Raw genomic sequence first — 55844 nt, 5'->3', positions numbered from 1 at the left:
CGGACGCGTCAGGACGGGTGATCGAGACCATCTCGACCTTTTCGAACTGGTGCTGGCGCAGCATCCCGCGGGTGTCCTTGCCGGCGCTGCCGGCCTCGGAGCGGAAACACAGGCTGTGCGCGGTCAGCCGGATGGGCAGCGCCGCCTCCTCCAGGATGTCGCCGGCCACGGTATTGGTCAGCGTCACCTCCGAAGTCGGGATCAGCCACCAGTCGTCGGTGGTGCGATAGCTGTCCTCGGTGAATTTCGGCAATTGCCCGGTGCCGCGCATCGCTTCGGGCAGGACCAGCACCGGGCCGTTGACCTCGGTCAGGCCGTTCTCGGTGATGTGGGTGTCCAGCATGAACTGTGACAGCGCCCGGTGAACGCGCGCCACCGCGCCGCGCAGCACCACGAAGCGCGCCCCGGAAAGCTTCGCAGCGGTTTCGAAATCCAGACCCGCCCGGGCGCCGGCGATGTCGAAATGTTCAAGGGGCGCGAAATCGAAGGTGCGCGGCGTGCCCCAGCGGCGGATTTCCACGTTGTCGTCTTCGTCCTTGCCCTCGGGCACGTCCTCGGCCGGGGCGTTGGGGATCCACATCAGCCTTTCCTGCAGCTGCGCGTCCAGATCGCGCGCCTCGGCCTGCATGGCCGCGACCTCGGCCTTTTTCGCGGCCACTTCGTTGCGCAGGCGCTGGAATTCCTCTTCGTCCCCGCGCGCCTTTGCCGCGCCGATCGCCTTTGCAGCGCGGTTCTGTTCGGCCTTTGCTGCCTCGGCCGCCGCGATGCGCGCGCGCCGCGCCTCGTCGAGTGCCAGGATTTCGGCCGCGGCGGGCGCTTCGCCGCGCCGGGCAAGGGCTGCGTCGAAGGCCTGCGGGTTTTCCCGGATGGCGCGAATGTCGTGCATGGGCTCGGATCCTCGGGCAGAATGAATCGTCGGGATGAGTCGTTCCGGCGCCTTATGCCCCAACCCGCCGTCGCATGGTAGACCTGGCATTCACACTGCTCCGGGGACCAACCCGCGATCACCCGCCGAACCCCGGCCCCTTCCTCTTGCCGCAAATACTCCGGGGGTGAGGCCCGCAGGGCCGAGGGGGCAGAGCCCCCTTGCATCCCCCTCCATTCCTCGCGCCCGCCGTCCCCGACAGGCCCATATCGCCCACGTTCCGTCATTCCCCGGCTTGCAAACCCCGCCGCGCGCACATAGGTTCGCGCCAAATTCGCGGGGCCGGTCTTCGGCCTCTCCCGAAAAAGAGGAAAATCCCATGGAAGGTGGCGCCATCGCCCAGTTTCTCCCGCTCATCCTGATCTTCGCAATCATGTATTTCCTGCTGATCCGACCGCAGCAGAAGAAGGCGAAGGAGCACCAGGCCATGGTCGATGCCCTGCGCCGCGGCGACCAGGTGGTGACCCAGGGCGGCATCATCGGCAAGGTGTCGAAGGTCAAGGAAGACGGCGAAATCGAGGTCGAGATCGCCGACGGGGTCAAGGTGCGGGTGGTCAAGGCAACCATCGCGCAGGTGCTGAACAAGACCGAACCGGCCAAGTGATCCGCTCGGTCGCCGCATTCGGAAGGCAGGCCCATGCTGCAAATTGATACCTGGAAGCGGGTGCTGATCTGGCTCGTATGCCTGACGGGCGTGGTCCTTGCCCTGCCCAACGTGTTCTACACCCGGGTCGAGCAGGCCAACGATGCCCGCGCGGCCATCGAAAAGGGCATCGACACCCCCGAGATGCGCCAAAAGGCAGCGCTCTGGCCGGCCTGGCTGCCCTCGGATCTGGTCAATCTCGGGCTGGACCTGCGCGGTGGCGCGCATCTTCTGGCCGAGGTCAAGGTCGAGGACGTGTACAAGGCCCGGCTGGAGGCCATGTGGCCCGAAATCCGCGACGCGCTGCGCCCGGAACGTGCCACCATCGGCACCGTGCGCCTGCTGCCCTCTTCGCCCGAGGAACTGCGCATCCGTATCGGCAAGCCCGAAGGCATGCGCCGGGCGCTTGAGATCGTCCGCGGCCTCGCCCGCCCGGTGCAGGGGCTGACCGGGGTGGGGGCCAAGGACATCGACGTGCGAATCGACGGCGATGCCATCGTCGTCACCCTGTCCGAGGCCGAAAAGCAGGCCACCGACGACCGCACCGTCCGCCAGGCGCTGGAGATCGTCCGCCGGCGTATCGACGAGGTCGGCACCCGCGAACCCACCATCCAGCGCCAGGGGGCGCGGCGCATCCTGATCGAAGTGCCCGGCATCGGAAGCGCGGCCGAGCTCAAGGCGATCATCGGCACCACTGCGCGGCTGACCTTCAACCCGGTGATCACGCGCTCCAATTCGCCGAACGTGCGGGCCGAACCGGGGCAGAAGGTGGTGCCGTCGCTGGACGAGGAGGGCGTCTATTACGTCATCGAGGCCGCCCCCGTGGTGACCGGCGAGGATCTGGTGGATGCCCAGCCCTCCTTCGACCAGAACGGGCGCCCGGCGGTCAGCTTCCGCTTCGACACCACCGGTGCGCGCCGGTTCGGCGACTACACCCGCGACAATATCGGCAGCCCCTTTGCCATCGTCCTCGATGACGAGGTGATCAGCGCGCCGGTGATCCAGTCGCACATCCCCGGGGGGTCGGGGATCATCACCGGCAACTTCACCATCGAAAGCAGCACCAAGCTAGCGGTGCTGCTGCGCGCCGGCGCCCTGCCGGCGGGGCTGGAATTCCTGGAAGAGCGGACGATCGGGCCGGAACTGGGGCAGGACAGCATCGAGGCTGGCAAGATCGCCACGGTGGTCGCCTTCGTCGCGGTGATCGCCTTCATGGTGCTGTCCTACGGCCTGTTCGGCATCTTCGCCAATGTGGCGCTGATCCTCAACGTGGCGCTGGTCTTCGGGATGCTCTCGGTCATCGGTGGCACCCTGACATTGCCCGGCATTGCCGGGATCGTTCTGACGGTGGGCATGGCGGTGGATGCCAACGTGCTGATCTTCGAGCGCATTCGGGAAGAGCTGAAAACCGCCAAGGGGCCGGCCCGCGCCATCGAACTGGGTTTCGAGAAGGCGCTTTCGGCCATTCTGGACGCCAACATCACCACGCTGATCACCGCGGTGATCCTGTTCTCCATGGGCTCGGGCCCGGTGCGCGGGTTCGCCATCACCCTGGGTCTGGGCATCATCACCTCGGTCTTCACCGCGATCTTCGTGACGCGGCTGCTGATCGCGATGTGGTTCGAACGCCGCCGCCCGAAAACGATCGAGGTATGACATGAGACTGCGACTGGTTCCCGACAACACCTCGTTCGATTTCTTCGGCCGGTGGAAGCTGTGGATGGGCATTTCCGGCTTCCTGATCGTGCTGGCGATGGTTTCCTTCGGGGTGCGCGGGCTGAATTTCGGCATCGACTTCCGCGGCGGCACGACGATTCGCACCGAAAGCACCCAGGCGGTGGATGTGGGCGAGTATCGCAAGGCGCTGTCCGGTCTCGGACTTGGCGACGTGGTCATCTCGGAAGTGTTCGATCCCACCTATGGCGAGGATCGCAACGTGACCATGATCCGCATCCAGGCCCAGGAAGGGCAGGAAGCCGCCAGTGCCGAGCTGACCCGGGCGGTGCAGGAGGCGCTGAAGACGGTGGCGCCGGACATCCGCATCGTGTCGGTGGAATCGGTCGGTCCCAAGGTCTCGGGCGAGTTGATCCGCAGCGCGATCATTGCCGTGGTTCTGTCCATCGCCGCGGTGCTTGTCTATATCTGGCTGCGCTTCGAGTGGCAGTTCGCCGTCGGCGCGGTGCTGGCGCTGGTCCATGACGTGACGCTGACCATCGGCATCTTCTCCGAGCTGCAGATCAAGTTCGACCTTGCCATCATCGCGGCGCTGCTGACCATCGTGGGCTATTCGCTCAACGATACCGTGGTGGTGTTCGACCGGGTGCGCGAGAACCTGCGCAAGTACAAGCAGAAGCCGCTGCCCGAGGTGCTCAATCTCTCGATCAACGAGACGCTGTCGCGGACGCTGATGACCTCGCTGACTACGCTTCTGGCGCTGGTGTCGCTGTATTTCCTGGGCGGCGACGTGATCCGCGGCTTCGTCTTCGCGATGATCTGGGGGGTCATCGTGGGCACCTATTCGTCGATCTTCATTGCTTCGGCCATCCTGCTGTGGCTGGGGGTCAAGCGCGACTGGTCCAAGCCCACGGGTACCGCGGGCAACCAGTTCGCCAACGTGGACGCCTGACGCGGGGAGTGCGCGGATGCGCATGAACGAAGTCGTCTATACCGATGCCGAGCCGGTCGACGGCTATGGCGCGGGCTTCTTCCGCATCGGCGGCAAGGTGCATCGCGGCGCGGTGCTGACCGGCCCGCTCGGCACCGGCGGCTGGGCCGGACCCGAACATGGTGGTCCCGGGGGCGAGGCCCTGCTGGCGCTCGCCGGGCATGTGGATGTGCTGTTCGTGGGCACGGGCGCGGAGATGGCGCCGTTCCCGCCGGCCTTGCGCGCGGCGCTGGAAGAGGCCGGCATCGGCGTCGAGGTCACCAACAGCCCTGCCGCCTGCCGCAGCTACAACGTCCTTCTGGCCGAGGGGCGGCGCGTGGCGCTGGCGGTGCTGCCGGTCTGACAGCGGCGCCCTCGGCGTAGGGTTGCGGGTTCGATCCGCCTTTCGTGCCTTTTCCTTGCGGCATTGCCGCGGCCCCGGATCGCCAGGGAGGTGCCGTCCCGCTCAGCGCCCGCGCACCACCATCAGTTCTCCGACGTTTTCGCGGGTGATATATCCCACCATCCGGCCGTAACGGTCGCTGACGGCCACCGCGTCATGGCCGTGGTGGAGGTGGTCGAGCACCTCTTCCAGCCCGGCCCCCAGCGGCAGCACGGGCACGGTGGTATCCATGATCTCGTTGACCGGGCGCGTGCGCGGGGCGTCGCTGGCCAGGGCCGCGAACAGGGCCGAGCGGGTGACGAACCCGGCCAGCGTGCCGTCGGGATTCAGGACCGGGAATTCGTGCTGCGTGGTGCGGACGAGTTCCATCGCCGCCGCCGCGATCGTGTCCTGCGGGGTGAGCGCCTCGAAATGGGTGATCATGGCGTCCCGTGCGACCAGCCGGCGGGCGATCGAGCGCATGGCCACGTCCTGGCTTTCGGCGTTGGCGGCGACGAAGACGAAAAGCGCGATCAGCACCAGCACTGCGTTGCCCGTGCTCAGCCCCCAGAACCCGAACAGGAAGGCCACGATCTGTCCGGCCGTGGCCGCGACGCGGGTGGCGGCCACGCGGTCCATCCACAGGCTGAGAACGGCGCGAAAGACCCGGCCGCCATCCATCGGAAAGGCCGGGATCAGGTTGAAGACGGCGAGAAACAGATTGACCACGGCCAGTTGCGCGAGAAAGCTCATCCCGGCCACGTCGCCATGTTCCAGCTGGGCGGTATCGATGCGCGCGCCGAAGACGAAGGTCAGAACCAGCCAGATCACCACGTTGACCGCCGGCCCGGCCAGCGCCACGAGGATCTCCTGCCGGGGGTTCTCCGGCATTCTTTCCAGCCGCGCGAGGCCGCCGATCGGCAGCAGCGTGATGTCGGGCGTGTGGATGCCGAAGCGCCGCGCGGTCAGGGCGTGGCCGTATTCATGCGCGACCACGCAGGCGAACAGCGCCAGGATGAACAGCACATTCTCGACTGCCGCCGGCCACCCTCCCGAGGAATAGGCGGCAAAGCCGATCCATGCCAGAAGCAGGAAGAAGGTGACGTGAACCCGCAGTTCCGAACCGAACAGCCTTCCGATCGGGAATGACCAGGACATGCGCCCGCCCTCCTTCCGCCGTTGCCTCAGAAGGGAATTTCGTCGTCGTCGATGCCGCCGCCGGCCGCCGGCGCAGGTGCCGGTGCGCTGCCGCCCCAGGGATCGTCCTGCGGCGCGCCGGCCTGACCGCCCCCGCTGCCATATCCGCCGCCGTAACCGCCGGCCGCATCGCCGCGGCTGTCGAGCATCTTCAGCTCGCTCCGGTAGGGGCGCAGCGCGATTTCGGTCGTGTACCTGTCCTGGCCGGACTGGTCCTGCCATTTGCGGGTTTCCAGCTGCCCCTCGATATAGACCTTGGACCCTTTGCGCAGATACTGCTGCGCCACCCGCACCAGGGGTTCGGAATAGATCGCCACCCGGTGCCATTCGGTCCGTTCGCGCCGTTCGCCGGTGTTGCGGTCCTTCCAGGTCTCGGACGTGGCGATGCGCAGATTGCACACCTTGCCCCCGGAGGGGAAGTCGCGCACTTCCGGATCCGCGCCAAGGTTTCCGATGAGAATGACTTTGTTGACTGAACCGGCCATGACGTTCCCCGTCCTTGATTTTCCGCAACCCGCGAATCCCGACGACCCGCGCCGACGACCCTATACGTCCTTTCGCCGGGTTGAAATATGGTTACCGAAACTGCGCCTTTCGAGAGTGCGGGCGCGCTTTGCTTCGGTGGCCGAACCTGTCATAGTGCCCTGCCGTAACGGGTGGGATGTGAACGATGCGCAATCATGCCATGTGGGTGATGCTGGCGGCGTCGGCCATGCTGGTGGCGGGGCCGGTCGCGGCCGACATGATCGCGTCGAGAAACCGCAAGGCGCTGTTGCAATCGCAGTTCAGGGTGCTCGACACCCGCGCGGCGCAGCAATACGCGTATTCCAGCCGGCTCAGGCCGAAACCTTCGGGGCTCAGGCCCTATGGCGGCAAGTATCGCGGCGAATACATGAAAATGGCGCGCGAGGCCGCCCGGAAGAACGGAGTACCGGTCGATCTTTTCCTGCGACTGGTCGAGCGGGAATCGGGCTGGAACCCGAACGCGAAATCCCCAAAGGGCGCACTGGGGCTGGCGCAGCTGATGCCGGAAACCGCCCGGCGGCTCGGGGTCGATCCGCGCGATCCGCGGCAGAACCTCGATGGCGGCGCCCGCTATCTGGCGCAGCAGTACCGCAAGTTCCGGTCATGGCGGCTGGCGCTTGCGGCCTACAATGCCGGACCCGACGCGGTCGAGGCCAATGGCGGCGTGCCGCCTTTCGCGGAAACCCGCGCCTACGTCAGGGCGATCTGGGGCAGTTGACGGCCCGTTTCCGCCGCGCCACCAGGACTTCCGAGGGAACCGTCCACGCGGTGACGACGGAGCGGTATTCGATGGCCCAGTCCGCGCCGAGGCGGGCCGCGACCGAGATCGGCCGGCAGCCTCCGACCAGTTCCGGCCGCAGCCGCGCAAGCATCGACCACAGCCCGCTTGTCAGCCGCGACGGCAGGTCGGTTCCGCCGGTCAGCCCGACCGTGCACAACAGCCCGCCGGGCACCAGCGTCCGGGCGGCCTCGGCCAGAAAGGCGGCGATCTGTGCGTCTGGAAGCAGGTCGAGCACATAGGTCGCAACCACCCGGTCGATTCCCTCTCCAGCGGGGGAGAAATCGGGCGGGCCGTCGTTTTGCCAGAGCGTCACGCGATCTCCGAACCGCTCCAGCCGGCTGCGAGCCAGCCGGATCATCGTCCCCGAGATGTCGCAACCCGAATACCGGGCCCGATCGGGCAGGGCGCGGGTCAGGAGCATTTCCGCAAGGCGCCCCGTTCCGCAACCGAACTCGAACACATGCCGGGCCGACCCGAAGGCGCCATGGGCCAGAAGGCATTCCAGAGGAGGGTCTTCATAGAAGGCCTGGCGATCCTGCCGGGCACCGAACCGGTCATAGAATGCACGTGCCTGCGCCGTCGTGAGAAATCTTCGGCTCATGGCGATACGCCTCCCGCGCCATGCCCCGGGGGAAGGCGGGAGATGGCGCCTTTTCGCGAAACCTTCCCCATCCTGGCGGGGCACGCCACCGCCCGCCTGCGGCACATGGCCGTCACTCGACGGCGATCCTTATGACCGGTTCCATCGCGGACAGGTGTTCGTCGCTCAGGTGGCACTTGATCGAATGGCCCTCGGCCACCTGCCGGATGGCGGGCACTTCGCGTTCGCACAACCCGCCCGGCACCTTTTCCTTCCAGCGGCAGCGCGTCTGGAACGGGCAGCCCGGAGGCGGGTTCATCGCCGACGGGATGTCGCCTTCCAGGACCACATGGGTCTTCTGCACCGAGGTATCGGCGATCGGCACCGCCGACAGCAGCGCCTCGGTATAGGGATGATAGGGCGGGCTGAAAACCTGATCGGTAGAGCCAAGCTCGACCACGTGGCCGAGATACATGACCATCACCCGGTCGCTGAGATAGCGCACGATCGAGAGGTCGTGGCTGATGAACAGAAGCGTGGTGCCGTTCTCGCGCTGGATTTCCATCAGCAGATCGGTCACGGCCGCCTGCACGCTCACATCCAGCGCCGAAACCGGCTCGTCCGCGACCACAATCCGGGCGCCGCCGGCAAAGGCCCGCGCGATGCCCACCCGCTGCTTCTGCCCGCCGGAGAGCTGCCGCGGCATCCGGCCGGCAAAGGCACGCGGCAGCTTCACCAGGTCCAGCAGTTCCAGCATCCGCGCCCGGCGCTCGGCATCATTGCGGCCGACGCCGAAGATCTCCAGCGCCCGTGTGATCTGACGACCGACCGTCATCGACGGGTTCAGCGTGTCGAACGGGTTCTGGAACACCATCTGGATGTCGGCCACGGTTGCCGTGTCACGCTTTTCGATCGGGATGTTCCCGATCTCGCGCCCGTCGAAAACGATCCTGCCATCGGTTGCCGTCTCCAGCCCCATCAGCACCTTGGCGAAGGTGGACTTGCCGCAGCCCGACTCGCCGACGATGGCAAGCGTCTCGGATTCCCGCGCGTCGAAGGTCAGTTCCTCGTTGGCCTTGACCATCCGTTTCTCTCCGCCGCCGAACAGGGCGTTGGCGGCGACCTCGTAATATTTCTTCAGCCGGTCCATGCTCAGGACGACCTTGCCGATCCGGGCCTTCCGGCGGGTTCCCTCGACCTCCACCGGCGCATCCCAGTCGATTTCCCGGAACCGCAGGCAGCGGGTCGCGTGACGTTCGTTGCCGGGCACGTCGAACATCGGGATCTCTCCCGCATCGCACCTGCCGGCCTCGAAATAATCGCAGCGCGGGCCGAAATTACATCCCGGCGGACGTTCGTGCGGCAGCGGGAAATTGCCCGGTATCGCCTTGAGGGGACGTGCGTTCTTGTCCGTGCCCGGCAACGGGATGGAGCGGAACAGCGCCTGCGTGTAGGGATGACGCATCTCGTCGAACACGTCCCGGATCGAGCCGCGCTCGACCGCCTCGCCGGAATACATCACGCAGAGCCGGTCGCAGGTTTCCAGAACCAGCCCCAGATTGTGGCTGATGAACAGCATCGAGGTACCGTATTTCCTGCCCAGATCCCTGACCAGCTCCACCACCGCCGCCTCCACCGTCACGTCCAGAGCAGTGGTCGGTTCGTCAAGGATCAGCAGTGCGGGCTTGCTCATCAGCGCCATGGCGATCACGATCCGCTGCTGCTGGCCGCCCGAAAGCTGGTGCGGATAGGCATTCAGCATCCTTTCCGGATCCGGCAGGCGGACGTCGCGCACCACTTCCAGCGCCCGCGCCCAGGCCTCGTCCCGGCCGATCCGTTCGTGAATCATCGGCACCTCGATCAGTTGCCTGCCGATCTTCATGGCCGGGTTGAGGCTCGCCATCGGTTCCTGATAGATCATGGCGATCTCGTTGCCCCGGATGTCGCGCAGTTCGGCCTTGCTCATGCCGGCCATGTCGCGGCCCTTGAACCGGATGCTGCCGCCGACGATACGCCCGTTCTTTCCCAGGTCGCGCATCACGCCCAGCGCGACGGTGGACTTTCCGCAGCCCGATTCTCCGACCAGCCCCACCGCTTCGCCCGGCATGACCGAAACCGAAAAATCCATCACCGCGGGGATCTCGCGCAGCCGCGTGAAGAAGGAAATCGACAGCCTGTCGATCTCCAGGATCGGTCCATCATGCCCGGCCTGATGGCTCATCTTCCCGTCTCCTTGCCAGATCGCCCTTCGGCGGGCTTTTTCTGGCTCCAAATATCCCGGGGGTCCGGGGGCAGGGCCCCCGGCGCTCCCCTCAGTCCTTCAGCGACTCTTCCCGCAGCCCGTCCGCCAGCAGGTTCAGCCCCAGCACCAGGCTCAGCAGCGCCAGCGCCGGCGGCAGGGCGGGATGCAGGTAGATCGACAACAGCTTGCGCCCCTCGTTGATCGTGGACCCCCAGTCCGGGCTCTCGGGCGGCAGCCCCAGCCCGAAGAAGCCCAGCGTGCCAAGAAGGATCGTCGTGTATCCGATCCGCAGACAGAAATCGACGATCAGAGGCCCGCGCGCATTGGGCAGGATCTCCCACAGCATGATGTACCACGGCCCCTCGCCGCGGGTCTGGGCCGCGGCCACGTAGTCGCGGGTCTTGATGTCCATGGTCAGCCCCCGCACGATCCGGAACACGGTGGGAGAGTTCACGAACACCACCGACACGAACACCACGAGGATGCCGCCGGGCACATCGAACAGATCGACGATCCGGGGCAGCGCCGGGATCGAGATCGACGGCGTATTCACCAGGTAGCCGTTCGTCGAGATCAGCGAGAGGTAAAGCCAGATCATCACCCCCAGCACCCCGGCCAGCAGCGGGTTGCGAAACCGCGGCTTGGTATGAAAGCGCGAATTGAGCAGCACCGCGGCAAACACGATCGGAAACACGAACAGGACCGCGGCCATGTAGTTCGGAACCCCCGTCGCCACGATCTCGGGCGTGACCAGAAGGTAGAACAGAAGGATCACCGGGAAGGCCAGAATCAGGTTGGCGAGGAAGGACAGGACCGTGTCCAGCCGGCCGCCGTAATACCCGGCCGGCAGGCCCAGGGTGATGCCAACCATGAAGGCGAACAGCGTCGCCAGCGGCGCGATCTGCACCACCACCCAGGCGCCCTTGACCATGCGCGAGAACACGTCCCGCGCCAGGTTGTCGCCGCCGAGCAGGTACCATTGATAGGCGCCCTCGGCCGCCCCGCGCAGCGGCGTGCCCGGCACCTTGTTCTTCATCCCCGAAGCCTGCGCCAGCGCGTCATGGGTCACGATCAGGTCCATCGCGCCGAAGATGCCGGTGAAGACCCAGAACATCACGATGGCAAAGCCGATCATGCCGATGGGGCTGTCGAACAGCTTGCCGTAAAGCCCCAGCCGCCGCCTGAAGGCGATCGAGGCCGAATAGAGGATGGCCAGCGCGATCCAGACCGGCGTGAACTGCCACAGGATCCGCCAGATGATTTCGACCGTGCCGAGAGGTTCCATCTTCCCGCCCCTCCGTCACGAAATGCGGATGCGCGGGTTCAGGTAGACATAGCCGATATCCGAAATCAGCTGCGTCACCAGCACCACCACGACCGAGACCACCGACACCGCCAGCAGAAGCTCGATGTCATTGTTGCCCGCGGCCTGCACCAGGAGCCAGCCGAAGCCCTTGTAGTTGAACAGGACCTCGGTGATCACCACGCCGTTGAGCAGCCACGGAAACTGCAGCATGATGACCGTGAAGGGGGCGATCAGCGCATTGCGCAGGGCGTGCCTGAGGACGATACCGGGGAAGGACACGCCCTTGAGCCGCGCCGTGCGGATGTACTGCGCGGTCATCACCTCGGTCATCGAGGCGCGCGTCATCCGCGCGATATAGCCCATGCCGTAAAGGGCGATGGTCAGCACCGGCAGGAAGAAATTGTTGAAATTGGCGTCCTCCATGGCGCTGGTCGCGGTGCCCTTGAACCATTTCAGACCGACGGCCGAGGAAGAGAACACCGCGATGAAGATCACCCCCGACACGTATTCGGGCGTCGCCGTGGTCAGGATCGAGATGGTCGAAAGCGTCCGGTCGGTGCGCGACCCTTCCCGCATTCCGGCCAGAACCCCGATGATCAGCGCCGAAGGCACCATGAGCACCAGAACCCAGAACATCAGCTTCGCGGTCAGTGTCAGGCGGATGGCAACGATCCGCGAGACCTCGTCCTTGAAGACCGTGGAAAAGCCCCAGTCCCCCTGCAGGATACCGCAGAATTTCGGAGCCCGTGCCGCCTCTTCCGCGCTGGCCTTGCCGCGCCAGCAGCGCCCGGTCACGCCTTCTTCGCCCTGCCGCGTCCAGCCCGGCAGCACCCCCAGCCACTGGCCGTATTTCACCAGCATCGGCTGGCCGTAGCCGTTGGCGTCCAGCCAGCTTTGCACCTCCGCGTCGTCCATGCGGAAATTGCCCTGGGTCTTGGCCAGCTTTTCCAGGTTCGGGTAGAGATTGGTCAGGAAGAAGACGATGAGCGTGAGGCAGATCGCCGTCACCAGCATGACGCCGGATCGTCTGAGTATGAAAATTCCCATGTCGGCCCCGTCGGACAGGTCGTTGCGGGCCTGTCGCCACCCGCGCGTCGATTACCGGCACTCCTTGCCGCAGAGGCGGGGCGCGCGCCGCCACGCGCGCGCCCAGGCCGGGGCTCCTAGCCCTTGACGGCCCATTTGTAGATCTGCGGCAGATAGGCGATGTGCATGTCGCCACCGATCACCCGTTCGTTGTGGTGGCGATAGAGCGACCGCCAGTAGGGCTGGATGGTCACGCCATCCTCGACGATCAGGGCCTGGCACTTGCCGGCGACCTTGCGGCGTTCATTGGCATCGGCGATCGCGTTGGCCTGCCTGAGCAGGTCATCGAATTCCGGGTTCGACCAGCCGAATTCGTTCCAGGCCTCGCCCGAGCGATAGGCCAGGCCCCAGACCTGCGTGGCCAGCGGGCGGTGGTTCCAGTTGGTCGAGCTGAACGGATACTTGGCCCAGTCGTTCCAGAAGGTCGAGCCGGGCAGGACCGTGCGCCTGACCTTGAAGCCCGCGTCGCGCAGCTGGGCGGCCACTGCGTCGGTGGTGTTGCGCCGCCAGTCATCGTCGATCGAGATGATCTCGTGTTCGAAATCCATCATCCCGGCCTCTTCCATCAGCGCCTTGGCCCCGGCCGGATCGAAGGGAAGCCGGCCGACGTTCGGGTCGTATTCCGGGTGCACCGGGCCGGCGTGATGGTTCTCGGCCGGCGCGCCGCGGCTGGCATAGCCCAGTTCCAGGCACACGTTGTTATCCACCGCCATGGCCAGCGCCTTGCGCACGCGCTTGTCGGCATAGGGCTTCATGCCGTTCACCTCGGCCAGCTGGTTCGGCCGGATCACGATGGTCGCCCCCGACACGACCTCGGACTTGACCCAGCCGAGGCCGTCGAACACGTCCACGAAATCGCCGACCGTTTCCCAGACCATGTCGATCTCGTCCGCCTCGGCCGCCGCGACGAACGAGGCCGGGTCGGTGCCGTAGTCGATGAACTCGATCCGGTCCAGATAGAACCCGCCCTCGGGGAAGGCGGTGTCGCCCCACCACGGGTGGTCGCCCTTGACCAGAACGCCCTTGACCCCGACCTCCATCATCTCGGGCAGCATCGGCCCGGTGCCGATCGGGTTCTTCAGCATGTTCTCGGGGTCGTGCGACTTGTGCACGATCGCCGCCGGGTAGTCGGCCATGCCGGGAATGATGGTGATATCCGAAGAATTCGTCTTCAGCCTGACGGTATGGCTGTCCACCACGGTGATCGCCCCGTCGGCGGCCTTGCCGGTGGCCGGGTCGATCAGGCTGGCCATGCGGCCGGCCATGGAGTTGCCCTCGACCGACTTGTCGCACCAGCCCTCGATGTTGCGGGCCACGTCCTCGGCGGTGAAGTCGTCGCCGTTGTTCCACTTCACGCCCTTGCGGACGAAAAGCGTGTACTCGGTGGCGTCCTCGTTGGCCTCCCAGCCTTCCAGCAGCATCCCGCGGAAGGTGCCGTCCGAGTTGTACTCGACCAGGTATTCCAGCCACCCGGCGGTGAAGGCGGCGATCTGCGTCCAGTCGTAGGTGCGCGGATCCTTCAGCGCGCGCACCTCCATCTGCATCCGCAGCGTGCCGCCGCGCGGCTTGTCCGAGGCGGCGCGGGCCGGGGCCTGCAGCCCGATCAGGCCGTAGGCAGCCGTGGCGCTCACGCCCAGCGCAGTGGAGCGCACGAGAAACTCGCGCCGGCTCAGTTTGCCCTGCCTGTATTCCCTGGCGTACATTTCGGCCGCCCAATGGATGGGCCTGCCCTTGATGGCGTCGAATTTCATCGCGATTCATCTCCCTGTTTCACGGACATTTCGTGTGCCCGGCGTCGGCTTGCCTGCCGGCGTCTGAGGGCCTTTCGGCGTCTCGATGGGCTTCGGATCCGGGTTGGCGGTACTCCCCATCGTTCTATTCCGCACGAGCCGCACCCACCCGTCAACGTTTGCTTTCGTCATCTCATGGTCGAAAAACGACATGGAACCTGTAAAAAAACGTCATTCCCGGAAAATGTGATCGGGCGTGAGGGGGGCGGGTCGGTCTCTCTCGACAGTTCTGTCAGGTCGCGTGCGAATCGGTTTTGCTGCCGGCCGCAAGGCGGCGCAGGGCGGTGGGCGGGCATCCCGTCTTGCGCCGGACGAAGCGGGAAAAGGCGGCCGGGCTGGCAAAGCCCAGATGCCGCGCGATGTCCTGTACGGGCGCGCGCGTGCGCCCCAGCAACCGATGCGCGGCGTGCAGGATCCGGTCCTCGAGAAGCGCGCCGGCGGTGCGCCCGATCTCGGCCCGGCAGGCCCGGTTCAGGTGGTTGACAGACACCCCCAGCGCCGCCGCCTGGCCGGCGACGCCATTGCCATCGGCGTAAGAGGTGACCAGGCGCCGGCAGTAGGCCCGGCTCAGCCGGCGCGTGGGCGTGGCGGTTTCCGGCGTATCTGCAGGGGTCGGTTCCTGTCGGATCAGCCAGACCGAGATCAGGCGGGCAAGCGCCTCGATGGCTTGCGCGTGGCCCGGACGCACCTGAAGCTGTTCGCGGCCGATGGCGTCGCACAGGGCGGTCAGCTCCGCCTGCTCGCGGCTGTCGCGCACATGCAGAAGACGCGATGCAGCGGGAAGGTTCATGTCGGCCCCTGACGGGAAACTCACCGTCAGCCCCAGCGCCCCGCGTCCCGCTTCGAACGCAAACAGATGCCGGGCGGGGACGAACAGCGCGTTGTGGGGGCCAAGACCGCGCCGGGTGCCGTCGAGCAGCGCGACGCCCTGACCCCGAGTGAGCCAGATCAGCAGGTGCTCGCCCCGGTCATGCGGAAGCGCCAGTTCCCAGCCGTCTGCGCCCGCCAGCCGGGCGAGCGTCTGCAGGTGCGGATGGGGCAGGGGGGCGGGATCGAAAGGCATGGGGGGCGCGCGGGATGGCTCGGACCGGTATGGAGGGTTGGTGCCGATCATGCAGGCACCGGGCCTTCCCCCGCAAGGGCGGGTCATCCGGTCGGCATCCATTCGCCCGGCGGTCGCAGCCCGAGCCAGCCCTTCATGCGGGCGCGGAACCATGTCCGCTGCCGCTTGGCGAATTGCCGGGTGGCGACGGTGGCGCGGGTGCGTGCCTCCTCCAGCGTGATCTCGCCCGACAGATGCGCCATCAACTCGGCCACGCCGATCGCCCGGCAGGAGGGCAGGGCCGGGTCGTAGCGGTCGCGCATCGCCGCCACTTCCTCCAGCGCGCCCTGCGCCAGCATCCGGTCGAACCGCCGCTCGATGCGTGCGTTCAGCCAGTCCCTCGGAGCGTCGAGCAGGATCGGCAGGCAGCGGTCGAGGGGCAGGGCGGGGGGCGGGGTATCGTCCTGCCATGCCGCCAGAGGGCGGCCGGTGGCGGTCTGCACCTCCCAGGCCCGCTGCACCCGGGCGCGGTTCATGGGGTCGATGCGGGCGCGGGTGGCGGGGTCCAGCTGGGCCAGCATGGCCTCGCGCGGCATCGCCTCGGCGCGGGCGCGGATTTCGGCCGGGACGGGGGGGATTTCGGCCAGCCCCTCGGTCAGCGCCGCAAAATAGAGCCCCGTCCCGCCGGTGATGATCGGCCGCTCGGGGCCGCGCAGCAGCGGCCGCACCGCGCGCAGCCAGTGGCCGACCGACCAGGGCGCGTCATGCGCCAGATGGCCGTAAAGGCGGTGGGGGGCTTGGGCCTCTTCCTCGGGCGAGGGGCGCGCGGTGATGATCCGCCAGCAGCCATAGACCTGGGAGGCATCGGCATTGACGATCACCCCACCATGGCGGCGGGCGATCTCCAGCGCCAGAGCGGATTTGCCCGAGGCCGTCGGACCGGCGATCAGCACCGGGATGCCGTCGGGGATCCGGGGGATTTGGGCCAGCGGTTCCATTGCCTTCCCTGCGCGGCCTTGCCGGTCATTCGCGAAAGCCGCCCTTTGCGCATTGAACATGGGGGCGGATTGCTCCATTTTGCGCCGAGCGTAAACCCCTGCCCGATCGGAGCGCAACATGACCTCGACCTCCGCCCCCGAAACAGCGGCTGCGGCCGCGCAAGCCCCCCGATCCGCGGAAAGTGCGGAAACGGCGGCACAATCCCCCGATGCCGAACCCGAAACCCGGCCCGAGACCACCTATGAGCGGGTGATGCTGAAGATCTCGGGCGAGGCGCTGATGGGCGATCAGGGATTCGGGCTGCACCCGCCCACCGTGCAGCGCATCGCCCGCGAGGTGAAGTCGGTGCACGATCTGGGTGTCGAGATCTGCATGGTCATCGGCGGCGGCAACATCTTTCGCGGGCTCCAGGGCTCGGCCCAGGGGATGGAGCGCACCACCGCCGACTACATGGGCATGCTGGCCACGGTGATGAACGCGCTGGCCATGCAGTCGGCGCTGGAGGATATCGGCGTCTTCACCCGCGTCATCAGCGCCATCCGCATGGACGAGGTGTGCGAGCCCTATATCCGCCGCCGGGCGGTGCGGCACCTGGAAAAGAAGCGCGTGTGCATCTTCGCCGCTGGCACCGGCAACCCCTATTTCACCACCGATACCGCCGCCACGCTGCGCGCCAGCGAGATGAAGTGCGAGGCGATCTTCAAGGGCACCAAGGTGGACGGGGTCTATGACAAGGATCCGACGAAATACCCCGACGCCAGGCGCTATGACTCGGTTTCCTATGACGACGTGCTGGCCAAGCGGCTGGGGGTGATGGATGCCTCGGCCATCGCGCTGGCCCGCGACAACAACCTGCCGATCATCGTCTTTTCCCTGGACGAGCCGGGCGGCTTCCGCGGCATCCTCGCCGGGCGGGGCACCTATACAAAGGTGGGTGGCTAGGTCTATAGACCGGGCAGGAACCAAAGCAACCCGACGCGGGGAGAGCGTATCGACATGTCAGAAGAATTCGAACTCGATCTCGACGACCTGCAGCGGCGGATGGAGGGCGCCATGGCAGCGCTCAGGACCGAATTCGCCTCGCTGCGCACGGGCCGGGCCAGCGCCGCCATGCTGGAGCCGGTACAGGTCGAGGCCTATGGCCAGATGACCCCGATCAACCAGGTCGGCACCATCAACGTCCCCGAGCCGCGCATGGTCACCATCAACGTCTGGGACAAGAGCCTTGTGAACAAGGTGGAAAAGGCGATCATGGAAAGCGGTCTGGGTATCAATCCGCAGACCAACGGCACCATCATCATGCTGCCGATCCCCGAGCTGAACGAGGAACGCCGGCGCGAACTGAGCAAGGTCGCCGGCCATTATGCGGAACAGGCGCGGGTGGCGATCCGCAACGTGCGGCGCGACGGCATGGACAAGATCAAGAAGGCCAAGGCCGAAAGCCACCTCTCCGAGGACGATCAGAAGTTCTGGGAATCGGAAGTGCAGGACCTCACCGACAGGATGATCAAGGCGGTGGATGAGGCGCTGGAGCACAAGCAGGCCGAGATCATGCAGGTCTGACCCGGGTTCATGCCACGCGATACCGATAACGGCGAAGGGCCGCAGGGGCCGAAACATGTTGCGATCATCATGGATGGCAACGGCCGCTGGGCGCAGGCCCGCGGCCGGCCGCGCCTGTTCGGTCACCACGCCGGTGCCCGCCGGGTGCGCGAGGTGGTCGAGGCCTGCCCCGATCTGGGCATCAAGTATCTGACGATCTTCGCCTTCTCCACCGAGAACTGGAAGCGGACCCAGGTCGAGGTGGCCGGCCTGATGAGCCTCTTCCGTCGCTACATCACCAAGGAAACGCGGGCGCTGAAGGAGCGCGGCGTGCGGGTGCGTTTCATCGGCGACCGGGTACGGCTGGATCCCAAGCTGATCGACCTGATGGACCGGCTGGAGAAGGAAACCGCGCATAACGACCTGGTGCATCTGACGATTGCGCTCAACTATGGCGGCCGGGACGAGGTGGCGCGCGCCACCCGCCGCCTGGCCGAGGACGTCGCGGCAGGCCGGCTCAAACCCGAGGACGTGGATGAAGAAACGCTGCCAAAATACCTTGATACCTGCGTTCTTCCCGATCCCGACCTGGTGATCCGCACCTCGGGCGAGGCCCGGATTTCCAATTTTCTCCTGTGGCAGTCGGCCTATTCGGAATACGAGTTCATCGACACGCTCTGGCCCGATTTCACGGCCGCCGAGCTGGAGCGTTTGTGCAGGAACTACGGCCGGCGGGAGCGCCGTTTCGGCGCGGCGTCGGCATGAGCGGAGCGGGTCGGTGGTCGGATCTTTCGTCGCGGGTGGTCTCGGCGCTGATCATGGTCGGCGTGGCTCTTGTCGCGCTGTGGTCCGGGGGGGCGGTCTGGCAGGGTTTCATCGCCCTGATCTGCGCGGCGATGGTGTATGAAATGGCGCGGATGCTGGCGCCTTCGGCTCGGGCGGTCGCCTTTCTGACCGCGGCGGTGGCGGCGGTTGTGATCTTTCCCGCGACCACGCTTCCGGCCTGGGTGGTCCTGCCTTCGGCGCTGGTGCCGGGGCTGGTCGGCGCGGCGATGATGCGGGAGCGGGGAAGGCTGTTCCTGTTCTTTGCCAGCTGGATCGCGCTGGCGGGGTTTGCCTTCATCACCATCCGGGCCGATCTGGGGCTGGTCGGCATGCTGTGGCTGATCTGCGTGGTGATCGCCACCGACGTGGCCGGCTATTTCGCCGGCAAGGCGATCGGCGGGCCGAAGTTCTGGCCCCGTGTCAGCCCCAAGAAGACGTGGTGCGGCACCGTTGCCGGCTGGATCGCGGCAGCTCTGGTCGGCGCCGGCTTCGTGGCCTGGTCCGGCTTCGGCGCGGGGATGATCGCGGTCTCGGTGCTGGCCGCTTTTGCTGCCCAAGCCGGCGACATCGCCGAAAGCGCTGTCAAGCGCAAGGTCGGCGTGAAGGATTCCAGCGGCCTGATTCCGGGGCATGGCGGGTTTCTCGATCGCTTTGACGGGATGATCGGGGCGGGGGTCTTCATCCTGCTGGCCGGGATCGTCACGGGTTTCCTGCCCGGGGTGCTGTAATGCGCAGGGTGACGATACTTGGCGCCACCGGCTCCATCGGTCAGAACACCATCGACCTGATCCGGCGCGAGGCGGACCGCTACCGGGTCGTGGCGCTGACCGGGGGCGCCAACATCGCGCGGCTGGCGGCGGATGCGCGCGCGCTGCGGGCCGAGGTCGCGGTGACCGCCCGCGACGATCTGCTGCAGGATCTGCGCGACGCCCTTGCCGGCAGCGGGATCGAGGCCGCCGCGGGACGGCAGGCGCTGGAAGAGGCCGGCGCCCGCCCGGCCGACTGGGTGATGTCGGCGATCGTCGGCGCCGCCGGACTGGCGCCCGGTCTGGCCGCGCTGCGCCAGGGGGCGACGCTGGCGCTGGCCAACAAGGAATCGCTGGTCTGTGCCGGGGCGCTGGTGCTGGAAACCGCGCGGCGCAGCGGCGCCCGGCTGCTGCCGGTGGACAGCGAGCATTCCGCCGTCTTCCAGGCGCTGACGGGCGAGGACGTGGCGGCGGTGGAGCGCATCGTCATCACCGCTTCGGGGGGTGCGTTTCGCGACTGGCCGCTTGAGCGACTGCGGCACGCGACGCTGGAGGAAGCCTCCTCTCACCCCAACTGGAACATGGGGCAGCGGATCACCATCGACAGTGCGTCCATGTTCAACAAGGCGCTGGAAATCATTGAAACATATGAATTCTTCGGGATTGATCCTGACAGGATCGAGGTCTTGGTGCACCCCGAATCGCTGGTCCATGCGCTGGTGGGGTTCCGCGACGGGGCGCTGATGGCGCATGTGGGCGCGCCGGACATGCGCCACGCCATCGGCTATGCGCTGCACTGGCCCGAGCGGCGCGAACTGCCGGTGGCGCGGCTGGATCTGGCGCAGGTGGGCAGGCTGACCTTCCGCGCCCCGGACGAAGCGCGCTGGCCGGCGCTGCGGCTTGCCCGCCAGGTGATGGCGCGCGGCGGGCTTGCGGGGGCGGCCTTCAACGCGGCCAAGGAACGCGCTCTGGACGGGTTCATCGCCGGGCGCATCGGATTTCTCGACATGGCGGCGGTGGTCGAGGAGGTTCTGGCCCGGATCGAGGCGCAGGACGGTCCAATTGATGCCGCAATGACACTTGATAACATCATGGCAACGGACCATCTCGCCAGGGCATGCGCCGATGAGGTGATGGCAGAGATGGCACAGCGGGCAGGGTAGGAATTTGGATATCGGTGGACTCATCCAGGGCTTTGGCGGAGTGGCGTGGACGCTGCTTGCCTTCGTGGTGGCGCTTTCGGTCATCGTGGCGGTTCATGAATACGGCCATTACATCGTCGGCCGCTGGTCCGGCATCCGGGCCGAGGTGTTCTCGATCGGGTTCGGCCCGGTGCTGTGGAGCCGGGTGGACCGGCACGGCACGCGCTGGCAGATCGCGGCGCTGCCTTTCGGCGGCTACGTGAAGTTCCTGGGCGATTCCAACGCGGCCTCGGGGCAGGATTTCGAGAAGATGGCCGAGATCTACAAGGACGACCCCGAAAACCTGCGCCACACCATGCACGGAGCCCCGCTGTGGGCGCGCACGGCGACGGTGGCGGCGGGGCCGGTGTTCAACTTCATCCTGTCGATCGCGGTGTTTTCGGCGGTGTTCATGCTGCGCGGCGTGGCCAGCGACCCGCTCACGGTCGGCGAGCTTCGCCCGCTGCCCGGCGGCCACTACGAATTGCAGGAGGGCGATCAGATCCTGGGCATCGCCGGTGCCGATGCGCCCAGCCTGGACGACCCCGCCTGGGCGGATTTCATCGCCGGCATTCCGCGGCAGGCGGTGCTGGACTACAGGGTGCGCCGGGACGGGCGCGAGATGGAGGTCAGGGGGCCTTATCTGTTCCCGCCGCTGGTGGCCCAGGTCAGTCCGCGCAGCGCGGCGATGGACAGCGGCTTTCGTCCCGGCGATGTGATCACCGCGGTGGACGGCCGGCCGATCTTCGCCTTCGAGCAGCTCAAGGAGGCGGTCGAGGCCTCGGATGGACGGCCGCTGCTGATCGATGTGTGGCGCGGCGGGCAGGCTCTGACCTTCACGCTTGCGCCGCGGCGCACCGACGAACCCCTGCCCGATGGCGGTTTCCAGACCGTGTGGCGGATCGGCATTGCCGGCGGCATGGCGTTCGAGCCCCGGACTGAAACCCCCGGCCCGCTGAAGGCGCTGATCGGCGGCGTCGTGCAGACCTGGGCCATCGTGGCCGGATCGCTGTCGGGGCTATGGCACATGATCACCGGGGCGATCAGCAGCTGCAACATCTCGGGTCCGATCGGCATTGCCGAAACCTCGGGGGCGATGGCGGCGCAGGGGGCGGAAAGCTTCATCTGGTTCATTGCGGTGCTGTCCGCCGCGGTCGGCCTGCTGAACCTGTTTCCGATCCCGGCGCTGGATGGCGGACATCTGGTGTTCTACGCCTACGAGGCCGTGGCCGGAAAGCCGCCCAGCGATGCGGCGCTGCGCATCCTGATGGCGGTGGGCATCGCGCTGATCCTGTCGCTGATGGTGTTCGCGCTGGGCAACGACCTGTTCTGCTGAGCCGGCGGATCCGGGTCGAATGCCCCGCCCTTGCCGGACGGGCGCCGCAATGCGGCCACAATCCGGCGTTACCTTCGGGCTGAGCCGTAAAGATGAACCTTGAAACAGCGGGGTATGGGCCATGTCGACATTGCAGCAATCCTATCGCGGTCTGCGCCTGGTCATGCTTCTGAACCTGGATCGGATCCTGGCGCTTGCGACCATCGCGCTGGCACTCTTCCTGGCGGCCTATATCGGCGGGCTCTGATTCCCTCTCACGTCCCCCGATTCCAGGACGCGCGCCGGTCGCCGGCGCGCGTTTTCGTACTTTTTGACAAGCCCACCCAATCCCTTTACTGACGTTCCCGATGTCTGCCAGAACTCGGGTTTGAAAGATGGGATTGGGGAAGATCGCGGGCGAGCCCCGCGGCCGGCGTTGCGTGTCGCCGCGCATGTTGTGCCTGCGTCTGATCGCGGTTGTCGTCCTTGTTGCCGGGATGTTCGGCGCCTTGCCCGGCATGGCGGAGGCGCAGGAATACACCTTCGACAGCGTGAAGGTCGAAGGCAACCAGCGCATCGAGACCGGGACCATCATCGCGCGCACGGGAATCACCCGCGGCAAGCCGATCAGCGCGGGCGTTTTGAACGACGCCTATCAGCGGCTTCTTGACAGTGGTTTTTTTGAAACAGTCGAAATCGAACCCGTCGGTTCCACCCTTGTCATCCGGGTCAAGGAACAGCCCACGATCAACGTGGTGAGCTTCGAGGGCAACCAGCGGCTCAAGGACGACGTCCTGGCCAAGATCGTCGAATCCAGGTCGCGCCGGGTCTTCAGCGCGGCGGTGGCGGAAAGCGACGCCGCCAAGATCGCCGAAGCCTATGCGCAGAGCGGGCGGATCGCCTCGACCGTCACGCCGCGCATCATCCGCCGCAGCGACAACCGCGTGGATCTGATCTTCGAGATCTCCGAGGGCGACACCATCGAGATCGAGCGCGTCAGCTTCGTCGGCAACCGCGCCTTTTCTGACCGGCGGCTGCGCCAGGTCACCCAGACCAAGCAGGCCAATCTGCTGCGCGCCTTCCTGCGCTCGGATACCCTGATCGAGGACCGCATCGCCTTCGACAAGCAGGTGCTGCGCGATTTCTACCTCTCGCGCGGCTATGTGGATTTCCGCGTCAACAGCGCCAATGTCGAACTCACCCGCGAACGCGACGCCTTCTACCTGGTCTTTAACGTGACCGAGGGGCAGCAATACCGCTTCGGCAAGATCACCGCGGTCAGCGAGATGCCGAATGTCGATGCCGAGCCCTACCGGGAATCGATCCGCGTCAAGCCGGGAACAGTCTATTCGCCTTCGCTGGTGGAAGAGACCATTGCCCGGATGGAACGGCTTGCGGTGCGCAACGGGGTCGATTTCATGCGGGTGGAGCCGCGTATCACCCGCAATGACCGCGACCTCACGCTGGATGTGGAATTCGCGCTGGTCAAGGGGCCGCGGATCTTCGTCGAACGGATCGACATCGAGGGCAACACCACAACGCTCGACCGGGTCATCCGCCAGCAGTTCCGCACCGCCGAAGGAGATCCCTTCAACCCGCGCGAAATCCGCCAGAGCGCAGAGCGGATCCGGGCGCTGGGCTTCTTCAAGAAGGCAGATGTGAGCACCCGTGAAGGATCGGCCCCCGATCAGGTGATCGTGGACGTCAATGTCGAGGAACAGCCCACCGGCACGCTCAGCCTTGGCGGGTCCTACTCGGTCACCGACGGGTTCGGCGTGGCGCTGGGGCTGTCCGAAAGCAACTTCCTCGGGCGCGGCCAGCGCCTGTCCCTCGACCTGTCCACGGCGCAGGAATCGAAATCCTACGTGCTGGGTTTTTCCGAACCCTACCTTCTGGGGCGCGAGCTTCGCTTCGATATCGATCTGGGGCTGCGCTCGCGCACGTCGAGCTTTGCCACCTACGACACCAAGCGCAGCTTCTTCACGCCGCAGCTGACCTTCCCGACGGGCGAGCAATCGTCCCTCACGATGAAATATTCCTGGGAAAGGGCCAAGATGCTGCTGCGCGATCCGCCCCAGAACGGGCTGGTGATCGGCCGCGAGATCGCGCAGGGGCCGAAGAACACAAGCCTTCTGGGCCTGAAATACAGCTATGACAGCCGGGTTACCGGGCTCAATCCGAATGCGGGCGTGCTGCTGCAGATTGGCGCCGATCTTGCCGGGCTGGGAGGCGAGACGAAATTCGTGAAGACTTCGGCCAAGGCGATTGCCCAGACCCGGGTCTGGAACGAGGAAATCGTGCTGCGCGCCTCGTTCGAGGCCGGCGCGCTGAACTGGCGCAGCACCGCCGCCAGCCGCTCGGTGGACCGTTTCGTGCTGACGCCGGACATCCTGCGCGGTTTCGAACCCGGCGGCATCGGCCCGCGCGACCGGACCGGGACGGCGGACGACTTCCTTGGCGGCAACTACTACGCGGTCGCCCGGCTGGAGGCCGAATTCCCGCTGGGCCTGCCCGAGGAGCTGGGGCTGAGGGGCGGTCTGTTCTACGACGTGGGCAACCTGTGGAACCTCGACAAGGTGGACACCGCCGGCGCCACGGTGGTTGGCGCCAACGGTTCAGTGCGCCAGGTGGTGGGCTTCTCGCTGCTCTGGACCACGGGTTTCGGCCCGCTGCGGTTCAATTTCTCGAAGGCGCTCGTGAAAGAACCCTTCGACAAGGAGCGCAATTTCGACCTGACCCTTCAGGCAAGGTTCTGAGGCGGGGGCCGCGATGATGCCGCGCCGGGCGATGAACACGACCCTGCGCCGGGCGGGAAGGGTTCTGGCCATCTTTCTGGCTCTGGCCGGCCCGTCCGGCGGCGGCCTTCGGGCGCAGCAGCTTGGCGTGCCGCAGATGGCGATTCTGACCATCTCGGCCGACCGGCTGTTTGCCGAGTCCGCCTTCGGCCGGCGCGTGGCTGCCGAGCTTGAGGCCGAAGGCAAGGCGCTGGCGGCCGAGAACCGGCGCAAGGAGGCCGAACTTGCCGCCGAGGAAAAGGCCCTGACCGAGAAGCGCGCGACCATGGACGCGGCGGCCTTCCGCGAGCTGGCCGACGCCTTCGACCGCAAGGTGCAGGAGATCCGCCGCACCCAGGATGCAAAGGCGCGCGAGATCGGCCGCAAGGGCGAGCAGGCGCGCGTGGAATTCTTCAACGCGGTCCGCCCGGTTCTGGAGCGCCTGATGAGAGAGGCCGGCGCCACGGTGCTTCTGGAGCGCGCCAACATCTTTCTCAGCACCAGTGACAGCGACATCACCGACGTCGCGATTGCCCGGATAGATGCAGCGATCGGCGACGGGCGCCAGTCCGGCGGCACCGACCGGTGAGGTCTCCGCCGCCGCTTGCCCCGGGCTTTCGGGGTTGGTAGTCAGGCGGCGATGCCAATCGCCAGACGGGAAAGCCCAGAGATGACCGACCAGCTGCAAAGCGCCGATATCCAGTTGATCCAGCGGATCCTGCCGCATCGCTATCCGTTTCTGCTGGTGGATCGGGTGGTCGATATCGACGGCACGAAATCCTCCCGCGGCATCAAGAACGTGACCATGAACGAGCCACATTTCCAGGGGCATTTCCCCGGTACCCCGATCATGCCGGGCGTGACCATCGTCGAGGCGATGGCCCAGACCGCGGGGGTCATGCTGGGCGTGGCGATGGACATCATCGACCGAGATCTGCTGATCTATTTCATGTCGATCGACAGGTGCAAGTTCCGGCGCAAGGTGATTCCCGGCGACGTGATGGAGATGAACATCACCACGCTTCGGGGCAAGCCGGGCGGCAAGGTATGGAAGTTCGCCGGCCGCGCCACGGTCGAGGGCGAGCTTGCCGCCGAGGCCGAGTTTTCGGCCTATGTCGACCTGTCGAAGGGCTGAGGCCGATGCCGGATATTCATCCCACCGCGGTCATCGAAGAGGGCGCTCGCCTGGGCGACGGCTGCCGGATCGGTCCCTTCTGCGTGGTCGGTGGCGAGGTTTCGCTTGGCGACCGGGTCGAACTGAAAAGCCATGTCGTCGTGACCGGCAGGACGGAAATCGGGGCCGAGACGGTGATCTTTCCCTTCGCGGTCGTGGGCGAGATTCCGCAGGATCTGAAGTTTCATGGCGAGGATTCGCGCCTGGTGATCGGGCGTCGCAACCGCATCCGCGAGCATGTCACCATCCACACCGGCACCGAGGGCGGCGGCGGCGTGACCCGCGTGGGCGACGACTGCCTGCTGATGGGCGGGGTCCACATCGCCCATGACGTGCAGCTTGGCAACCGTGCGATCATCGCCAACAATGCCGGCATCGCCGGTCACTGCGTCATCGAGGATGATGTCATCATCGGTGGTCTGGCCGGCGTGCACCAGTTCGTGCGCATCGGGCGCGGGGCGATCATCGGCGGCATGAGCAAGGTGACAAACGACGTGATCCCCTATGGCCTCGTGCAGGGGCCGCGGGGCGAGCTGGAGGGGCTCAACCTGATCGGGCTCAAGCGGCGCGGACTGTCTCGCGAGGAAATCCGTGCCCTGCGCGATGCCTTCGACGAGCTGGCCGGCGGCGAGGGCACCTTCATCGAACGCGCCCGTCGCATCGGCCAGACCAGCAAGAGCGAACATGTCCGCCATATCGTCGAATTCGTGACCGGCGAAAGCGACCGGTCCTTCCTCACGCCCGGGGGGTGAGACGATGCTGGCTTTGATTGCGGGTCAGGGGGCCTTGCCGGGTGCCATCGTGGCGGCCCTGTCCGAGCGGCCCGTGATCTGCGCGGTCGAGGGCTTCGCCCCCGAAGGGCTGGAGGTGGACCGGTGGATCCGGCTCGAACGTCTGGGCAGCGCGCTGCGCGATCTGAAGGCGGCGGGCGTGCGACGGGTCTGTTTTGCCGGTGCGATCCGGCGCCCGAAGATCGACCCGACCGCGATCGACGCGGCGACGCTGCCGCTGGTTCCCGTCTTCCTCAAGGCGATGGCCGCGGGCGACGATGCGGCGCTGCGGGCGGTGATCGGGATCTTCGAGGATGCGGGGCTTGAGGTGGTCGCGGCCCATGAGGCGGCGCCGGGGCTGCTGATGGGGCCGGGCTGTCCGACGCGGGCGCAACCCGGTGCGCGGGCGCGCGACGATGCCGCGCGGGCCGAGGCGATCATTGCCGCCATGGGGCAGGCGGATGTGGGCCAGTCCTGCGCGGTCCTGTCCGGCCAGGCGCTGGCGGTCGAAGGGGTGTTCGGCACCGACTGGATGCTGCACAGCCTGGCCGCGCGCCCGGACGGGCAGGGCGGCATCCTGTTCAAGGCGCCCAAGCCGGGCCAGGACCGGCGCGCGGACCTGCCGGTGATCGGCCCCGGCACCGTGGCCGGGGCACAGGCGGCCGGGCTGGAGGGGCTGGTGATCGAGGCCGGCGGGGTCATGGTGCTGGATCGTGACCGGGTGATTGCCGATTGCGACGCGGCGGGGCTGTTCCTGTGGGTGCGGGAGCGGGGGGGCTGATGCGCGTCTTCGTGATCGCCGGAGAGACTTCGGGCGATCGGCTGGGCGGGGCGCTCATGGCCGGGTTGAAGCAGCTGCGGCCGGATGTCCGTTTCGACGGGGTCGGCGGGGCGATGATGCAGGCCCAGGGCCTGGTCAGCCGCTTTCCCATGGAGGAGCTTTCGGTGATGGGCATTGCCGAGGTCCTGCCCAGGGTTCCGCGCCTGCTGCGCCGGATCCGCGAGACCGCCCGCGCGGTTGTCGATTTCACCCCGGATGTGCTGATCACCATCGACAGCCCTGATTTCTGCCTGCGGGTGGCGCGGCGGGTGAAGGCGTGCAGCAATATCCGCACGGTCCATTACGTGGCCCCTTCGGTCTGGGCCTGGCGACCGGGCCGGGCGAAAAGAATGGCCCGCCATGTCGATCACGTCCTGGCGCTGCTGCCCTTCGAGCCACCTTTCATGGAGGCGGCGGGGATGGAGTGCGATTTCGTCGGTCACCCGGTGGTGACCGAGCCGCAGGCGACTCCGGCCGAGATGCAGGCCATGCGCGCCGCGCTGGGGCTGGGGGATGCGCCGATCCTGCTGGTTCTGCCCGGCTCGCGCCGCGGCGAGGTGTTGCGCCTTTCGCCCGTTTTCGGCGATTCCCTGGCCCGCTTCCTGCCGGCCCATCCGCAGATGCGGGTGGTGGTGCCGGCCGCCCCGGCGGTGGCGGGGCTGGTGCGCGAAGCGGTCGCCTGCTGGCCGGGCGATCCGGTGGTTCTCGACCCCGCCGCGTTCGACCCAGACACCGCCGCCGCCCACAAGCGCGCCGCCTTCCGTGCGGCCCGGCTGGCGCTGGCCGCCTCGGGCACGGTATCGCTGGAACTGGCGGCGGCCGGCACGCCCATGGTGATCGCCTATGATGTCAACCGTTTCAGCCGTTTTCTGGCCCGCATTCTGGTGCATGTGGAAACCTTCACCCTGGTCAACCTGGTCAGCGAAACCCGCGCGGTGCCCGAATGCATCGGGCCCGATTGCGAGCCGGTTCATATCACCGTGCGGCTGGAGGAGGTCCTGACCGCCCCGGGCGAGCAGAGCCGGGCGATGGAGCTGACCCTGCGCCGGCTGGGCGCGGGCGGAGAGCCGCCCGGTCTGCGCGCGGCGCGGGCGGTTCTGGAGCGGATGGACCGGCGAGCCGGCTCAAGCTGACCGGGAGGGGGGCGGATCCCGCAGGCCCCGCGCCAGCCCCGCGCGGTCGAAGGGTGTTCAGCCGCGCCAGATCCAGCCGCCGCCGAAGACGCGGCTGCCGCCGGCTTCGTAGAACACGCATGCCTGCCCGGGTGACACGCCTTCCTCGGGCGAGAGCAGTTCGACCTCGGCGGTGGTTTCCGACAGCGGCCGCAGGATGGCCTCGCGCGGGGGGCGGGTCGAGCGCACCCGCACCGACAGCTGCCATTCCTCGCGCGAGGTCAGCGGCGCATCGCCCAGCCAGTTGATCTCGCGCACGGGGACGATCCGGGTGGCCAGCATCGCGCGCGGACCGACGACGACCCGCCGCCCCTCGACATCCAGCCGCACGACATAGAGCGGCTCTTCCAGCCCGCCGATGCCCAGCCCCCGGCGCTGGCCGATGGTGTAGTGGATGACACCATCATGCCGGCCTAGGACGCGCCCGTCGGCATGGACGATTTCGCCCGGCTCGGCGGCGCCGGGGCGGAGTTTCTCGATCACCCCGGCATAGTTGCCATCAGGCACGAAGCAGATGTCCTGGCTGTCCGGCTTGTCGGCGACGCTCAGACCATATTTCCGTGCAAGTTCACGGGTTTCGGCCTTGTTTTTCAAGTGGCCCAGCGGAAAGCGCAGGAACTCCAGCTGCTCGCGCGTGGTCGAGAACAGGAAATAGGACTGGTCGCGCGCCGGGTCGGCGGCCATGTGCAGCTCGGGGCCGTTCGGGCCTTCGATCCGGCGGATGTAGTGGCCGGTGGCCATGCAGTCGGCTTCGAGATCCCGGGCGGTTTCCAGCAGGTCGCGGAACTTGACCCGCTCGTTGCAGCGGATGCAGGGCACGGGGGTGGCGCCGGCCAGGTAGCTGTCGGCGAATTCCTCGATCACCGCGTCGCGGAAGATGTTTTCGTAATCGAGCACATAATGGGGGAAGCCGCGCGCCTCGGCGACGCGGCGGGCGTCGTGGATGTCGGTGCCGGCACAGCACGCCCCCTTCTTCGCCAGCGCCGCGCCGTGATCGTAAAGCTGTAGCGTCACCCCCACCACGTCATAGCCCTGATCGTGCAGATGCGCGGCCACGACCGAACTGTCCACCCCGCCCGACATGGCCACGACCACGCGGGTTTCGGCGGGCGGCTTGGGCAGGCCAAGCGAGTTCGGTCCGGTCTCATTGGCAGGCGCCATCGCGCGTCTCCTGATCGGTGGGGAAGGCCGGGCAGAATATAGGAAAATCCGAAGGACTCTCAAGGCCGGGCTTCACCAGCCGTTAAGTCCGACCCCGCACCATCGCCCTCCAATACCACAGGGGACTGGTCATGTATCTGAAGAAAGTGGATGGCCCGCGCGCGGTCACGCTGCCGGACGGGTCGGTCATGACGCGGGCGGACCTGCCGCCCGCCGATACGGAACGCTGGGTCGTCTCGCGCAAGGCAGCGGTCGTCCGGGGGGTGCTCAGCGGGCTGATCTCGCGCGAGGAGGCGGTCCGGCGTTACGGGCTGAGCGACGAGGAATTCGACGGTTGGATTCGGGCGGTCCGGGATCACGGAATCGACGCGCTCAAGGCAACGGCGTTGAAAAAGTATAGACAATCATGAGTTGTGTCTTGAAAATACTTCTCCAGTAACGTGCGGTTAACCTTTTGCGGTCACGGTTTGTCCCGTTCGGTAACTGTCAGATGCGGAGTAGAAGGCCCATGCGCGTCCTGCTGGTCGAGGATGATCCCACAACGTCGAAAAGCGTCGAGATGATGCTGACCCATGCGAATCTCAACGTCTATGCCACCGATCTGGGCGAGGAGGGTATCGATCTCGCCAAGCTCTATGATTACGATCTGATCCTGCTGGATCTGAACCTGCCGGACATGAGCGGGCACGAGGTTCTGCGCCAGCTGCGCATGGCCCGGGTGGACACGCCGATCCTGATTCTCTCGGGCGCCGACGACACCGAAAGCAAGATCAAGGGTTTCGGCTTCGGCGCCGACGACTACCTGACCAAGCCCTTTCACCGCGAGGAGCTGGTGGCACGTATCCATGCCATCATCCGCCGCTCGAAGGGACATTCTCAATCTATCATCCGCACCGGGCGAATCGCGGTCAATCTTGACACCAAGACGGTCGAGGTGGACGGCCAGCCGGTGCACCTGACCGGCAAGGAATACCAGATGCTGGAACTGCTGAGTCTGCGCAAGGGCACGACGCTGACCAAGGAGATGTTCCTCAACCATCTCTACGGCGGTATGGATGAGCCGGAGCTGAAGATCATCGACGTCTTCATCTGCAAGCTGCGCAAGAAGCTGAGCAAGGCGACCGGTGGCGAGAACCACATCGAGACCGTTTGGGGCCGCGGCTATGTCCTGCGCGATCCGCAGCCCGAGGAAACCGCTCCGCGCAAGCTGGCTATGGGGGCCTGAGGCCCGGCGATCGGGGTTGACGGCTGGACCTGTTCCGGGACACGTCCTATCACGTGCGGGGATCATCTGCAGGGCGGGACGTTGACGGACGGGATCGAAGTCGAATCGATGACGCGGGACCAGGCCCGGGCCGAGCTGGCACGTCTGGCGGCGCTGCTGTCGCGCGCCAATGCGGCCTATTATCAGGCCGATTCGCCGTTCATGTCGGATGCGGAATATGATGCGCTCAAGCGGCGCAACGCGGCGATCGAGGCGCGCTTTCCCGATCTGAAACGCCCCGACAGCCCGACCGAGCAGGTCGGCGCCCGCCCGGCGGAAGGCTTTGCCAAACTGCGGCACGCGGTGCGCATGATGTCTCTGGCCAATGCCTTTTCCGACGAGGACGTGGCGGAATTCGATGCCGGTATCCGCAAGTATCTGGGGCTGTCGGCGGATTCGCCCCTGGAATACACCGCCGAACCCAAGATCGACGGGCTGTCGCTGTCGCTGCGCTACGAGGGTGGGCGGTTGATCAGCGCGGCCACGCGCGGCGATGGCGAGGTGGGCGAGGATGTCACCGCCAACGCCCGCACCATCGGCGACATTCCCCGGACCCTGGACGGGGCGCCTCGGGTGTTGGAGGTGCGCGGCGAGGTCTATATGGGGCGGGCCGATTTTGCTGCTCTGAACGACCGCATCCGCGCGGAAAATCGCCAAAGGGCGCGGCAGAAGCGTCGGCAGCTGCCGCTTTTTGCCAACCCGCGCAATGCCGCCGCCGGATCCATGCGGCAGCTCGACCCGGAGGTAACGCGCGCGCGCCCGTTGCGGTTCTTCGCCTATGCCTGGGGCGAGCTGTCCGAGCCGCTGGGGAAAACCCAGATGCAGGCGCTTTCGCGGCTTGAGGCTCTGGGTTTTCCTGTCAACCCTCTGACCCGGTTGTGCGACGGGGTGGACGAGATGCTGGCCCATTACCGCCGGATCGAAGCCCAGCGCGCGACGCTGGATTATGATATCGACGGGGTGGTCTACAAGGTCAACGACCTGCGCCTTCAGGACCGTCTCGGCTTCCGCTCGACGACGCCGCGCTGGGCGATTGCCCACAAGTTCCCCGCCGAAACCGCTTGGACGCGGCTCGAGGCGATCGACATCCAGGTGGGCCGCACCGGCGCGCTCAGCCCGGTAGCGCGGCTGGCCCCGGTCACGGTGGGCGGGGTGGTGGTCTCCAACGCCACGCTTCACAACGAGGATTACATCGCCGGGCGCGATGCCGCCGGCAACCCGATCCGCGACGGCAAGGATATTCGTGTCGGCGACTGGGTGAAGGTCTATCGCGCCGGCGACGTGATCCCGAAGGTGGCCGATGTGGATCTTTCCCGCCGCCCCGACTGGGCCGTTCCCTACGTCTTTCCCAGGCGCTGCCCCGAATGCGGGTCCGAGGCGATCCGCGAGGCGGGGGATTCGGTGCGCCGCTGCACCGGCGGCATCATCTGCCCGGCCCAGGCGGTCGAGAAGCTCAAGCATTTCGTCTCGCGCCCGGCCTTCGACATCGAGGGTCTGGGCAGCCGTCAGGTGGAGCAGTTCTATCTTCTCGGCTGGATTCGCGAGCCGGCCGACATCTTCACCCTGCGGGGGCGCGATGCGGCCGGGAAAAAGGCGCTGATCGGGATCGACCGGGTGCTGGCGCAACTGGCCGGAGGCGATCCCGAGGCCGCCCGCGCCCGCATGAGCGCGGTGCTGGAGATGGAGGATTTCGACGAGGCCGAGGCCGCCCGGCGCTATGAGGCGCGCAGCCGCACGCCGCTGGCCGAACAGCCGGGCTGGGGCGAGAAATCCGCCGCCAATCTTTTTGCCGCGATCGAGGCGCGCCGCCGCATTCCGCTGGGCCGGCTGATCTTCGCGCTGGGCATCCGCCATGTGGGCGAGGCCGCCTCGAACCTGCTGGCCCGCCATTACGGCACATGGCAGGCGTTCGAGCGCGCGGTGACGGCGGCGGCCGACCGCGACGGCGCCGACTGGGCCGAGCTGCTGAACATCGACGGGGTGGGCGAGGTGATGGCCAATTCCCTGGTCACGGCCTTTGCGCAGGCGCATGAACGGGCTTCGATCGACCGGCTGGTGGCTCTGCTCGAGGTAGAAGAGGCGCGCCGACCCGATTCCTCGGCCAGCCCCGTCGCAGGAAAGACGATCGTGTTCACCGGCACGCTGGAGCGGATGACCCGGGCCGAGGCCAAGGCCCGCGCCGAGGCGCTGGGCGCCAGGGTGGCCGGGTCGGTCAGCCGCAGGACCGATCTGGTGGTGGCCGGCCCCGGCGCCGGGTCGAAGGCGAAGAAGGCGCGCGAGCTGGGCATCGAGACGATCGACGAAGACGCCTGGCTGGCCTTGATCGGCGAATCATGAGCGGCCGGCCCGAACAGCTTTTTCCGCTGTTCGCGGGGCTGGAGACGCTCTCCGGCATCGGTCCCAGGACGGCGCGCCTGCTGTCCCGGGCCGGCATCGAGGCACCGCGCGACCTGCTGCTTTCGCTGCCCTATTCGGTGGTGGACCGGCGTCGGCGCGAAACCATCCGCGGGGCCGAGCTGCCCTGCACGCTGACGGTCGAGGTGACGGTGCGCGCCCACCGCCCACCGCGCAGCCGGGGCGGGGCCTGGCGCGTTCACGTCGAGGATGCGCAGGCCGGATTCGACCTGGTTTTCTTCCATGCACGGGCGGATTATCTGTCGCGGCTGCTGCCCGAGGGCGCCCGCCGGGTTGTCTCGGGCAAGCTGGAGCTTTTCGACGGCATGGTGCAGATGGTCCACCCCGACCATGTGCTGCCGGTCAAAGAGGCGGCCTCGATCCCGGAATTCGAGCCGGTCTATCACCTCACCCAGGGGGTCGGGCAGAAGGTGATGTATCGGGCCATGCAGGATGCGCTGGCGCGGCTGCCCGATCTAGCGGAATGGATCGACCCGGCGCTTGTGGCGCGCAAGGGCTGGCCCGGCTGGGCCGAGGCGTTGCGCATCGCCCATGCCCCGCGCGGGCCGGAGGATGTGGCGCCCACGGCGCCGGCGCGGGCGCGGCTGGCCTATGACGAGCTGTTCGCCCATCAGCTGACCCTGGCGCTTGCCCGCGCGCGCGAGCGCAAGGCGCGCGGCATCCGCAGCATCGGCACCGGCCGGCTGCAGCGCAAGGTGCTCGATTCGCTGCCCTGGCGGCTTACCGGGGCGCAGCTGCGCGCGATGGAGGAGATTGCCGCCGACATGGCCGCGCCCGAGCGGATGAACCGTCTGCTGCAGGGCGATGTGGGTTCGGGCAAGACGCTGGTGGCCTTCATGGCGCTTCTGGTGGCGGTCGAGGCGGGCGGACAGGGGGTGATGATGGCCCCCACCGAGATCCTCGCCCGCCAGCACTTCCAGGCCCTGCGACCGCTGGCTGAACGGGCCGAGGTGGTGCTGGAAATCCTCACCGGCCGCGACAAGGGGGCCGAACGCAAGGCCAAGCTGGCCGCGCTGCGGGCGGGGGAGATCCAGATCCTCGTCGGCACCCATGCGGTTTTTCAGGATGACGTGGAATTTCGCGACCTTCGTCTTGCGATCGTGGACGAACAGCACCGCTTCGGCGTGCGCCAGCGCAAGGAACTGGCCGAAAAGGGTGTGGCGGCGGATCTGCTGGTGATGACGGCGACGCCGATTCCGCGCTCGCTGGCGCTGGCGCGCTATGGCGACATGGATGTGTCGGTGCTGGACGAGAAGCCCCCTGGCCGCAAGCCGGTAAAGACAGCCATCGTCAGCGCCGCCCGCATGGAGGAGGTGGTGGAGCATCTGCGCCGCGCCGTCGCCGAGGGGCGGCAATGCTACTGGGTCTGCCCGCTGGTGGAAGAATCGGAAAGCCGCGATCTGACTGCGGCGGAAGAGCGTTTCCGGCACCTGCGCGCGGCGCTGGGCGAGGGTGTGGTGGGGCTGGTTCACGGGCAGATGCCGCCCGAGGAGAAGGACGCCGCCATGGCTGCCTTTCAGGAGGGGCGGACGCAGGTTCTGGTGGCCACCACGGTGATCGAGGTGGGCGTTGACGTGCCCAATGCCTCGATCATGGTGATCGAGCGGGCCGAGACCTTCGGCCTTGCCCAGCTGCATCAGCTGCGCGGGCGGGTCGGGCGGGGGCGGGCCGAATCGACCTGCCTGCTGCTCTACCAGCCGCCGCTGACCGCCGCCGGGCGGCGCCGGCTGGAGGTTCTGCGCGAGACCGAGGATGGCTTCCGCATCGCCGAGGTCGATCTGGAAATGCGCGGCGCCGGAGATCTGATTGGAACGGCGCAGTCGGGCCTGCCGAAATTCCAGGTCGCCGATCTGGAGCGTCAGGCCAGGCTGATGGCCACCGCCCAGAGCGATGCCCGGGCGCTCCTGGCCGCTGACCCGGCGCTTGCCGGCGAACGGGGGCGGGCGGCGTGGGTGCTGCTGTGGCTCATGCGTCAGGACGAGGCGATCGGCCTCATCTCGGTGGGGTAGCGGGCCATCGCATGCCATGTGGTGCGGATCTTCCGCATCATTCGTGCGGGGGTGAAACGTGCCGCGCAAGGGGAGATTCGGTCGGTGAGGGTGGGGGGTGAAGGGGGCTCTGCCCCCTCGGCCCTGCGGGCCTCACCCCCGGGATATTTTCTGGCCAGAAAAAGGGTGTCGGGAAGGGAGAGGGGGGGGCGGAGAGGCGGGTGTCGATTCGGCAGGTGGAGGGGATGGGAAGGGTGCCGCATGTTCTAGAACAGCGGTTTCATCCGGTCGTAGCAGTAGTTCCGGGCCATGGATGCGGGGATGTTTTCGCCCATGATCGTGACCGAGAGGGAATAGCTTTTCGGTGCTGCGCCTCCGGGCGGCTCTTTCAGCGAGAAGGTGACGGCCTTCCTGCCCGGGCGCGACTTGCTTGGGCCCCGGGGTGCCCGGATGTAGATTCGCTGCGTGGGCGGGGCACGCAGCGCGCGGATCGCGAAATCTCCGGCGCCGCACCAGTAGTCCTGCGTGCGTGATCCGAAACTGTTGATGACCTCGAAGAGACCGTCGCCCAGGGGCACGACCTCGCTGCGGTTGAGGGCCCGGAAGGCCTGCGCCGGTGCCGGCAGGGCCAGGGTCAGTGCCACGAGGGCGGTGAGGGACAGCCGTGTCATCGGGAACCCCGGTTCAGAAAAAGCGCATCGTACCCAGGCAGTATCCGAATGCCTGCTGGACGGCCATGCTGTCGCCCACCTTGAACCCGTTGAGCAAAAACGACGGCGCGGGCTGCACGCCCGCCGAGGCCGCGCTGGGCGTAATCCCCGGCCGCGCACCAGATGTCGGTGCCCGAGCCGTTGCTTGGAACCACCTCGAACACCGCGTCGCTGAGCGGGTTCACCCTTGCGTCGTGGCGGGTGGTGAAGGCTCCCGCATCTGTGGGCATGGCCGCGGCAGCAACGGCAAGTGCCATCAGCAATGACAGGGTCCGCTTCATCCCTTGCAACCTAGAACCATTCTTCCGATCCGAACAGGGGGAAATCACGGGGTTGTCATTCATGTGCCGGCCGATTGGAAAGAACGGCGCCCGTTGGGCGCCGCCTCGAAATCACGGCCCGGCAAGCACTGCGGCGACTACTGATCGAGGAACGAGCGCAGCTTGCGCGAGCGGCTCGGGTGTTTCAGCTTGCGCAGCGCCTTGGCCTCGATCTGGCGGATGCGCTCGCGGGTGACCGAGAACTGCTGGCCGACCTCTTCCAGCGTGTGATCGGTGTTCATGCCGATGCCGAAACGCATGCGCAGCACCCGCTCTTCGCGCGGGGTGAGGCTGGCCAGAACCCGGGTGGTGGTTTCCTTGAGGTTCTCCTGAATCGCCGAATCGAGCGGCAGGACGGCGTTCTTGTCCTCGATGAAATCGCCGAGCTGGCTGTCCTCCTCGTCCCCGATGGGGGTTTCGAGGGAGATCGGTTCCTTGGCGATCTTCATCACCTTGCGCACCTTCTCCAGCGGCATCTGGAGCTTCTCGGCCAGCTCTTCGGGGGTGGGCTCGCGGCCGATCTCGTGCAGCATCTGACGCGAGGTGCGCACCAGCTTGTTGATCGTCTCGATCATGTGCACGGGGATGCGGATGGTGCGCGCCTGATCGGCGATCGAGCGGGTGATCGCCTGGCGGATCCACCAGGTGGCGTAGGTCGAGAACTTGTAGCCGCGGCGGTATTCGAACTTGTCCACCGCCTTCATCAGGCCGATGTTGCCCTCCTGGATCAGGTCGAGGAACTGCAGGCCGCGATTGGTGTATTTCTTGGCGATCGAGATCACCAGACGCAGGTTGGCCTCGACCATCTCCTTCTTGGCCTGGCGGGCCTCCTTCTCGCCCTTCTGGACCTGGTTGACGATGCGGCGGAATTCGCTGATGTCCAGCCCCACATACTGGCCCACCTGCGCCATCTCGGCGCGCAGCTCCTCGGCCTTGTCCGAGAAGCGCTCGATGAACATCTTCCAGCCGCGCCCGGGCTTTTTCGCCATGTCCTCGAGCCAGTTTGGATCCAGTTCGCGCCCGCGATAGGCGTCGATGAATTCGCGGCGGTTGATGCGGGCCTGGTCGGCCAGCTTCACCATCTGGCTGTCGATGGACATGATCCGGCGGTTGATGCCGTAAAGCTGGTCGATCAGCGCCTCGATGCGGTTGTTGTGCAGATGCAGCCCGTTGACCAGCTCGACGATCTCGGCGCGCAGGGCCTGGTAGGTGGCCTCGTCCTTTTCCGAGAAGGTGCCGTCCTCGTTCAGCGTGGCCGAGATGCGGCTGTCCTGCATCTGGGACAGCTTGGCATAGTCGGAGGAGATCCGCTCCAGCGCCGCCAGCGCCTGGTCCTTCAGCGCCGCTTCCATCGCTGCCAGCGACATGTTGGCCTGGTCTTCCTCGTCGTCGTCATCATCCGACACGATCGGGTTGCCGTCGGCGTCCAGTTCGGGGCCGGACTTCTCGGTCTTCTTCTTCGACGCCACGGCGCCGGGTTCGACGATCGGGGCCTCGACCTCGCCATCTTCGCCCATCTGGCTGCCGAAGGTGGCCTCGAGGTCGATCACGTCGCGCAGCAGGATGTCTTCGCTGAGAAGTTCGTCATGCCAGATGGAAATGGCCTGGAAGGTCAGCGGGCTTTCGCACAGCCCGGAGATCATGGTGTTGCGGCCGGCCTCGATCCGCTTGGCGATGGCGATCTCGCCCTCGCGACTGAGCAGCTCGACGCTGCCCATCTCGCGCAGATACATGCGCACCGGATCGTCGGTGCGGTCAAGCTTCTCGGTCTGCTGAGAGGCGACCGTGACCTCGCGCGCGTCCTTGGTCGAGACGATTTCGGTCGAGCCCTTCTGCTCTTCCTCCTCGGCCTCTTCATCCTCGATGATGTTGATGCCCATTTCCGACAGCAGGGACATGACGTCCTCGATCTGTTCGGAACTGACCTGATCGGGAGGCAGGACCTGGTTGAGCTGATCGTAGGTGATAAAGCCCTTCTCGCGCGCCTCGGCGATCATCTTCTTGACCGCGGCCTGGCTCATGTCCAGCGAGATTTCGGCGTCCTGATCGTCGTTCTTCCGGTCGTCGGTGTCCTTGGCGGCCATGCGCTGCTCCTGATTCGGATCGGGATGATTCGGCGTGCCCGAATCAATAGCGTGATCTGGTGATTCGGCCAGCGGTTTACAAGGTTTTTTCCGGCGCTTCCCTACGAAAAGTCCCGCCCGCGCCGCTTGGAAAAGCTGATACGCTCCAGAAGGTCGTCAAAGGCGCTGCGCTCGGCGCGGCTGATGCGGGCGCCGTTGTCGCCAGTGTCGTATTCGGTCCTGTCCTCGGTCTGGCTGCGCAGAGCACGGTTGCGGGCCTCGGCCGCCTGGCCCAGCCGCCAGGTCACCGCCTCGTCGGCGAGCCCGGCAAGATCCTCTGCCGCCTCGCTGATCTCGGCCTCCAGCCCGCGCCGGGCCTCGAGCTTGGCCAGTTCCTCGGCCAGGGTGAGGCGCGCGGTTTCCTCGTCCCCGGGGCGGCGGATGGCCGGGCAGATGGACACGTGACGTATGGCGAAAAGGCTTTCGACTTCGGCCCCGGCGGCCTCCCGGACCTTTCCGGGCAGATCGCGGGGGGGCAGGTCGGCATGGCGCAGGATCAGCTCGCGCAGCCTTTCATGGGCCGGGTCGGTACAGACCATCGTTTCCAGCCCGTGCAGGAATTCGGCCAGCACTACGGGGGTGGTCAGGACCGTGGCCAGGATGACCGCCTCGTGCAGACGGATTTCCGCCGCCTCGCCCGCGGCCACCAGGATCGAGGATTTCGCCCCCGGCGTGGGGCGCGGAGCCGGGCCGGCCTGGCCCGGGCGCGATCCGGCCCGCCCGCCACCACCGGCCCATCCGCCACCGGCTTTGCCACCACCGGTCTTGCTGCCCCGACCGGCGCGAAAGAGCTGCCAGCGCAACTCCTTGATTTCGGAGCCGTAATGACTGCGGATCGACGGGTCGTGGATCAGCCTGATCCTTTCGCGCAGGGCCTTGTCCAGCGCCGCCTTGCGCTCGGGGCTGTCGAACACCCGCCCTTCGGTTTCGCGCCGCCACAGCAGCTGTACCATCGGGATCGAGGAGTCGAGCACCTTCCGCATCGCCGCCGCCCCTTCGGCGCGGAGCAGGTCGTCGGGATCCTTGCCCTCGGGCATCAGCGCGAAGCGCAGCGCGTTGGGCGCCTCCAGCAGCGGCAGGGCCAGATCCATCACCCGCATCGCCGCCTTCAGGCCGGCTGTATCGCCGTCCAGCGCGATGATCGGTTCCGGCGCGATCCGCCACAGCATCCGCAGCTGGGGTTCGGTGATCGCCGTGCCCAGCGGCGCCACCGCCGCCTCGAACCCGGCCTCGACCAGCGCGATCACGTCCATGTAGCCTTCGGCCACGATCAGCGGCTGCCCCCTGCCGGCCGCCGCCCGGGCGGGGCCGTGGTTGAACAGCACCCGGCCCTTGTCGAAAAGCGCGGTATCGGGCGAGTTGAGATACTTGGCGTCCTCGCCCGGATCCAGCGCCCGCCCGCCGAAGGCGATGGCGCGCCCGCGCGGGTCGCGAATCGGGAACATGATCCGGTTGCGGAAGGTGTCGTAGGGATCGCGCCCTTTCGCAGAGGGCCGCACCAGCCCGGCGGCCAGCATCAGTTCGTCGCTTGTGCCTTGGGCCTTGAGGTGGTCGCGCAGGTTCTGCCAGCCGGGCGGGGCAAGGCCGATCTCCCACCGCTCCAGCGCCGCATCCGACAGGCCGCGCCCGGCCAGGTAGTCGCGCGCCCGCGCCCCGGCCGCGGTCTTGAGCTGCAGGCGGAAGAACCGCACCGCGCGCTCCATCACCTCGATCAGCTGCGCGCGGCGGTCGGATTTCTCCTGCGCCTTCGGATCGCGGGCGGGCATGGTCATGCCGGCCTCGCGGGCAAGGATTTCCACCGCCTCCATGAAGCCGACATTCTCGGTTTCCTGCACGAAGGAGATGGCGTCGCCCTTGGCCTGGCAGCCGAAGCAGTAGAAATAGCCCTTGCGGTCGTCCACGTGGAAGCTGGCGGTCTTTTCCTGGTGGAAGGGGCAGGGGGCCCACATGTCGCCCTTGCCCTGGTTCGACTTGCGCATGTCCCACGTGACCTTGCGCCCCACCACCTGCGCCAGGCTGGTGCGGCTGCGGAGTTCGTCGAGGAATCCATGCGGGAGGGACATGGCCCACAATATCCGCCCATTGTCGGCCCATGTCCAGCGGCTCTCCGGCGGCCGTCCGGTGGCGGGGCTTGCCCTGCCGGGGCCGCTGGGGCAGGGTCGGGCCATGCAGACCGAGTTCGAGATCGCGACCCGCGGCGCGGGGCTGTACGAGTTTACCCGCGAGCTGCGCCGCTGGATCGGCGGGAGCGGCATCCGCGAGGGGCTTGTGACCCTGTTCGTGAGGCATACCTCCTGTTCGCTGCTGATCCAGGAAAATGCTGATCCGTCGGTCCAGGCCGATCTGGACGAATTCTTTCGCCGCCTTGTGCCGCCGGGGGATGACCCGTCGATGTCCTGGCTGCGCCACACCCTGGAGGGCCCCGACGACATGCCGGCCCATATCAAGGCGGCGATGCTGCCGGTGAGCCTGTCGATTCCGGTGGCAGGCGGGGCGCCGGTGCTGGGGACGTGGCAGGGCGTCTATCTGTTCGAACACCGCGACCGGCCGCATCGCCGACGCGTGGCGGCGCATCTGGCATAGGCGCGCCTTCGCCTGCCGCGAGGGCAGGCGCCACTTTCTTGACTATCGTCAATTCGCCCGGCGCGGGCACATGCTATCGCCCCGCCCATGACTGGACTCGCACATGCCAAATCCGGTGCGGTGGGGGCCGGGCGGTTCCTGCCGCCGCCGCCACTGTTCCTTCTGCAACCGATCCTGCGCCGCGTCGTGCGCCGCGTCGCGCAGCTCCACCCCAACCTGTTCGACCGGCTGGGGCCGCATCGCCATGCGCGCTTCGTGATCGATGCGGCAGAGCTGCCCTTTGTCCTGCTGCTGGTGCCGGACCCCGAAAACCTGGTCTTCCGGGCCGTCTCGCGCCGGAGCGAGCCCGATTCGGACGCCCGCATCAGGGGGCGGTTCTTCGACCTTCTGGGGCTGGTGGACGGTGCCGAAGACGGCGATGCGCTGTTCTTTTCCCGCGAGCTGGAGATCACCGGCAACACCGAGGCGGTCGTCTGCCTGCGCAATGCGCTGGACGATGTGGAGGGGTCGATCGCCGAGGACGTGGCGGGGTTGTTCGGTGCGCCGGGGCGGGCCATTCTGGCCGCCCTGCGCCGGGCAGGGAACCGGCGGGGCAGGAGCCGATGATGCGTCCCGAGCTCGTCTGCCCCGCCGGAACCCCAGCCGCCCTGAGAACCGCCGTCGATTCGGGGGCGGATGCGGTCTATTGCGGGTTCCAGAACGCCACCAACGCGCGCAACTTCCCGGGGCTGAACTTCACCCCGGAAGAACTGGCGCAGGGCGTCCAGTATGCCCATGCCAGGGGCGCCAAGGTGCTGCTGGCCGTGAACAGCTTTCCCACCGCCGGGCGGTTCGACCTGTGGCGGGAGGCAGTGGACACCGGCGCGCGCCTCGGCGTGGACGCGGTGATCGTGGCCGATATCGGCGTGGCTGCATATGTGGCCGAACGTCACCCCGATCTGCGTCTGCACCTGTCGGTGCAGGCCGCCGCCTCCAGCCCCGAGGCGATCCGCTATTACGTGCGCGAATTCGGCGTCAAACGCGTGGTTCTGCCCCGCATCCTGACCGTGGCCGAGATTCGCGAGGTCAAGGCCGAGATCCCCTGCGAGATCGAAACCTTCATCTTCGGCAATCACGGCCTGATGGTCGAGGGGCGCTGCAGCCTGACCAACTATGTCACCGGGCTGTCCACCAACATGGACGGGGTGTGCTCTCCGGCCGCGCAGGTCCATTACGACAAGGAGCCCGACGGCTGCGTGGCCACGCGGCTGGGGGACTTCACCATCGACCGCTTCGGCCCCGACGAGCAGGCCGGCTATCCGACCATCTGCAAGGGGCGCTATCACGTCCCGGCGCGCGATGACGCCTATTATGCCTTCGAAGAACCGGTCAGCCTCAACCTTGCGGAACTGCTGCCGCAGCTGATCGAGGCCGGCGTCGAGGCCTTCAAGATCGAGGGCCGGCAGCGCTCGCGCGCCTATGTGCGGCAGGTGGTGGGCAATTTCCGCAAGGCGGTGGACCAGGTTCTTGCCGGCGAGGCGCCGGAACTGGCCGATCTGGTGGCGCTGACCGAGGGACAGAAACAGACCGTGGGCGCCTTCGGGTCGAAGAAATGGCGATAGAGCATGTCGCGTGAAAGTGGGCACCGGTTTCGCGCGTCCCGGACATGCGGCAGCAAAAGGCGTGCAAGGCGCGGCGCGAAGAACGACGAAACGGGGGCAAGATGAGCGGAAAACTCACACTGGGGCCGGTCCTCTATCACTGGGATGCAGACGCCAAGCGCGACTTCTACGCCCGGATCGCGGATGAGGCACCCGTGGACACGGTCTATCTGGGCGAGGTAATCTGCTCCAAGCGGACGCCGTTTTTCGAGCCGCACCTGCCCGAGGTGATCGACCGGCTGGAACGCGGCGGCAAGCAGGTGGTCCTGTCGTCGCTGTCCGAGGCGGTGATCCGGCGCGAACGCAACATGATGCGCGATTTCTGCGAGATCGCGGATCACGAGATCGAAATCAACAATGCCGCCGGTCTTTTCCATATTGACGGGAAAAAACACCGGCTTGGCCCATTGATGAATGTCTATAACGAGGCTACGCTGAAATGGTTATCAGGCAAGGGGGCAACACATGTGACCTTGCCGGTCGAAGTGCCGCGTTCGGTCGTCGGGGGAATGGCCGCCGGGGCGCGCGACCAGGGCGTGGGCGTTGAAGTGCAGGTGTTCGGACGGGCCTCGCTGGCTGTTTCGGCGCGTTGCTACCACGCCCGCGCCCATCGACGGACCAAGGACAACTGCCAGTTCGTCTGCGAGGAGAACCCCGACGGGATGCCTCTGACCACGGTGACCGGGCAGCCCTTCCTGGTGGTGAACGGAATCCAGACGCTGTCGCAATCCTATGTCTGCCTTGTCGAGGAGATCGACGACATGGCGGCAATGGGGGTGGGGCATTTCCGGCTGATGCCGCAGGATATCGACATGGTGGCGGTGGCGCATGTCTTCGCCGACCGCATCAACGGGCAGATCGACGGGGCCGAGGCCCGGGCGCGGCTGGACGAGATGAACCTGCCGGCGCCGTTTTCCAACGGCTTCTGGCACGGCCGCGAGGGGCACCGCTGGCAGCCGCGCAGGGCCTCGTGACGCGACGGCAGGGGTGATCAGATCGTCACCGATCCCATCGCCACGTCAAGGATCAGCTTCAGGTTCAGTGTCACCACGACCAGGGTGATGACCCAGCAGGCAACCGTCAGCCATCGCGGCGCGGGCAGCCCGTTCATCTTGACGCTGTCGGCGGTGAACATCACCAGCGGAATCATGGCGAAGGGCAGCTGCAGGCTGAGCACGACCTGGCTGAGCACCAGCAGCCGCGCGGTGCCGCTTTCGCCGAACAGCATGGTCACCGCCGCGGCCGGCAGGATCGCCAGCCCGCGGGTAATCAGCCGCCGCTTCCACGGACTCATGCGGAAATTGATGAACCCTTCCATCACGATCTGCCCGGCAAGCGTGGCAGTCACGGTCGAGTTGAGCCCCGAGAACAGCAGCGCCACGGCGAACAGCACCGGCGCCAGCGCCGTGCCCAGCGCCGGGCCCAGCAGTTCGTGCGCCTGCTGGATTTCGGCCACGTCGGTGCGCCCGGAGATGTTGAAGGTGGCGGCCGCCAGGATCAGGATCGAGGCGTTGACGAGTAGCGCGAACATCAGCGCGATGGTGCTGTCGATCGTCCCCAGCCGGATCGCGTCCAGCTTGTCGGCGCGGCCGGGGCCGGTGGCGCGGGTCTGGATCACGGCGCTGTGCAGATACAGGTTGTGCGGCATCACCGTGGCCCCCAGAATGCCCAGCGCCAGATACAGCATGTCGGGCGAGCGCACGATGTCGGTCTGCGGGATGAAGCCGCGCAGCACATCGCCCAGCACCGGCTGGGCATAGGCCATGACGATGGCGAAACAGGCGAAGATCAGCAGCGTCAGCGCGATCACCACCGCCTCCAGCAGGCGAAAGCCCCGCCCCTGGAGCCACAGGATCAGGAACACGTCCAGCGCCGTCAGCACCACCCCGATCTGCAGCGGAATGCCGAACAGCAGGTTGAGGCCGATGGCGGTGCCGATCACCTCGGCCAGATCGGTGGCGACGATGGCTGCTTCGGCCAGGATCCACAGCACGAAGCCGACCGGGCGCGGAAAGGCATCGCGGCAGGCCTGAGCCAGGTCGCGCCCCGCGGCAATACCCAGCCGCAGGCTGAGCGCCTGCAGCAGGATGGCCATGAAATTCGATACCAGCACGACCGACAGCAGCGTGTAGCCGAAGGCCGAACCGCCTGCCAGCGAGGTCGCCCAGTTGCCCGGATCCATGTAGCCCACCGCCACCAGGTAGCCCGGCCCCAGAAAGGCCATCAGCCGCCGCGTCAGGCGGCCGCCGCGCGTCGGCACGCTGGCGTGGGATTCCGACAGCGACAGGCCGGTCTTTTCGTGGCGCCACCCATTTGGTGCAGTCATCGGGTATCTTTTCGCAAATGAGAATTATTCGCAATTTTGCCGAACCCTAGCTAACCACCCCCTGACGCGATGGCAAGAGGAAAAGTGACGCGCGAAGATGACGGGGCCAGGATCGCCTATCTGGGGGTTGAAAATCGCCTCTACCCAAAACCTGGCGGCTCCCATATAGTTGTGGACAAGTGGGCCGCAGCGCCCACAATCGGAGGCGGAAACCAACAAGGGGATAGGCCCATGCGCTGCCCGTTTTGCGGCAATATCGACACTCAGGTGAAGGACTCGCGGCCGGCCGAGGATCACGTCGCGATCCGGCGCCGACGGTTCTGCCCGGCCTGCGGCGGACGCTTCACCACCTATGAACGGGTGCAGCTGCGCGACCTCGTGGTCATCAAGTCGAACGGCCGGCGCGAGGATTTCGACCGCGACAAGCTGGAGCGCTCGATCCGCATCTCCATGCAGAAGCGTCCCATTGAGCCCGAGCGCATCGACCAGATGATCTCGGGCATCGTGCGGCGGCTGGAAAGCATGGGCGAAACCGATATCCCATCAAGCCGGATCGGCGAGATCGTGATGGAGGCGCTGGCCCGGATCGACACCGTGGCCTATGTGCGTTTTGCCTCCGTCTACAAGAACTTCCAGGCCGCGGACGATTTCGAAAGCTTCGTCCACGAATTGCGGCCCCACAAGCAAGCCGAAGAGTGAGCGCCGCCGCCGACGCCCGCTTCATGGCGCTGGCGCTGGCGCTGGGCCGGCGCGGGATGGGCAATACCTGGCCCAACCCGGCGGTGGGCTGCGTGATCGTGCGCGAAGGCCGTGTGGTCGGGCGCGGCTGGACCCGGCCCGGAGGCCGCCCGCACGCGGAAACCGTCGCGCTGGAGCAGGCGGGGACGGCGGCAAGGGGGGCGACGGCCTATGTCACGCTCGAACCCTGCGCCCATCACGGGCAGACGCCACCCTGTGCCGATGCGCTGATCCGGGCGGGCATCGCACGCGTGGTGGCGCCTTTCGCGGACCGCGACCCGCGGGTGTCGGGACAGGGGTTCGAGAGACTGCGCCGGCACGAGGTTGCAGTGACGACCGGCGTCCTTGCGGACGAGGCCGCCCGCGATCATGCCGGGTTCTTTCTTCGGACCGAGCAGGGCCGGCCGCTGGTGACGCTGAAACTGGCCGCCAGTTTCGACGGTCGTATCGCCACGGCGACGGGGCAGAGCAAGTGGATCACCGGGGCACAGGCGCGGCGGGTGGTTCACATGATGCGCGCCCGCCATGATGCGGTGATGGTGGGGGCGGGCACGGCGCGGGCCGACGATCCGTCGCTAACCGTTCGCGATCTCGGCATCGCCCGCCAGCCGGTGCGGGTTGTGGCCTCGCGGCATCTCGATCTTCCGCTTCTGGGCCGGCTGGCCCGCAGCGCGGCCGAGGTGCCGCTGTGGCTGTGTCACGCAGATACCGCCGATGCCGAGCGCGTCAGGGCCTGGGAGGGGCTGGGCGCGCGGCTCATCCCCTGCGCGGTCCATGCCGGCCAGCTTGATGCCGCCGACATGTTGCACCGGCTCGCAGAGGCGGGGCTGACGCGGGTTCTGTGCGAAGGCGGCAGCGCGCTGGCGGCATCGCTCCTGGCGGCCGATCTGGTAGACGAGCTGGCCGTTTTCACGGCGGGGCTTGCCATCGGGGCCGAAGGGCTGCCGGCGATCGGGGCGCTGGGGCTGGACCGGCTGGAGCAGGCGCCGCGTTTCCACCTGCGCGAGCTGCGCCGGATCGGAGACGACAGCCTGCAGATCTGGTCCCGCGGCTGAGCCACGGGCCGCCCTCCGCGGAGGCAACGACTACGCCCCGCGAGCACGTCGCGATTAATTTCATTCTTTCGGACCGGGGCGCACAACTTGCCCGGACATGGCCGATCCGCGCATGGGCGAGATACGCTTGGGCGGTGTTCAGCCGCCTTTCCTGCCCGCCGCGTCTTCGGCCATGGTTTCGGCGACCAGCTCGCTCAGCCCGATGACCTCGATATCGGAGTCATATTCGAACAGGCCGTCCTCGAACACGCCGCGGCAGTTGGCGCAGGGCACGACCACCGCTTCCACACCGCCGATTTCGTCGAGTTGTTTCATCTTTTCGCCGAATGCGGCGGTCTGCAGATCCCTGGCGCGGGGGTTGGCCGAGACGCCTCCGCCCCCGCCACAGCACAGGTTGGCAATGCCGGCGCCCTTCATCTCGACGAAATCGGCACATGAATCGGACAGCAGCCGCCTCGGTTCGCGCAAGAGGCCGCCGCGTCGCACGATCTGGCAGGGATCGTGCAGCGTGATCCGGCGCCCGTCCGCCTTGCCGGGCGGCAGGCGGCGCTGGCTGCGCAAGCGGTCGAGCAGTTCGATGATATGCACCACTTCGAAGGAATAGGGCCTGCCGATCAGGTTCGGACCGGCCCAGCGCAGCGCCCCGTAGGCGTGGCCGCATTCGGGGCTGATCACATGCTTCACGCCCAGCTTCTCGGCCGCGTCCACGATCTTCTGCACCAGTTTCCGCGCCAGCGGCCCCGACCCGATCTGAACCCCGATATTGGTGGCCTCGTAAGCCTCGGTCGAGATCGTCCAGCTGATGCCCGCGCGGCTGAAGATGCGCGCATAGGCCACCATGACTTCGGGATATCCCATGATCTCCATCGAGGACAGAAGGGCCATGTATTCGGCCCCCTCCACATCGACGGGAATGGTGACGCCGGCCTCCTTTTCCTGATGCGCAATCTGCGCCAGAAGCGCCTTTGCCGTCACCCCCATGGGGCTGCCGGTCTCCTCCACATGCCGGCGGGCCTCTTTCAGCCCGTCGGGCAGGATGTCGGTGGCGGCCCAAGCCTCGCGCATCTTGCGGATGGTTCCGGCAATGTCGATGCCCATGGGGCAGACCAGCGTGCAGCGCCCGCACATGGTGCAGCTGTCATAGACCAGATCCTCCCATTCGCGCAGGTCGTCCTCGGTCACTTCCGGCGGCAGCAGTCCCAGCATTCCCTTGATCCCGCGCAGCGGCGCCTTGTGCCGCTTGTAGGCGCGGACCAGGGGAAACAGCTTGTAGGTCGGGGTGTATTTGGGCTCTTTCGTCGCAAGGTAGAAATGGCAGGCTTCGGCACATTCACCGCAATGCACGCAGGCTTCGAGATAGGCGGCGATGTCCGCATCCACCTGGTCCAGCAGGGTGGTGAGGGCGGTATTGCTCATGGGATCATCCCCTTTCGGCCATAGCTGGCGCCGGTCGCGCCGCGCGCCAGCGCGAAGGTGAAGGCATGCATCAGGCGCGAGAACGGGAAGTAGATCAGCCAGATGTTGACCAGTCCCATGTGAAGCGCCCGCAGCCCGTCATGGGCCTGCTCCATGGCCATGATTCCGCTCAGCATCACTAGGAAGGTCAGCCAGCTTCCGACATGATCGTCGCGGTCGGAAATCTGTCGCATGACCGGATCGGAAAACCGCCGCACCCACAGCACGATCAGGCCGGCAAAGGCGAATTCGGCGGCGATGATGAAACCCCAGCGCGGCAGTGCGGTCCAGTTCAGCCCGGTGAAGCGTTCGATGAACGCGACATGCGGGGCGCCGAAGAAGAACAGGACGAACAGCCCCAGGTGAAAGCTGTAGCCGGCCACGAGATGCATCCATGTGCGTTCGGCAAACAGGCCGCGCGGGACGAAATGGCGCAGGTTGCCCTTGAACCATCCGGCCACGCCCGACCCCTTCGGCGGGGCCAGATCCGCCTTGCGCCCCAGCCGGACGATCCCTGCCACCCGCCAGGCCGCGCCCAGTGCAAAGATGGCAAAGGCTGCATAGAACATCGGCCCTTCGAGGAATTCGAGAATGCTCATGCCGTTTCCTCCGCCTGCGCTGTGTCATCCGTCGTGCCGTGGAGGTCCGCCTTCTTTCCCGTGACCTCCTCGTACCACAGATCGTGGTGCTCCCGGGCCCAGTTCTCGTCCACCTCGCCACGCAGCATCGAGTCGATCGATCCCTCCATCCCGATCGAGCCGATATAGGCGTGCCCGAGGGCAAAGGCGATCAGGATGACGGCGCCGACGGCATGGGCGATGGTGGCGAGCTGGTGAAACAGCAGGTTGTCGGTCACCCAGGGAAACAGCAGCAGCAGCCCCGTCGCGCTCATGACCAGGCCGACCAGAACGACCGTCCAGTACCACGTCTTTTCGCCGAAATTGTAATGATGCGAACTGGCGTGCCCTCCCAGCAGCCCGCCGCCCTTCAGGATCCATTGCAGATCGGCCCACTGGAAGAAATTGCCGCGCATGAACCGGATGGTGACGATCAGCAGCGCCAGGATGAAGATCGGGCCGAACAGGTTGTGCCCCTGCAACGAGGCGCTGGCCAGGGCCGAGACCACCTCGCGCCCCGCCACCGGCAGCAGCAGCGGCCGGCCCAGCATGATGATCAGCCCCGAAATCATCATCAGGATGAAGACCGAGGCCAGAAACCAGTGCGCGACCCGATGCGACAGCGAAAAGCGGGGAATCATCCTCCCCGACCGGCCGGCCCGGATCGGGATGCGGCCGCGGATCAGGCGGAACAGGGCGATCAGGATCACCACACCGGCCAGGATCCGCCACGACCAGGGCAGGATGTACTGGCGACGGATCATCCGCCATTCCTCGCCCAGAACCTGCATCAATTGTCCGCTGGCGGTAGAGGAGGAGGGGCGCGCCCGTTCGCCCGCCTTCACCGCGCGCCAGACATCCGGGTCCGATTGCGGCCCCAGCGTGCGCAGCGGGCCGGGCAGGGCGGTTGCGGGCGGGGGCAGGGGTTTGCGCAATGGCAGAAGTTCCAGCCCCCGCCTTTTCATCTCCTGCCGGCGCAGGATGTCTTCCAGGGACTGCGCTCCGGGCGAGCCGGTTTCGACCGTGGCAGCCCCCTGGGCCGTTGCCGGTGCGGGGATGAAGAGATGACCGATGACCACCACCAGCGCCGCCAGCACCAGCCGCAGCGGTCGATGAATGTCGGGACGGGTCATTCCGTCTGCCCTTCGTTTTCAGGCTTCGTTGCGCGGGCCACGACGAAGCGCGGCCCGCCATTTTCTCATGTCGCGGGCAAGGCGGGTCTTCACCCGCCCTTTTGTCCGTATGCGGTTCCCCATCCCCATGCGCCGGAGCCGAAGCCGCGGGAGACGATGCGTTCGCGGTATACGGCGGAGACGACGTCACCGTCGCCGGCGAGCAGGGCCTTGGTTGCGCACATTTCCGCGCAGATGGGCAGCTTGCCCTCGGCGATGCGGTTGCGGCCGTATTTCTGGTACTCGGCCTGGCTGCCGTCCTCCTCGGGGCCGCCGGCGCAGAAGGTGCACTTGTCCATCTTGCCGCGGGAGCCGAAGTTGCCGGCCTGCGGGAACTGCGGCGCGCCGAAGGGGCAGGCGTAGAAGCAGTAGCCGCAGCCGATGCACAGATCCTTGGAGTGCAGCACGATGCCCTCCTCGGTCTGATAGAACACGTCCACCGGGCAGACCGCCATGCAGGGCGCATCCGAACAGTGCATGCAGGCGACCGAGATCGAGCGCTCGCCCGGCGTGCCGTCATTGATGGTCACCACCCGGCGGCGGTTGATGCCCCAGGGCACGCCGTTCTCGTTCTTGCAGGCGGTGACGCAGGCGTTGCACTCGATGCAGCGTTCGGAATCCACGAGGAACTTCACTCTAGCCATGTCTTCTCTCCTTACGCTGCGGTGATCCGGCAGAGGGTCACCTTGGTTTCCTGCATCTGGGTGACCACGTCATAGCCGTAGGTCATGGCGGTGTTGGCCGCCTCGCCCAGAACCCAGGGGTCGGCGCCGGGGGGGTACTTGTCCCGCAGGTCCCTGCCCTGGAAGTGGCCGCCGAAGTGGAAGGGCATGAAGACCACGCCGGCGCCGACGCGCTCGGTGACCATGGCCTTGACCTTGACCTTGCCCTTTTCGGGGCCCTCGACCCAGACCATCTGCCCGTCGCGGATGCCCAGATCGTTGGCGTCGCGGGTGCTGATTTCCACGAACATGTCCTGCTGCAGCTCGGCCAGCCACTTGTTGGAGCGGCTCTCGTCGCCGCCGCCCTCGTATTCCACCAGCCGCCCCGAGGTCAGGATCAAGGGGTAGTCCTTGCTGAAGTCCTGCTTCTGGATCGAGGCATAGAGGGTGGGCAGGCGGTAGGCGCGCCGGTCCTCGTAGGTGGGATAGTCGGCCACCAGGTCGCGCCGCGGGGTATAGAGCGGCTCGCGATGCAGCGGCACCGGGTCGGGGAAGGTCCAGACCACCGCGCGGGCCTTGGCGTTGCCGAAGGGGGCGCAGCCATGCTTGATGGCGACCCGCTGGATGCCGCCCGAGAGGTCGGTCTTCCAGTTGGTCTTCGGCCCGGCGATGCCGTCGATGACGGCGCGTTCCTCGGCGGTCAGGTCCTTGTCCCAGCCCAGGTCCATCAGCATCTGCATGGTGAACTCGGGATAGCCGTCCTGGATCTCGGACCCGGCCGAGTAGACGCCCTCGGCCAGCAGGTTCTGGCCGTTGCGCTCGACCCCGAAGCGGGCGCGGAAGGTCAGCCCGCCCTCGGCCACGGGCTTGGACATGTCGTAGAGGATCGGCGTGCCGGGATGGCCCATCTCGGGCGTGCCCCAGCACGGCCATGGCAGGCCGTAATACTCGCCGTCCACCGGGCCGCCGACGGCCTGCAGCGTGGTCTTGTCGAAGGTGTGCTGGTACTTCATGTGGGCCTTGATCCGCTCCGGCGCCCAGCCGGTATAGCCGATGGTCCACATGCCGCGGTTGAACTCGCGGGTGACGTCCTCGACATTGGGCTGGCCGGGGCCGTCCATGCCGATGTTGCGGAACATCCGGTCGGCAAAGCCGAACTTCTCGGCGAACATGTAGATGATGTCCTGGTCGGGCTTCGATTCGAAGACCGGGTCCACCACCTTGTCGCGCCACTGCACCGAGCGGTTCGAGGCGGTGACCGAGCCGCGGGTCTCGTACTGGGTCGAGGCCGGCAGCAGGTAGACCCCGTCGGTGCGGTCATGCATCACCGCCGAGACGGTGGGGTAGGGGTCCACCACCACCAGCAGGTCGAGCATCTCCATCGCCTTCTTCATCTCGACCCCGCGGGTCTGGCTGTTGGGCGCGTGGCCCCACAACACCATGGCGCGGACATTGTCGGGCTGGTCGATATTGTCCTTGTTCTCCAGCACCCCGTCGATCCAGCGCGAGACCGGGATGCCCTTGAGGTTCATCAGCGGCTTTTCCTTGCCGTCCTTGCCGGTGATGGTGGCAAAGCGGCCCTTGAGCCAGTCGAGATCCTCCTCCCACACGCGCGCCCAGTGCGCCCAGGCGCCGGCCGACAACCCGTAATAGCCGGGCAGCGAGTGCGACAGAACGCACAGGTCGGTCGCCCCCTGCACGTTGTCATGGCCGCGGAAGATGTTGGTGCCGCCGCCGGTGGTGCCCATGTTGCCGAGCGCCAGCTGCAGGATGCAGTAGGCGCGGGTGTTGTTGTTGCCGTTGTGGTGCTGGGTGCCGCCCATGCACCAGATCACCGTGCCGGGGCGGTTGTTGGCCAGCGTCCGGGCCACGCGCCGCAGCTGGCTGCCCGGCGCGCCGGTGACGCGCTCGACCTCTTCGGGGGTCCATTTCTTCACCTCGGCGCGGATCTGGTCCATCCCCCACACCCGGGTGCGGATGAATTCCTTGTCCTCCCAGCCGTTCTCGAAGATGTGCCACAGGATGCCCCAGACCAGCGCCACGTCGGTGCCGGGGCGGAAGCGCACATATTCGTCGGCGTGCGCCGCGGTGCGGGTGAAGCGCGGATCGCACACGATCAGCGGCGCGTTGTTCTGCTCCTTCGCGCGCAGGATGTGCAGCAGCGAAACCGGATGCGCCTCGGCCGGGTTGCCGCCGATGATGAAGATGGCGCGGGAATTGTGGATGTCGTTGTAGGAGTTGGTCATGGCGCCGTAGCCCCATGTGTTGGCAACCCCCGCCACGGTGGTCGAGTGGCAGATCCGCGCCTGGTGATCGACGTTGTTGGTGCCCCAGTAGGCGGCGAACTTGCGGAACAGGTAGGCCTGTTCGTTGCTGTGCTTGGCCGAGCCCAGCCAGTAGACGCTGTCAGGCCCCGATTCCTCGCGGATCTTCAGCATCTGCTCGCCGATCTCGTCGATCGCCTGTTGCCAGCTGATCCGCTTCCACTCGCCCCCTTCCTTCTTCATCGGGTAGCGCAGGCGGCGTTCGTTGTTGGTGTGCTCGCGCACCGCCGCCCCCTTGGCGCAATGGGCGCCCAGGTTGAACGGGCTGTCCCAGCCCGGCTCCTGCCCCACCCAGACGCCGTCCTGGACCTCGGCGATGATGGTGCAGCCGACCGAGCAGTGGGTGCACACGGTCTTGACGTTCTCGACCGCCTTCGCGGCGGCACTCTGGGCCGAGGCCGGCGTGACCATGCCGCCGGTGGCGCCGATCGCGGCCAGACCGCCGATGGCCAGGCCCGAGCCGCGCAGGAACGCGCGGCGGTCGACGGTTTTCTCCGCAACCCGTGAAAGGATACTTGTCCGCTGGGGGCGTCTCGCAACCCCGTTGGTCTTTTTCCTGAGCATCTCTACCTCCCGTGCAGGCCCCCGCAAGGAGCGGCCCGCGGTTTCCAGATCGAACCGGCATCAGGGCCTTGCGCAACCGTCAGCCGGGGGTGACAGCGTCCGGCAGCGGCCGGGCGGCGTCGTTGCATTCCGGGGGCCGGGCATGGCCGGCAGCCCCGCATCCGGTTCAGAACCGGGTGCTTTCGTAGTAGGCGCGCACATGCGCCGTGTCCTGAAGCCGGGTCTCGCGCACCGGCTCTTCGGCGGCTTTCGCCTCGCGCCCCAGCGCGGCGGCGGCCAGCGCCGCAGGTGCGGCCGTGCCCGCCAGCTTCAGGAAGTCGCGGCGGCTGGCGCCCTGCTTCCTCTTTCTGCCTGTCATCGGGTCCTCTCTCCCTCTCTTGCGTTACCTGTCTGCCCCCGCCTGCGGGGACGGCGAAGGGCGGGTCTGACCCGCCGTCATCCGGAAGCCTTCGCGCTCGATCTCCATGAACACCCGCCCGGCGGTGCCGACCGAGGCGTAGAAGACCGAAGCCGCGGCCGCTTCCAGGTCCGAGAAGAAATGTTCCGCCCAGGGGCCCAGGTGGCGGCTCCAGAACAGCTTCTGGTCCGCCAGCGGCGCCGGGGGGCCGAAGCGGCCGGTGATCAGCCCCGCCATCACCTCCATCAGCGAGGCGATGTTGTCCTCGGGCTCGTGCACATCCGGGGCCCGGGTGATGCCGCGGGCGGCCATGTCGGCGCGCAGCTGCGCCAGCGGCTTCTCGTTCAGGAAACCGGTCAGGTAGTAGCTGGCATAGGGCATCAGCTCGCCCCGGCCGACGCCGATGAAGAGCGCGTGAAACTCCCGCTCCACCGCCTCCGGCCCGCTCACCCGCGCCACCCGCGCAAGCGAAGCGATCGCGCGCCCCAGATCGGTGTCGTCCCCCGACAGCGCCGCCGTGCGCGCCAGCAGCTCCCGATCCGGCGGCGCCGCCAGAAGGCGGCCGAGGAAGTTGTAGAAATCCGCCCGCAGCCGGTCCTCTTCGGCAATCGCGGGCGCGGGTGTGTCGGACATGGCAGCAGCCATCGGCGTCATCCTTCCAGTTCGAACCGCATCCGCCGCGCCACGGCGCGCGCAGGGGCATCTTCAGCGGTGTCTTCAGCGGCGGCGTTCCCGGCGTCACGCCCCGCCTCGTCCGCGGCCCGCGGGGGCAGGGCGGGGCCATCTTCTTCGGCGGCGCCGGCATCGGCCGCCCCGGTTCCTGCCCCGGTTGCGGGAGGGGCCGGGGGCCTCGCGCCCGAAGCGGAGCCGCCCGCCGCCCCGTCCGGGCCGGGACGCTCCGCAACCCCCTTGCCCACCTGCCAGGCGGTGCGCACGACCTCGGCCACGATGGCGGAATCGGTGAAGTCCTCGCCGTAATCCACCAGCCCGTCCACATTCGCCAGCACCGGGTTCACCTGCCACAGCCGCCGCAGCGCCCGCCGCCGAAGCCGATCCGGCACGATCGCGGCCATGAAGCGCGAAACGTCATCGCCCGGCGCAAGCCTGTCCGGGTCCGGTAGATCGAGCTCGGACAGGATCTCGGCATCGCTCTTCGCCTCCAGACGCGCCCGTTCCCCAGCCTCGGAACGGAGACGTTCCCCTCCACGCCCCGCAGCAGCCTCAGCCGCAACCGCAGCCTTTCGGCGAGACCAGAAATCAGATCCAGAACTCATCGCGAACTCCTCTTGCGGGAAACAAGGGGGCCGGATGGAACCGGCGCGTCCTGCCCGGGCGGCACCGGATCGCGGCGCCATCGGGCATGGTAACGCGACTGTGGCCGGACATGGTCATGGAACCCTCCCGTACTGGAAGCTTATGCAGGTGGCGGTGTTCTTCCAAGAAAAAACTGTGCCGGCCGTGAAATATGCCGGTGACCGGAGATTGCCCGGTTGACGGCGCGGACGGGCGTTGCGAGGAATTGCGGACCGCAACCGTCGGGCCAGGGGAGGAGATGGTGACAGGCAAGCTGATGATTCTGTGCGACTGCGAGGGCACGCAGAGGCTGGACCCCGAGGCGATATCGGCGGCCACCGGCCTTGCCTGTTCGCCGGTTCATTCCGCCCTGTGCACGCGGCAGGCCGAGCAGGCAGCGAAACTGCTGGGCCAGGGTGAGGAGGCAACCGTCGCCTGCCAGCAGGAACGCGCCTTTTTCGAGGCGCTGGCCGAGGAGATCGACGCCCCGCCACCCGGATTCGTGGATCTGCGCGACCGGGCCGGCTGGTCCGACGAGGGTGATCGTGCCGGACCCAAGATGGCGGCGCTGGCAGC

General features: G+C 67.0%; 53 protein-coding genes (2 of these 53 cut by a window edge). 29 read left to right on the top strand and 24 right to left on the bottom strand.

The window, feature by feature from the left end; translation table 11 throughout:
• Window positions 1-886, bottom strand: partial view of a serine--tRNA ligase gene (gene serS, locus ACZ5CM_RS09675; RefSeq protein ID WP_464638068.1) — the 5' portion only. 407 nt of this gene lie to the left of the window's left edge; only the first 886 of its 1293 coding nucleotides appear in the window; its start codon is at window positions 884-886; its stop codon lies off the left edge, out of view.
• Window positions 887-1244: 358 nt separating this feature from the next.
• Between serS and yajC the strand changes: the two genes are divergently transcribed.
• The 4 genes from yajC to ACZ5CM_RS09655 are packed head-to-tail and all read left to right on the top strand — an operon-like array spanning window position 1245 to window position 4576.
• Window positions 1245-1529 carry a preprotein translocase subunit YajC gene (gene yajC / locus ACZ5CM_RS09670; RefSeq protein ID WP_464638066.1) on the top strand — a complete coding sequence of 95 codons (285 nt, stop codon included), beginning with the start codon at window positions 1245-1247 and terminating at the stop codon, window positions 1527-1529.
• A gap of 33 nt (window positions 1530-1562) precedes the next feature.
• Window positions 1563-3224, top strand: a complete 1662-nt coding sequence (gene secD, locus ACZ5CM_RS09665) for a protein translocase subunit SecD (RefSeq protein WP_464638064.1) — start codon at window positions 1563-1565, stop codon at window positions 3222-3224.
• Window position 3225: 1 nt separating this feature from the next.
• Window positions 3226-4194, top strand: a complete 969-nt coding sequence (gene secF / locus ACZ5CM_RS09660; RefSeq protein WP_464638062.1) for a protein translocase subunit SecF — start codon at window positions 3226-3228, stop codon at window positions 4192-4194.
• A 16-nt stretch (window positions 4195-4210) separates the two neighbouring features.
• Complete coding sequence (locus ACZ5CM_RS09655) at window positions 4211-4576, top strand: Mth938-like domain-containing protein (protein WP_464638060.1); 366 nt, start codon at window positions 4211-4213, stop codon at window positions 4574-4576.
• Between the two features lie 102 nt (window positions 4577-4678).
• Here ACZ5CM_RS09655 and ACZ5CM_RS09650 read toward each other — a convergent pair whose 3' ends face one another.
• Together ACZ5CM_RS09650 and ssb are read right to left on the bottom strand one after the other, a co-directional pair.
• Window positions 4679-5752: a site-2 protease family protein gene (locus ACZ5CM_RS09650; protein WP_464638058.1), complete on the bottom strand. Its 1074-nt coding sequence runs from the start codon at window positions 5750-5752 to the stop codon at window positions 4679-4681.
• A 26-nt stretch (window positions 5753-5778) separates the two neighbouring features.
• Entirely contained in the window at window positions 5779-6276 is a 498-nt protein-coding gene (gene ssb, locus ACZ5CM_RS09645) for a single-stranded DNA-binding protein (protein ID WP_464638056.1), read from the bottom strand.
• A 185-nt stretch (window positions 6277-6461) separates the two neighbouring features.
• On the opposite strand from ssb, the gene ACZ5CM_RS09640 reads away from it, so the two are divergent.
• Window positions 6462-7034, top strand: a complete 573-nt coding sequence (locus ACZ5CM_RS09640) for a lytic transglycosylase domain-containing protein (protein WP_464638054.1) — start codon at window positions 6462-6464, stop codon at window positions 7032-7034.
• On the opposite strand, the gene ACZ5CM_RS09635 is transcribed toward ACZ5CM_RS09640, so the two are convergent.
• The 7 genes from ACZ5CM_RS09635 to miaA form a co-directional block, all read right to left on the bottom strand.
• Complete coding sequence (locus ACZ5CM_RS09635; RefSeq protein ID WP_464638052.1) at window positions 7012-7698, bottom strand: class I SAM-dependent methyltransferase; 687 nt, start codon at window positions 7696-7698, stop codon at window positions 7012-7014. The two genes, ACZ5CM_RS09640 and ACZ5CM_RS09635, sit on opposite strands and share 23 nt — an antisense overlap.
• 112 nt (window positions 7699-7810) lie before the next feature.
• A complete protein-coding gene (locus ACZ5CM_RS09630) occupies window positions 7811-9898 on the bottom strand; it encodes a dipeptide ABC transporter ATP-binding protein (protein WP_464638050.1) in 2088 nt (695 codons plus the stop codon).
• Window positions 9899-9989: 91 nt separating this feature from the next.
• On the bottom strand, window positions 9990-11204 hold the full coding sequence (locus ACZ5CM_RS09625; protein WP_464638048.1) for an ABC transporter permease: 1215 nt from the start codon (window positions 11202-11204) through the stop codon (window positions 9990-9992).
• Between the two features lie 15 nt (window positions 11205-11219).
• Window positions 11220-12272 (bottom strand): ABC transporter permease, encoded by a 1053-nt coding sequence (locus ACZ5CM_RS09620; protein ID WP_464638046.1) that lies wholly within the window; start codon window positions 12270-12272, stop codon window positions 11220-11222.
• 116 nt (window positions 12273-12388) lie between these two features.
• Window positions 12389-14062, bottom strand: a complete 1674-nt coding sequence (locus ACZ5CM_RS09615) for an ABC transporter substrate-binding protein (RefSeq protein WP_464638044.1) — start codon at window positions 14060-14062, stop codon at window positions 12389-12391.
• A gap of 271 nt (window positions 14063-14333) precedes the next feature.
• Window positions 14334-15164 (bottom strand): AraC family transcriptional regulator, encoded by an 831-nt coding sequence (locus ACZ5CM_RS09610; RefSeq protein WP_464638041.1) that lies wholly within the window; start codon window positions 15162-15164, stop codon window positions 14334-14336.
• 83 nt (window positions 15165-15247) lie between these two features.
• Window positions 15248-16141, bottom strand: a complete 894-nt coding sequence (gene miaA / locus ACZ5CM_RS09605) for a tRNA (adenosine(37)-N6)-dimethylallyltransferase MiaA (protein WP_464638039.1) — start codon at window positions 16139-16141, stop codon at window positions 15248-15250.
• Between the two features lie 253 nt (window positions 16142-16394).
• On the opposite strand from miaA, the gene pyrH reads away from it, so the two are divergent.
• The 13 genes from pyrH to lpxB all read left to right on the top strand — a co-directional run bounded on the left by pyrH (window position 16395) and on the right by lpxB (window position 28422).
• Window positions 16395-17084, top strand: coding sequence for a UMP kinase (pyrH, locus tag ACZ5CM_RS09600; protein WP_464642563.1), 690 nt, complete (start codon window positions 16395-16397; stop codon window positions 17082-17084).
• Between the two features lie 54 nt (window positions 17085-17138).
• Complete coding sequence (gene frr / locus ACZ5CM_RS09595; protein ID WP_464638037.1) at window positions 17139-17705, top strand: ribosome recycling factor; 567 nt, start codon at window positions 17139-17141, stop codon at window positions 17703-17705.
• A 9-nt stretch (window positions 17706-17714) separates the two neighbouring features.
• Window positions 17715-18449, top strand: coding sequence for an isoprenyl transferase (locus ACZ5CM_RS09590; protein WP_464638034.1), 735 nt, complete (start codon window positions 17715-17717; stop codon window positions 18447-18449).
• Window positions 18446-19237 (top strand): phosphatidate cytidylyltransferase, encoded by a 792-nt coding sequence (locus ACZ5CM_RS09585; protein ID WP_464638026.1) that lies wholly within the window; start codon window positions 18446-18448, stop codon window positions 19235-19237. Before ACZ5CM_RS09590 ends, ACZ5CM_RS09585 begins: the two co-directional genes overlap by 4 nt.
• A complete protein-coding gene (gene dxr / locus ACZ5CM_RS09580) occupies window positions 19237-20418 on the top strand; it encodes a 1-deoxy-D-xylulose-5-phosphate reductoisomerase (protein ID WP_464638024.1) in 1182 nt (393 codons plus the stop codon). The genes ACZ5CM_RS09585 and dxr overlap by 1 nt, the downstream gene beginning before the upstream one ends.
• 4 nt (window positions 20419-20422) lie before the next feature.
• Entirely contained in the window at window positions 20423-21772 is a 1350-nt protein-coding gene (rseP, locus tag ACZ5CM_RS09575; protein ID WP_464638022.1) for an RIP metalloprotease RseP, read from the top strand.
• A gap of 121 nt (window positions 21773-21893) precedes the next feature.
• Complete coding sequence (locus tag ACZ5CM_RS09570; protein WP_464638020.1) at window positions 21894-22019, top strand: hypothetical protein; 126 nt, start codon at window positions 21894-21896, stop codon at window positions 22017-22019.
• 127 nt (window positions 22020-22146) lie between these two features.
• Window positions 22147-24507, top strand: a complete 2361-nt coding sequence (bamA, locus tag ACZ5CM_RS09565; RefSeq protein WP_464638018.1) for an outer membrane protein assembly factor BamA — start codon at window positions 22147-22149, stop codon at window positions 24505-24507.
• Between the two features lie 13 nt (window positions 24508-24520).
• The gene (locus ACZ5CM_RS09560; protein WP_464638016.1) at window positions 24521-25114 is read left to right on the top strand and encodes an OmpH/Skp family outer membrane protein; all 594 of its coding nucleotides are present in this window, start codon (window positions 24521-24523) and stop codon (window positions 25112-25114) included.
• An 81-nt stretch (window positions 25115-25195) separates the two neighbouring features.
• The gene (fabZ, locus tag ACZ5CM_RS09555) at window positions 25196-25660 is read left to right on the top strand and encodes a 3-hydroxyacyl-ACP dehydratase FabZ (RefSeq protein WP_464638014.1); all 465 of its coding nucleotides are present in this window, start codon (window positions 25196-25198) and stop codon (window positions 25658-25660) included.
• Window positions 25661-25665: 5 nt separating this feature from the next.
• Window positions 25666-26451, top strand: coding sequence for an acyl-ACP--UDP-N-acetylglucosamine O-acyltransferase (gene lpxA, locus ACZ5CM_RS09550; RefSeq protein ID WP_464638012.1), 786 nt, complete (start codon window positions 25666-25668; stop codon window positions 26449-26451).
• A 4-nt stretch (window positions 26452-26455) separates the two neighbouring features.
• Window positions 26456-27250: an LpxI family protein gene (locus tag ACZ5CM_RS09545; protein WP_464638010.1), complete on the top strand. Its 795-nt coding sequence runs from the start codon at window positions 26456-26458 to the stop codon at window positions 27248-27250.
• Window positions 27250-28422 carry a lipid-A-disaccharide synthase gene (gene lpxB / locus ACZ5CM_RS09540; protein ID WP_464638008.1) on the top strand — a complete coding sequence of 391 codons (1173 nt, stop codon included), beginning with the start codon at window positions 27250-27252 and terminating at the stop codon, window positions 28420-28422. The genes ACZ5CM_RS09545 and lpxB overlap by 1 nt, the downstream gene beginning before the upstream one ends.
• Before the next feature lie 57 nt (window positions 28423-28479).
• Here the strand turns inward: lpxB and mnmA are convergent, their stop codons facing one another.
• Entirely contained in the window at window positions 28480-29622 is a 1143-nt protein-coding gene (gene mnmA, locus ACZ5CM_RS09535) for a tRNA 2-thiouridine(34) synthase MnmA (protein WP_464638006.1), read from the bottom strand.
• A 131-nt stretch (window positions 29623-29753) separates the two neighbouring features.
• Between mnmA and sciP the strand changes: the two genes are divergently transcribed.
• From sciP to recG, 4 genes are all read left to right on the top strand, one after another.
• Window positions 29754-30032 (top strand): CtrA inhibitor SciP, encoded by a 279-nt coding sequence (gene sciP, locus ACZ5CM_RS09530; RefSeq protein ID WP_464638004.1) that lies wholly within the window; start codon window positions 29754-29756, stop codon window positions 30030-30032.
• Between the two features lie 98 nt (window positions 30033-30130).
• Entirely contained in the window at window positions 30131-30847 is a 717-nt protein-coding gene (ctrA, locus tag ACZ5CM_RS09525) for a response regulator transcription factor CtrA (protein WP_464638002.1), read from the top strand.
• A 108-nt stretch (window positions 30848-30955) separates the two neighbouring features.
• Entirely contained in the window at window positions 30956-33223 is a 2268-nt protein-coding gene (gene ligA, locus ACZ5CM_RS09520; protein ID WP_464638001.1) for an NAD-dependent DNA ligase LigA, read from the top strand.
• A complete protein-coding gene (gene recG, locus ACZ5CM_RS09515) occupies window positions 33220-35310 on the top strand; it encodes an ATP-dependent DNA helicase RecG (protein WP_464637999.1) in 2091 nt (696 codons plus the stop codon). Before ligA ends, recG begins: the two co-directional genes overlap by 4 nt.
• A 245-nt stretch (window positions 35311-35555) precedes the next feature.
• On the opposite strand, the gene ACZ5CM_RS09510 is transcribed toward recG, so the two are convergent.
• The 4 genes from ACZ5CM_RS09510 to dnaG all read right to left on the bottom strand — a co-directional run bounded on the left by ACZ5CM_RS09510 (window position 35556) and on the right by dnaG (window position 40505).
• Window positions 35556-35960: a hypothetical protein gene (locus tag ACZ5CM_RS09510; RefSeq protein ID WP_464637997.1), complete on the bottom strand. Its 405-nt coding sequence runs from the start codon at window positions 35958-35960 to the stop codon at window positions 35556-35558.
• Window positions 35957-36343, bottom strand: a complete 387-nt coding sequence (locus ACZ5CM_RS09505; protein WP_464637995.1) for a hypothetical protein — start codon at window positions 36341-36343, stop codon at window positions 35957-35959. The genes ACZ5CM_RS09510 and ACZ5CM_RS09505 overlap by 4 nt, the downstream gene beginning before the upstream one ends.
• A 74-nt stretch (window positions 36344-36417) precedes the next feature.
• Window positions 36418-38403 (bottom strand): RNA polymerase sigma factor RpoD, encoded by a 1986-nt coding sequence (gene rpoD / locus ACZ5CM_RS09500; protein WP_464637993.1) that lies wholly within the window; start codon window positions 38401-38403, stop codon window positions 36418-36420.
• A gap of 101 nt (window positions 38404-38504) precedes the next feature.
• Window positions 38505-40505 (bottom strand): DNA primase, encoded by a 2001-nt coding sequence (gene dnaG / locus ACZ5CM_RS09495; RefSeq protein WP_464637991.1) that lies wholly within the window; start codon window positions 40503-40505, stop codon window positions 38505-38507.
• A 103-nt stretch (window positions 40506-40608) separates the two neighbouring features.
• Here dnaG and ACZ5CM_RS09490 point away from each other — a divergent pair, with 103 nt between their 5' ends.
• From ACZ5CM_RS09490 to ubiV, 4 genes are all read left to right on the top strand, one after another.
• Complete coding sequence (locus ACZ5CM_RS09490; RefSeq protein ID WP_464642561.1) at window positions 40609-41025, top strand: secondary thiamine-phosphate synthase enzyme YjbQ; 417 nt, start codon at window positions 40609-40611, stop codon at window positions 41023-41025.
• An 87-nt stretch (window positions 41026-41112) separates the two neighbouring features.
• Window positions 41113-41631 carry a ubiquinone anaerobic biosynthesis accessory factor UbiT gene (gene ubiT, locus ACZ5CM_RS09485; RefSeq protein ID WP_464637989.1) on the top strand — a complete coding sequence of 173 codons (519 nt, stop codon included), beginning with the start codon at window positions 41113-41115 and terminating at the stop codon, window positions 41629-41631.
• The gene (gene ubiU / locus ACZ5CM_RS09480) at window positions 41628-42626 is read left to right on the top strand and encodes a ubiquinone anaerobic biosynthesis protein UbiU (RefSeq protein ID WP_464637987.1); all 999 of its coding nucleotides are present in this window, start codon (window positions 41628-41630) and stop codon (window positions 42624-42626) included. The genes ubiT and ubiU overlap by 4 nt, the downstream gene beginning before the upstream one ends.
• Before the next feature lie 101 nt (window positions 42627-42727).
• Window positions 42728-43639 carry a ubiquinone anaerobic biosynthesis protein UbiV gene (gene ubiV / locus ACZ5CM_RS09475; RefSeq protein WP_464637985.1) on the top strand — a complete coding sequence of 304 codons (912 nt, stop codon included), beginning with the start codon at window positions 42728-42730 and terminating at the stop codon, window positions 43637-43639.
• Between the two features lie 17 nt (window positions 43640-43656).
• Here ubiV and ACZ5CM_RS09470 read toward each other — a convergent pair whose 3' ends face one another.
• Window positions 43657-44991, bottom strand: coding sequence for an Nramp family divalent metal transporter (locus tag ACZ5CM_RS09470; RefSeq protein WP_464637983.1), 1335 nt, complete (start codon window positions 44989-44991; stop codon window positions 43657-43659).
• Between the two features lie 231 nt (window positions 44992-45222).
• Here ACZ5CM_RS09470 and nrdR point away from each other — a divergent pair, with 231 nt between their 5' ends.
• Together nrdR and ribD are read left to right on the top strand one after the other, a co-directional pair.
• Entirely contained in the window at window positions 45223-45690 is a 468-nt protein-coding gene (nrdR, locus tag ACZ5CM_RS09465; protein WP_464637981.1) for a transcriptional regulator NrdR, read from the top strand.
• Window positions 45691-45713: 23 nt separating this feature from the next.
• A complete protein-coding gene (ribD, locus tag ACZ5CM_RS09460) occupies window positions 45714-46784 on the top strand; it encodes a bifunctional diaminohydroxyphosphoribosylaminopyrimidine deaminase/5-amino-6-(5-phosphoribosylamino)uracil reductase RibD (RefSeq protein WP_464642559.1) in 1071 nt (356 codons plus the stop codon).
• A 138-nt stretch (window positions 46785-46922) separates the two neighbouring features.
• On the opposite strand, the gene ACZ5CM_RS09455 is transcribed toward ribD, so the two are convergent.
• The 8 genes from ACZ5CM_RS09455 to ACZ5CM_RS09420 all read right to left on the bottom strand — a co-directional run bounded on the left by ACZ5CM_RS09455 (window position 46923) and on the right by ACZ5CM_RS09420 (window position 55249).
• The gene (locus ACZ5CM_RS09455; protein WP_464637979.1) at window positions 46923-48200 is read right to left on the bottom strand and encodes a (Fe-S)-binding protein; all 1278 of its coding nucleotides are present in this window, start codon (window positions 48198-48200) and stop codon (window positions 46923-46925) included.
• Window positions 48197-48838: a hypothetical protein gene (locus ACZ5CM_RS09450; RefSeq protein ID WP_464637977.1), complete on the bottom strand. Its 642-nt coding sequence runs from the start codon at window positions 48836-48838 to the stop codon at window positions 48197-48199. The genes ACZ5CM_RS09455 and ACZ5CM_RS09450 overlap by 4 nt, the downstream gene beginning before the upstream one ends.
• On the bottom strand, window positions 48835-49989 hold the full coding sequence (locus ACZ5CM_RS09445) for a formate dehydrogenase subunit gamma (protein ID WP_464637975.1): 1155 nt from the start codon (window positions 49987-49989) through the stop codon (window positions 48835-48837). The genes ACZ5CM_RS09450 and ACZ5CM_RS09445 overlap by 4 nt, the downstream gene beginning before the upstream one ends.
• An 89-nt stretch (window positions 49990-50078) precedes the next feature.
• Window positions 50079-50672 (bottom strand): formate dehydrogenase FDH3 subunit beta, encoded by a 594-nt coding sequence (gene fdh3B, locus ACZ5CM_RS09440; RefSeq protein ID WP_464637973.1) that lies wholly within the window; start codon window positions 50670-50672, stop codon window positions 50079-50081.
• Window positions 50673-50683: 11 nt separating this feature from the next.
• Window positions 50684-53578, bottom strand: coding sequence for a formate dehydrogenase subunit alpha (locus tag ACZ5CM_RS09435; protein ID WP_464637971.1), 2895 nt, complete (start codon window positions 53576-53578; stop codon window positions 50684-50686).
• A 166-nt stretch (window positions 53579-53744) separates the two neighbouring features.
• The gene (locus ACZ5CM_RS09430) at window positions 53745-53936 is read right to left on the bottom strand and encodes a twin-arginine translocation signal domain-containing protein (protein ID WP_464637969.1); all 192 of its coding nucleotides are present in this window, start codon (window positions 53934-53936) and stop codon (window positions 53745-53747) included.
• Between the two features lie 24 nt (window positions 53937-53960).
• Window positions 53961-54629 (bottom strand): TorD/DmsD family molecular chaperone, encoded by a 669-nt coding sequence (locus ACZ5CM_RS09425; protein ID WP_464637967.1) that lies wholly within the window; start codon window positions 54627-54629, stop codon window positions 53961-53963.
• A complete protein-coding gene (locus tag ACZ5CM_RS09420) occupies window positions 54626-55249 on the bottom strand; it encodes a DUF3306 domain-containing protein (protein ID WP_464637965.1) in 624 nt (207 codons plus the stop codon). Before ACZ5CM_RS09420 ends, ACZ5CM_RS09425 begins: the two co-directional genes overlap by 4 nt.
• A gap of 278 nt (window positions 55250-55527) precedes the next feature.
• Between ACZ5CM_RS09420 and ACZ5CM_RS09415 the strand changes: the two genes are divergently transcribed.
• Window positions 55528-55844, top strand: the beginning of a protein-coding gene (locus tag ACZ5CM_RS09415) for a 4Fe-4S binding protein (RefSeq protein ID WP_464637963.1). It continues 1648 nt past the right edge of the window; 317 of the gene's 1965 nt are visible here — the first part of the coding sequence; its start codon is at window positions 55528-55530; the stop codon falls past the right edge of the window.

The organism is Piezobacter thermophilus, from assembly GCF_055386745.1.
Note: the sequence above shows the minus strand (reverse complement) of the source record. Positions and strands in the feature narration are given on the sequence as shown.

Coding starts and splice junctions, on each gene's coding strand:
- ssb (WP_464638056.1), bottom strand. CDS start 6,276: ATGGCCGGTTCAGTCAACAAAGTCATTCTCATCGGAAACCTTGGCGCG.
- ribD (WP_464642559.1), top strand. CDS start 45,714: ATGGCGCTGGCGCTGGCGCTGGGCCGGCGCGGGATGGGCAATACCTGG.
- ubiV (WP_464637985.1), top strand. CDS start 42,728: ATGAGCGGAAAACTCACACTGGGGCCGGTCCTCTATCACTGGGATGCA.
- ACZ5CM_RS09655 (WP_464638060.1), top strand. CDS start 4,211: ATGCGCATGAACGAAGTCGTCTATACCGATGCCGAGCCGGTCGACGGC.
- ACZ5CM_RS09615 (WP_464638044.1), bottom strand. CDS start 14,062: ATGAAATTCGACGCCATCAAGGGCAGGCCCATCCATTGGGCGGCCGAA.
- ubiU (WP_464637987.1), top strand. CDS start 41,628: ATGATGCGTCCCGAGCTCGTCTGCCCCGCCGGAACCCCAGCCGCCCTG.
- ACZ5CM_RS09445 (WP_464637975.1), bottom strand. CDS start 49,989: ATGACCCGTCCCGACATTCATCGACCGCTGCGGCTGGTGCTGGCGGCG.
- ACZ5CM_RS09425 (WP_464637967.1), bottom strand. CDS start 54,629: ATGACGCCGATGGCTGCTGCCATGTCCGACACACCCGCGCCCGCGATT.
- recG (WP_464637999.1), top strand. CDS start 33,220: ATGAGCGGCCGGCCCGAACAGCTTTTTCCGCTGTTCGCGGGGCTGGAG.
- dnaG (WP_464637991.1), bottom strand. CDS start 40,505: ATGTCCCTCCCGCATGGATTCCTCGACGAACTCCGCAGCCGCACCAGC.
- ligA (WP_464638001.1), top strand. CDS start 30,956: ATGACGCGGGACCAGGCCCGGGCCGAGCTGGCACGTCTGGCGGCGCTG.
- ACZ5CM_RS09590 (WP_464638034.1), top strand. CDS start 17,715: ATGCCACGCGATACCGATAACGGCGAAGGGCCGCAGGGGCCGAAACAT.
- pyrH (WP_464642563.1), top strand. CDS start 16,395: ATGCTGAAGATCTCGGGCGAGGCGCTGATGGGCGATCAGGGATTCGGG.
- dxr (WP_464638024.1), top strand. CDS start 19,237: ATGCGCAGGGTGACGATACTTGGCGCCACCGGCTCCATCGGTCAGAAC.
- lpxA (WP_464638012.1), top strand. CDS start 25,666: ATGCCGGATATTCATCCCACCGCGGTCATCGAAGAGGGCGCTCGCCTG.
- ACZ5CM_RS09455 (WP_464637979.1), bottom strand. CDS start 48,200: ATGAGCAATACCGCCCTCACCACCCTGCTGGACCAGGTGGATGCGGAC.
- mnmA (WP_464638006.1), bottom strand. CDS start 29,622: ATGGCGCCTGCCAATGAGACCGGACCGAACTCGCTTGGCCTGCCCAAG.
- ACZ5CM_RS09650 (WP_464638058.1), bottom strand. CDS start 5,752: ATGTCCTGGTCATTCCCGATCGGAAGGCTGTTCGGTTCGGAACTGCGG.
- frr (WP_464638037.1), top strand. CDS start 17,139: ATGTCAGAAGAATTCGAACTCGATCTCGACGACCTGCAGCGGCGGATG.
- yajC (WP_464638066.1), top strand. CDS start 1,245: ATGGAAGGTGGCGCCATCGCCCAGTTTCTCCCGCTCATCCTGATCTTC.
- secD (WP_464638064.1), top strand. CDS start 1,563: ATGCTGCAAATTGATACCTGGAAGCGGGTGCTGATCTGGCTCGTATGC.
- ACZ5CM_RS09560 (WP_464638016.1), top strand. CDS start 24,521: ATGATGCCGCGCCGGGCGATGAACACGACCCTGCGCCGGGCGGGAAGG.
- ACZ5CM_RS09630 (WP_464638050.1), bottom strand. CDS start 9,898: ATGAGCCATCAGGCCGGGCATGATGGACCGATCCTGGAGATCGACAGG.
- ACZ5CM_RS09585 (WP_464638026.1), top strand. CDS start 18,446: ATGAGCGGAGCGGGTCGGTGGTCGGATCTTTCGTCGCGGGTGGTCTCG.
- lpxB (WP_464638008.1), top strand. CDS start 27,250: ATGCGCGTCTTCGTGATCGCCGGAGAGACTTCGGGCGATCGGCTGGGC.
- ACZ5CM_RS09435 (WP_464637971.1), bottom strand. CDS start 53,578: ATGCTCAGGAAAAAGACCAACGGGGTTGCGAGACGCCCCCAGCGGACA.
- fabZ (WP_464638014.1), top strand. CDS start 25,196: ATGACCGACCAGCTGCAAAGCGCCGATATCCAGTTGATCCAGCGGATC.
- sciP (WP_464638004.1), top strand. CDS start 29,754: ATGTATCTGAAGAAAGTGGATGGCCCGCGCGCGGTCACGCTGCCGGAC.
- ACZ5CM_RS09570 (WP_464638020.1), top strand. CDS start 21,894: ATGTCGACATTGCAGCAATCCTATCGCGGTCTGCGCCTGGTCATGCTT.
- bamA (WP_464638018.1), top strand. CDS start 22,147: ATGGGATTGGGGAAGATCGCGGGCGAGCCCCGCGGCCGGCGTTGCGTG.
- ACZ5CM_RS09625 (WP_464638048.1), bottom strand. CDS start 11,204: ATGGAACCTCTCGGCACGGTCGAAATCATCTGGCGGATCCTGTGGCAG.
- ACZ5CM_RS09420 (WP_464637965.1), bottom strand. CDS start 55,249: ATGAGTTCTGGATCTGATTTCTGGTCTCGCCGAAAGGCTGCGGTTGCG.
- ACZ5CM_RS09635 (WP_464638052.1), bottom strand. CDS start 7,698: ATGAGCCGAAGATTTCTCACGACGGCGCAGGCACGTGCATTCTATGAC.
- ACZ5CM_RS09430 (WP_464637969.1), bottom strand. CDS start 53,936: ATGACAGGCAGAAAGAGGAAGCAGGGCGCCAGCCGCCGCGACTTCCTG.
- ACZ5CM_RS09640 (WP_464638054.1), top strand. CDS start 6,462: ATGCGCAATCATGCCATGTGGGTGATGCTGGCGGCGTCGGCCATGCTG.
- ACZ5CM_RS09610 (WP_464638041.1), bottom strand. CDS start 15,164: ATGCCTTTCGATCCCGCCCCCCTGCCCCATCCGCACCTGCAGACGCTC.
- ACZ5CM_RS09545 (WP_464638010.1), top strand. CDS start 26,456: ATGCTGGCTTTGATTGCGGGTCAGGGGGCCTTGCCGGGTGCCATCGTG.
- ctrA (WP_464638002.1), top strand. CDS start 30,131: ATGCGCGTCCTGCTGGTCGAGGATGATCCCACAACGTCGAAAAGCGTC.
- ACZ5CM_RS09510 (WP_464637997.1), bottom strand. CDS start 35,960: ATGACACGGCTGTCCCTCACCGCCCTCGTGGCACTGACCCTGGCCCTG.
- ACZ5CM_RS09450 (WP_464637977.1), bottom strand. CDS start 48,838: ATGAGCATTCTCGAATTCCTCGAAGGGCCGATGTTCTATGCAGCCTTT.
- ACZ5CM_RS09505 (WP_464637995.1), bottom strand. CDS start 36,343: ATGAATGACAACCCCGTGATTTCCCCCTGTTCGGATCGGAAGAATGGT.
- miaA (WP_464638039.1), bottom strand. CDS start 16,141: ATGGAACCGCTGGCCCAAATCCCCCGGATCCCCGACGGCATCCCGGTG.
- fdh3B (WP_464637973.1), bottom strand. CDS start 50,672: ATGGCTAGAGTGAAGTTCCTCGTGGATTCCGAACGCTGCATCGAGTGC.
- rpoD (WP_464637993.1), bottom strand. CDS start 38,403: ATGGCCGCCAAGGACACCGACGACCGGAAGAACGACGATCAGGACGCC.
- nrdR (WP_464637981.1), top strand. CDS start 45,223: ATGCGCTGCCCGTTTTGCGGCAATATCGACACTCAGGTGAAGGACTCG.
- ACZ5CM_RS09470 (WP_464637983.1), bottom strand. CDS start 44,991: ATGACTGCACCAAATGGGTGGCGCCACGAAAAGACCGGCCTGTCGCTG.
- ACZ5CM_RS09620 (WP_464638046.1), bottom strand. CDS start 12,272: ATGGGAATTTTCATACTCAGACGATCCGGCGTCATGCTGGTGACGGCG.
- ubiT (WP_464637989.1), top strand. CDS start 41,113: ATGACTGGACTCGCACATGCCAAATCCGGTGCGGTGGGGGCCGGGCGG.
- ACZ5CM_RS09490 (WP_464642561.1), top strand. CDS start 40,609: ATGCAGACCGAGTTCGAGATCGCGACCCGCGGCGCGGGGCTGTACGAG.
- secF (WP_464638062.1), top strand. CDS start 3,226: ATGAGACTGCGACTGGTTCCCGACAACACCTCGTTCGATTTCTTCGGC.